Origin of the sequence: Actinomadura rubrobrunea NBRC 15275, from assembly GCF_001552235.1 — a bacterium.
GTDB lineage: Bacteria > Actinomycetota > Actinomycetes > Streptosporangiales > Streptosporangiaceae > Spirillospora > Spirillospora viridilutea.
In genome coordinates this window covers 57,672-104,331 of sequence record NZ_BCQU01000008.1, presented here as the reverse complement: position 1 = coordinate 104,331, position 46,660 = coordinate 57,672, and the positions used below count along the sequence as shown (strand labels likewise).

General features: G+C 71.7%; 42 protein-coding genes, 1 tRNA gene and 1 pseudogene (1 of these 44 running past the window's edge). 19 read left to right on the top strand and 25 right to left on the bottom strand.

Going from position 1 to position 46,660, the window contains the following annotated elements:
- Window positions 1–54 precede the first annotated feature (54 nt).
- The 3 genes from ctaD (at window position 55) to AR3_RS04325 (ending at window position 3,439) form a co-directional block, all read left to right on the top strand.
- Complete coding sequence (ctaD, locus tag AR3_RS04335; protein WP_083950922.1) at window positions 55–1,770, top strand: aa3-type cytochrome oxidase subunit I; 1,716 nt, start codon at window positions 55–57, stop codon at window positions 1,768–1,770.
- A gap of 460 nt (window positions 1,771–2,230) precedes the next feature.
- Window positions 2,231–3,013, top strand: coding sequence for an acetate uptake transporter family protein (locus AR3_RS04330; protein ID WP_169803782.1), 783 nt, complete (start codon window positions 2,231–2,233; stop codon window positions 3,011–3,013).
- A gap of 237 nt (window positions 3,014–3,250) precedes the next feature.
- Window positions 3,251–3,439, top strand: coding sequence for a hypothetical protein (locus AR3_RS04325; protein WP_067908735.1), 189 nt, complete (start codon window positions 3,251–3,253; stop codon window positions 3,437–3,439).
- Between the two features lie 19 nt (window positions 3,440–3,458).
- Here AR3_RS04325 and AR3_RS04320 read toward each other — a convergent pair whose 3' ends face one another.
- Window positions 3,459–4,439, bottom strand: coding sequence for a small ribosomal subunit Rsm22 family protein (locus tag AR3_RS04320; RefSeq protein WP_067908733.1), 981 nt, complete (start codon window positions 4,437–4,439; stop codon window positions 3,459–3,461).
- A gap of 197 nt (window positions 4,440–4,636) precedes the next feature.
- On the opposite strand from AR3_RS04320, the gene AR3_RS04315 reads away from it, so the two are divergent.
- From AR3_RS04315 to AR3_RS32875, 4 genes and pseudogenes are all read left to right on the top strand, one after another.
- Entirely contained in the window at window positions 4,637–4,819 is a 183-nt protein-coding gene (locus AR3_RS04315) for a hypothetical protein (RefSeq protein WP_067908731.1), read from the top strand.
- 280 nt (window positions 4,820–5,099) lie between these two features.
- Window positions 5,100–5,516, top strand: a complete 417-nt coding sequence (locus AR3_RS04310) for a cold-shock protein (protein WP_067908729.1) — start codon at window positions 5,100–5,102, stop codon at window positions 5,514–5,516.
- 351 nt (window positions 5,517–5,867) lie between these two features.
- Window positions 5,868–7,094: a Cmx/CmrA family chloramphenicol efflux MFS transporter gene (locus AR3_RS04305; protein ID WP_067908727.1), complete on the top strand. Its 1,227-nt coding sequence runs from the start codon at window positions 5,868–5,870 to the stop codon at window positions 7,092–7,094.
- Between the two features lie 329 nt (window positions 7,095–7,423).
- A pseudogene (locus tag AR3_RS32875) lies at window positions 7,424–7,838 on the top strand (RICIN domain-containing protein).
- A gap of 424 nt (window positions 7,839–8,262) precedes the next feature.
- On the opposite strand, the gene AR3_RS04295 reads toward AR3_RS32875, so the two are convergent.
- Window positions 8,263–8,336 (bottom strand) — tRNA-Leu (locus AR3_RS04295).
- Between the two features lie 591 nt (window positions 8,337–8,927).
- Between AR3_RS04295 and AR3_RS04290 the strand changes: the two genes are divergently transcribed.
- Complete coding sequence (locus AR3_RS04290) at window positions 8,928–10,145, top strand: PP2C family protein-serine/threonine phosphatase (protein WP_067908762.1); 1,218 nt, start codon at window positions 8,928–8,930, stop codon at window positions 10,143–10,145.
- 138 nt (window positions 10,146–10,283) lie between these two features.
- Here AR3_RS04290 and fmdA read toward each other — a convergent pair whose 3' ends face one another.
- Together fmdA and AR3_RS04280 are read right to left on the bottom strand one after the other, a co-directional pair.
- Window positions 10,284–11,528, bottom strand: a complete 1,245-nt coding sequence (fmdA, locus tag AR3_RS04285; protein WP_067908722.1) for a formamidase — start codon at window positions 11,526–11,528, stop codon at window positions 10,284–10,286.
- A gap of 55 nt (window positions 11,529–11,583) precedes the next feature.
- Window positions 11,584–11,862, bottom strand: coding sequence for an FmdB family zinc ribbon protein (locus tag AR3_RS04280; RefSeq protein ID WP_067908719.1), 279 nt, complete (start codon window positions 11,860–11,862; stop codon window positions 11,584–11,586).
- A 556-nt stretch (window positions 11,863–12,418) separates the two neighbouring features.
- On the opposite strand from AR3_RS04280, the gene AR3_RS04275 reads away from it, so the two are divergent.
- The 5 genes from AR3_RS04275 (at window position 12,419) to AR3_RS04255 (ending at window position 17,971) form a co-directional block, all read left to right on the top strand.
- Window positions 12,419–13,012, top strand: coding sequence for a TetR/AcrR family transcriptional regulator (locus tag AR3_RS04275; RefSeq protein WP_067908716.1), 594 nt, complete (start codon window positions 12,419–12,421; stop codon window positions 13,010–13,012).
- A 245-nt stretch (window positions 13,013–13,257) separates the two neighbouring features.
- On the top strand, window positions 13,258–14,079 hold the full coding sequence (locus AR3_RS04270) for a glycoside hydrolase family protein (protein WP_067908713.1): 822 nt from the start codon (window positions 13,258–13,260) through the stop codon (window positions 14,077–14,079).
- Between the two features lie 211 nt (window positions 14,080–14,290).
- A complete protein-coding gene (locus AR3_RS04265; protein WP_067908710.1) occupies window positions 14,291–14,701 on the top strand; it encodes a cysteine/serine endopeptidase inhibitor in 411 nt (136 codons plus the stop codon).
- Window positions 14,702–14,787: 86 nt separating this feature from the next.
- Window positions 14,788–16,242 carry a helix-turn-helix transcriptional regulator gene (locus AR3_RS04260; protein WP_067908707.1) on the top strand — a complete coding sequence of 485 codons (1,455 nt, stop codon included), beginning with the start codon at window positions 14,788–14,790 and terminating at the stop codon, window positions 16,240–16,242.
- Between the two features lie 391 nt (window positions 16,243–16,633).
- Window positions 16,634–17,971: a helix-turn-helix transcriptional regulator gene (locus AR3_RS04255; protein ID WP_067908704.1), complete on the top strand. Its 1,338-nt coding sequence runs from the start codon at window positions 16,634–16,636 to the stop codon at window positions 17,969–17,971.
- Window positions 17,972–18,141: 170 nt separating this feature from the next.
- Here AR3_RS04255 and AR3_RS04250 read toward each other — a convergent pair whose 3' ends face one another.
- Window positions 18,142–18,870, bottom strand: a complete 729-nt coding sequence (locus AR3_RS04250; protein WP_083950919.1) for a chitinase — start codon at window positions 18,868–18,870, stop codon at window positions 18,142–18,144.
- 245 nt (window positions 18,871–19,115) lie between these two features.
- On the opposite strand from AR3_RS04250, the gene AR3_RS04245 reads away from it, so the two are divergent.
- Entirely contained in the window at window positions 19,116–19,874 is a 759-nt protein-coding gene (locus AR3_RS04245) for a thaumatin family protein (RefSeq protein ID WP_067908701.1), read from the top strand.
- On the opposite strand, the gene AR3_RS04240 is transcribed toward AR3_RS04245, so the two are convergent.
- Together AR3_RS04240 and AR3_RS04235 are read right to left on the bottom strand one after the other, a co-directional pair.
- Window positions 19,775–20,683 carry a DeoR/GlpR family DNA-binding transcription regulator gene (locus tag AR3_RS04240; RefSeq protein ID WP_067908699.1) on the bottom strand — a complete coding sequence of 303 codons (909 nt, stop codon included), beginning with the start codon at window positions 20,681–20,683 and terminating at the stop codon, window positions 19,775–19,777. The genes AR3_RS04245 and AR3_RS04240 overlap by 100 nt on opposite strands.
- The gene (locus AR3_RS04235; protein ID WP_067908685.1) at window positions 20,683–21,042 is read right to left on the bottom strand and encodes an MFS transporter; all 360 of its coding nucleotides are present in this window, start codon (window positions 21,040–21,042) and stop codon (window positions 20,683–20,685) included. Before AR3_RS04235 ends, AR3_RS04240 begins: the two co-directional genes overlap by 1 nt.
- A 549-nt stretch (window positions 21,043–21,591) precedes the next feature.
- Between AR3_RS04235 and AR3_RS04225 the strand changes: the two genes are divergently transcribed.
- Entirely contained in the window at window positions 21,592–22,314 is a 723-nt protein-coding gene (locus tag AR3_RS04225; protein ID WP_067908678.1) for an aspartate/glutamate racemase family protein, read from the top strand.
- 73 nt (window positions 22,315–22,387) lie between these two features.
- On the opposite strand, the gene AR3_RS04220 is transcribed toward AR3_RS04225, so the two are convergent.
- The 8 genes from AR3_RS04220 to AR3_RS04185 all read right to left on the bottom strand — a co-directional run bounded on the left by AR3_RS04220 (window position 22,388) and on the right by AR3_RS04185 (window position 31,774).
- The gene (locus tag AR3_RS04220) at window positions 22,388–22,846 is read right to left on the bottom strand and encodes a pyridoxamine 5'-phosphate oxidase family protein (protein ID WP_067908676.1); all 459 of its coding nucleotides are present in this window, start codon (window positions 22,844–22,846) and stop codon (window positions 22,388–22,390) included.
- A 67-nt stretch (window positions 22,847–22,913) separates the two neighbouring features.
- Window positions 22,914–23,942: an Acg family FMN-binding oxidoreductase gene (locus tag AR3_RS04215; RefSeq protein WP_067908674.1), complete on the bottom strand. Its 1,029-nt coding sequence runs from the start codon at window positions 23,940–23,942 to the stop codon at window positions 22,914–22,916.
- A 128-nt stretch (window positions 23,943–24,070) separates the two neighbouring features.
- On the bottom strand, window positions 24,071–24,931 hold the full coding sequence (locus AR3_RS04210) for an NAD-dependent protein deacetylase (RefSeq protein WP_227023375.1): 861 nt from the start codon (window positions 24,929–24,931) through the stop codon (window positions 24,071–24,073).
- 250 nt (window positions 24,932–25,181) lie between these two features.
- Window positions 25,182–26,756, bottom strand: coding sequence for a sensor histidine kinase (locus AR3_RS04205; RefSeq protein ID WP_106259216.1), 1,575 nt, complete (start codon window positions 26,754–26,756; stop codon window positions 25,182–25,184).
- A gap of 419 nt (window positions 26,757–27,175) precedes the next feature.
- Complete coding sequence (locus AR3_RS04200; protein ID WP_217998437.1) at window positions 27,176–28,381, bottom strand: beta-1,3-glucanase family protein; 1,206 nt, start codon at window positions 28,379–28,381, stop codon at window positions 27,176–27,178.
- 74 nt (window positions 28,382–28,455) lie between these two features.
- Window positions 28,456–28,638 carry a hypothetical protein gene (locus AR3_RS04195; protein ID WP_067908663.1) on the bottom strand — a complete coding sequence of 61 codons (183 nt, stop codon included), beginning with the start codon at window positions 28,636–28,638 and terminating at the stop codon, window positions 28,456–28,458.
- Between the two features lie 698 nt (window positions 28,639–29,336).
- Window positions 29,337–30,761, bottom strand: a complete 1,425-nt coding sequence (locus AR3_RS04190) for an MDR family MFS transporter (RefSeq protein WP_067908660.1) — start codon at window positions 30,759–30,761, stop codon at window positions 29,337–29,339.
- Window positions 30,762–30,796: 35 nt separating this feature from the next.
- Window positions 30,797–31,774, bottom strand: a complete 978-nt coding sequence (locus tag AR3_RS04185; RefSeq protein WP_217998436.1) for an NAD(P)/FAD-dependent oxidoreductase — start codon at window positions 31,772–31,774, stop codon at window positions 30,797–30,799.
- A 29-nt stretch (window positions 31,775–31,803) separates the two neighbouring features.
- Here AR3_RS04185 and AR3_RS04180 point away from each other — a divergent pair, with 29 nt between their 5' ends.
- Complete coding sequence (locus AR3_RS04180) at window positions 31,804–32,256, top strand: helix-turn-helix domain-containing protein (protein WP_067908654.1); 453 nt, start codon at window positions 31,804–31,806, stop codon at window positions 32,254–32,256.
- A 166-nt stretch (window positions 32,257–32,422) separates the two neighbouring features.
- On the opposite strand, the gene AR3_RS04175 is transcribed toward AR3_RS04180, so the two are convergent.
- From AR3_RS04175 to AR3_RS04155, 5 genes are all read right to left on the bottom strand, one after another.
- Window positions 32,423–33,514 carry a LacI family DNA-binding transcriptional regulator gene (locus tag AR3_RS04175; protein WP_227023374.1) on the bottom strand — a complete coding sequence of 364 codons (1,092 nt, stop codon included), beginning with the start codon at window positions 33,512–33,514 and terminating at the stop codon, window positions 32,423–32,425.
- Complete coding sequence (locus AR3_RS04170) at window positions 33,511–34,518, bottom strand: zinc-dependent alcohol dehydrogenase family protein (RefSeq protein WP_067908652.1); 1,008 nt, start codon at window positions 34,516–34,518, stop codon at window positions 33,511–33,513. Before AR3_RS04170 ends, AR3_RS04175 begins: the two co-directional genes overlap by 4 nt.
- On the bottom strand, window positions 34,515–35,357 hold the full coding sequence (locus AR3_RS04165) for a carbohydrate ABC transporter permease (RefSeq protein WP_083950917.1): 843 nt from the start codon (window positions 35,355–35,357) through the stop codon (window positions 34,515–34,517). Before AR3_RS04165 ends, AR3_RS04170 begins: the two co-directional genes overlap by 4 nt.
- Entirely contained in the window at window positions 35,354–36,298 is a 945-nt protein-coding gene (locus AR3_RS04160) for a carbohydrate ABC transporter permease (protein ID WP_067908650.1), read from the bottom strand. Before AR3_RS04160 ends, AR3_RS04165 begins: the two co-directional genes overlap by 4 nt.
- 70 nt (window positions 36,299–36,368) lie before the next feature.
- On the bottom strand, window positions 36,369–37,736 hold the full coding sequence (locus AR3_RS04155; RefSeq protein ID WP_067908648.1) for an ABC transporter substrate-binding protein: 1,368 nt from the start codon (window positions 37,734–37,736) through the stop codon (window positions 36,369–36,371).
- A gap of 212 nt (window positions 37,737–37,948) precedes the next feature.
- Between AR3_RS04155 and AR3_RS04150 the strand changes: the two genes are divergently transcribed.
- Entirely contained in the window at window positions 37,949–38,881 is a 933-nt protein-coding gene (locus tag AR3_RS04150) for a carbohydrate kinase family protein (protein ID WP_067908640.1), read from the top strand.
- Between the two features lie 247 nt (window positions 38,882–39,128).
- Here AR3_RS04150 and AR3_RS04145 read toward each other — a convergent pair whose 3' ends face one another.
- Window positions 39,129–40,628, bottom strand: a complete 1,500-nt coding sequence (locus AR3_RS04145; RefSeq protein WP_083950916.1) for an MFS transporter — start codon at window positions 40,626–40,628, stop codon at window positions 39,129–39,131.
- Window positions 40,629–40,892: 264 nt separating this feature from the next.
- On the opposite strand from AR3_RS04145, the gene AR3_RS04140 reads away from it, so the two are divergent.
- Both AR3_RS04140 and AR3_RS04135 read left to right on the top strand, forming a co-directional pair.
- Window positions 40,893–41,330, top strand: a complete 438-nt coding sequence (locus tag AR3_RS04140; RefSeq protein WP_227023373.1) for a winged helix-turn-helix transcriptional regulator — start codon at window positions 40,893–40,895, stop codon at window positions 41,328–41,330.
- 498 nt (window positions 41,331–41,828) lie between these two features.
- Window positions 41,829–42,509 carry an IclR family transcriptional regulator gene (locus AR3_RS04135; protein WP_067908635.1) on the top strand — a complete coding sequence of 227 codons (681 nt, stop codon included), beginning with the start codon at window positions 41,829–41,831 and terminating at the stop codon, window positions 42,507–42,509.
- Window positions 42,510–42,543: 34 nt separating this feature from the next.
- On the opposite strand, the gene AR3_RS04130 is transcribed toward AR3_RS04135, so the two are convergent.
- The 4 genes in view from AR3_RS04130 to AR3_RS04115 are tightly spaced (each overlapping or abutting the next) and all read right to left on the bottom strand, a layout consistent with a single transcriptional unit that may run on beyond the window.
- Complete coding sequence (locus tag AR3_RS04130) at window positions 42,544–43,245, bottom strand: ABC transporter ATP-binding protein (RefSeq protein ID WP_067908632.1); 702 nt, start codon at window positions 43,243–43,245, stop codon at window positions 42,544–42,546.
- Entirely contained in the window at window positions 43,232–45,028 is a 1,797-nt protein-coding gene (locus tag AR3_RS32765; protein WP_067908627.1) for a branched-chain amino acid ABC transporter ATP-binding protein/permease, read from the bottom strand. Before AR3_RS32765 ends, AR3_RS04130 begins: the two co-directional genes overlap by 14 nt.
- Complete coding sequence (locus AR3_RS04120) at window positions 45,028–45,894, bottom strand: branched-chain amino acid ABC transporter permease (RefSeq protein ID WP_067908622.1); 867 nt, start codon at window positions 45,892–45,894, stop codon at window positions 45,028–45,030. The genes AR3_RS32765 and AR3_RS04120 overlap by 1 nt, the downstream gene beginning before the upstream one ends.
- A protein-coding gene (locus AR3_RS04115; RefSeq protein WP_169803781.1) for an ABC transporter substrate-binding protein crosses the window boundary here: on the bottom strand, window positions 45,887–46,660 show its 3' portion. It continues 402 nt past the right edge of the window; only the last 774 of its 1,176 coding nucleotides appear in the window; its start codon lies off the right edge, out of view; the stop codon is at window positions 45,887–45,889. The genes AR3_RS04120 and AR3_RS04115 overlap by 8 nt, the downstream gene beginning before the upstream one ends.

Here is a 46,660-nt window from a genome sequence, read left to right as displayed (position 1 = left end):
CGCCGGTCGCCGCGCCGCCCCGGCGCCGCCGCGGCGACCGGCGCGCCGCCGCCCATGGAGCAAGCCATCGGACGAGGGAGGCACCCTGTGACCGACGTCCGGCCCTCCGCCGAAACGACGACGCCGCCCGCCGAGCCGAGGCGTCGGCGCAGCAGGCTGGTGGAGTGGCTGACCACCACCGACCACAAGAAGGTCGGCTACCTCTACCTCACCGCCTCGTTCGTCTTCTTCCTCGTGGGCGGGCTCATGGCGATGCTCCTGCGGGCCGAACTGGCCCAGCCGGGGCTGCAGCTGATGGGGCCGCAGCGGTACAACGAGCTGTTCACGATGCACGGCACGGCCATGCTGCTGTTCTTCGCCACGCCCCTGTTCGCCGGGTTCGCCAACGTGATCATGCCGCTGCAGATCGGCGCCCCGGACGTGGCGTTCCCGCGGCTGAACGCGCTGAGCTTCTGGCTGTTCCTGTGCGGCGCCCTGATCGCCCTGAGCGGGTTCGTGACCAGCCTCGGCGCGGCCGCCTTCGGCTGGTACGCCTACGCGCCGCTGACCTTGAAGACCTACTCGCCGGAGACCGGCGGCGACCTGTGGACGGTCGGGCTGATCATGTCGGGCGTCGGCACGATCTTGGGCGCGGTCAACTTCATCACCACCATCGTCGGGATGCGGGCGCCGGGGATGACGATGTTCCGCATGCCGATCTTCACCTGGAACGTGCTGTTCACCTCGATCCTGGTGATCCTGGTGTTCCCGGTGCTGGCCGCGGCGCTGGCCGCGCTGTGGGCCGACCGCAACATGGGCTCGCACATCTACGCCCCGGCCACCGGGGGCGCCCTGCTGTGGCAGCACCTGTTCTGGTTCTTCGGGCATCCCGAGGTCTACATCGTCGCGCTGCCGTTCTTCGGCATCATCACCGAGGTCATCCCGGTGTTCGCCCGCAAGCCCCTGTTCGGCTACGTCGGCATGGTGTTCGCCAGCATCGCCATCACCGGCCTGTCGATGACGGTGTGGGCCCACCACATGTTCGTCACCGGGCTGGTGCTGCTGCCGTTCTTCTCCTTCCTGACCTTCCTCATCGCCGTCCCCACCGGGATCAAGTTCTTCAACTGGACCGGCACCCTGTGGCGCGGCCAGATCGACATGAAGTCGCCGATGCTGTGGTCGATCGGGTTCCTGGTCACCTTCCTGTTCGGCGGCCTGACCGGGGTCATCCTCGGATCGCCGCCGCTGGACTTCCAGCTCAACGACTCCTACTTCGTGGTGGCGCACTTCCACTACGTGCTGTTCGGCACCGTGGTGTTCGCCATGTTCGCCGGGTTCTTCTTCTGGTGGCCCAAGATGACCGGCCGGATGCTCGACGAACGGCTGTCCAAGATCCAGTTCTGGATGCTGTTCGTCGGCTTCCACACCACCTTCCTCGTCCAGCACCTGCTCGGCGTCCAGGGCATGCCGCGCAGGTACGCCGACTATCCCGACGAGTTCACGACGCTGAACCTGGTCTCCTCGGCCGGGGCGGCGCTGCTGGGGCTGTCCACCCTGCCGTTCCTCTACAACGTCTGGTACACCGCCCGCAAAGGACGCCGCGTCGACACCGACGACCCCTGGGGGTGGGGCAACTCCCTGGAATGGGCGACTCCCTGCCCCGTCCCGCGGCACAACTTCACCGCCATCCCCGCCATCCGGTCCGAACGCCCCGCCTTCGACCTGCACCACCCCCACCTCGACCAGAAGCGGTCTCGCGTCGCACCCGGCGGTGCCGAGCGCGACCGGTGACTCCTCTCCAGGGGATGCCCCTCTGCCCGTGGCGGTGACAGCGGGGATCGCCAGGACATGCACGGGCAGGGGGCGCGACCCGGTGGCGACGGCCGCTCGCAGCCGGCAAAACCCGGCTGGGCGAGCCGCCTTATGGCCCGTTGGTATTCGTGGTCGCCCCCCTCCGCAGTGACAGATCTCAATGAGTGTGTCAATCGGGATCGCTTTGCGAATCCTTTGCCTTTCCTTGCGTTTATCATGGTCATCCCTCGGGCCGGGTTGATCGCTATCTGTGCAGGTCAGAGGGCGGTGGATGGTCAAAGGAAGCCGTTTTTCAGGCGTGGTGCGGGCGTCCTGCTTCGGGGAGCGGTGTCCCGCGGCGGGGCCGAGGAAGCGGGGCTCGGAGTTTCGGAAGCGGGTTTATCGGCACGCTCTCCGGATAAGCCACAATCGTCCTGTATCTCCGAGTCGAGGAGAGGCTATGGCACAGGAGAGAGGGCCCGTGGGGCGAGGCGTCCCGGTCGGCCAACGCCACGGGCCGGAGGAGTTCCCCGAAGAACACTCCCTGTGGGAGGACCGCACCCGCGTCTTCCTCCAGCCGGTGGCCGCACCCTCCATCCTGGGGCTGTTCGGCCTCGCCGCCGCCACCATGATGGTGGGCGCCTGGATGGCGGGCTGGTACGGCACCCTGGCCACGCCGCTGGCCCTGTTCCCGTTCGTGCTCTTCTTCGGCGGGCTCGCGCAGTTCCTCGCCGGCATGTGGTCCTACCGCGCGCGGGACGGCCTCGCCACCGCCGTGCACGGCATGTGGGGGGCGTTCTGGCTGGCGTTCGGCCTGCTGTTCATGCTGGTCGCCGCGGGCGCGTTCCCGGCCGAGCTGACGCCGGTGATCGGCACGTCCCGCCCCGGCTTCGCGTTCTGGTGGGTCGCCCTGTGCGTGATCACCGGGCTGACCGCCCTGGCCGCGGTCGGCCGGAGCATGGGGATGTCGGCGCTGCTGCTCGTGCTGTCGGTGGGGTCGGCGTTCGCCGCGGCCGGCTTCTGGTCCGGCGCCACATGGCCGGTGCGCATCAGCGGCTGGCTGCTGGTGATCTCCAGCGCGATCGCCCTCTACATCGCCGCGGCGATGATGATGGAGGACACCTTCGGCCGGACCATTCTCCCGCTGGGCAAGTACCGCGCCGAGGCCAACATCCCCGGCCGCCGGGCCACCCGGCCGCTGGAGTACCGGTACGGCCAGCCGGGCGTCAGAAGCGGCCAATAGCCGACCGCCGGACACGGCGGGGCCTCGCCGCCGGCCCGGCCGCCGGGGCGCGCGTCGCCCGACGGCGGACGCGGACCGGCCCTAGGGCGAGGATCCCGCCGACCGTCGGCGGGCCCTCATCTCCAGGGGTCGGCGCCGCGGCACGGCGGGCGCCGACCCCGGAACCCGCCTGCCCATGCTCCTCCATCGGTGTCCTAACCTTGGGTTTCGTCCCAGCACGGCACCGATGGAGGAGCGATGTCAATCGCGGCACGGTTCTGGCGGCGGGTGGTCCGCGCCTACCATCTCGCCTGCGCCCGCGACGACGCCGCGGCGCGCGGCGTGTCCGCCCCGACCGGGGTGTGGGTCTGCGAGTTCTGCGAGATGCCCGTGCTGAAGATGACCACGCTGATCAAGCATGTGCGGGCCGAGCACTGCCTGCCCTGACCGTCCGCCCGCCCGCCGCTCACGGCGGCCAGGCGTCGCCCCAGTCGATCTTGCGGGCCGCCCGGTAGAGGTCCCCCTGACGTTTGGAGACTGTGACGTCCGTCACTCCGCTCGTCTCCGTGCACAGGCGCAGGGCCACCATGCCCTTGCGCTTGAGCGGACGGCGCACGACCCGGCCGGAGGCCCGCGGGCGGTCGTTCCGCGCCGCCGCGACGTAGCAGAACTTCTCGTCCTCGAACCCGAGCGACGCCACCTTGATCCTTCGATGCAGGGCCGTCCGGTTCAGACGCTCGGCGAAATGGCACCAGTCCTCGCCCCGGGGGATGGGGCACGGCCCGTCGTGCGGGCAGGGCGCCACCACCGACAGGCCCAGCTCGATGAGCAGGTCACGCGTTTCGACGATGCGCTCGTATCCGGCGGGCGTGCCGGGCTCCACCAGGACGACCACGGCGGCCTCGGCCGCCAGCGAGCGGACCGCGTCCGTGCGCGCACCGGGCGGCAGCTCCCCCAGCACGTAGCTCATGGTGACCAGGTCGGACGCCGGTGTGCGGACCGGCCCGTCGATCACCGTCCGCAGCCAGCGCGCCTCCCGCACCGCCGGGGAGTCCGACCGCCCGGCCAGCCGCCGCCCGAACGCGATCGCCTCGGGGGCCTGCTCCAGGACGGTGGTCTCCTCGATCGACGGCCACACCTCGGCGGCGGCCCAGATCGCCGCCCCGGTGCCTCCGCCGACGTCCACGTGCGTCCGCGGAGCGAAACCGGGCAGCAGCGCCGCGCTGTGCCGCAGCGCGGCCGCCACCGCCGCGTACGTGGCGGGCATCCGGTACGCGGCGTACGCCGCCACGTCGGCCGCGGAGCCGAGCGGCATCCGCTCGGCGGGGTCGAAACCGTCCCGGTACTGCCGTATGAGCTTCTGCGCCGCCCTCGTCAAACCGCCCGAGTCGGCTCCGCGGAGAGCCTCGTCGAGTGCGGTGCTCAGGTCTGGGGGCAGCTCGGCCATGCGGTGATGATGCCAGTCACTGGGGAGGACGGCACACCGCCCTCGGTGCGGGATGCGCGCGGTGTGCCCGCATGCGCCACGCCATCGCGGCGAAGAGTCAGGCGGTGCACCGCCCGAAGCGCATGGTCATCGGCACCGGGCTATAAGGGCGATACGCAATGACGCGCCCCGACTCCTGGGGCGGTGATGGAGGATCGGTGTTCCGCAGGCCACCGCTGGAGGAGCGCATCGCGCGACGTCAGGCGGAGCTCCCGCCGCGCACGGGCGGGCGCAGCCAGTTCGACCAGCCCGCCGCCAAGTACCTGCTGATCCTGGCGGCGGCCGTGACGGTCGCCGCCCACGTGATCGGCGGCATCCTGCTCGCCGTCCTGGCGCACTGAGCTCACCGGGCATCCCCGTGGGCGCTCGCCGCCCCGGGAACCCAGACACCTCGCGCGGGCCGGAGGCGCTTCGGACCCCGGGCCGCTAAGCTCTTCCGCGCCCTCGGCCTCTCCACGGCCGCCGCTGGAACGCGCCCTCTCCGGAGGACTGGGCTGCTGCGGACGGGTATCCGATGGGACGAGGTGTCGAGCTGTGCCGCGGCGGTGACGTGCGGTCGTTGAGAGGGCGGCCCCGCGCGAACGCGCCGTAGAGTTCAGGTGTCGGTGGTGGGAGGTTGCAGTGGCGAGGTCGGGGAGGATCCTCAGGTTCGATGACGTCCGCGGATACGGGTTCATCGCTCCGGACGGCGGCGGCGAGGACGTCTTCGTGCACGCGAACGACCTGCTGGAGGACAAGTCTCTGTTCACCCCGGGCACCCATGTGACGTTCGAGGTGACCGAGGGGGAGCGGGGCCTGAAGGCGTTCGCCGTGCAGACCGTCGCGCGCCCCTTCCCGGCGACCGGGCCCGCGACGTCCTCGACCCGCGGTCACGACGCGGACGACGACGTGTGCGACGTCCTGTCCGTCGCCGAGTTCTCCCAGGAGATCACCGAGGCCCTGCTGGCGGGGGCGTCCACCCTGACCGGCCAGCAGATCCTGCAGGTGCGCCGGACCGTCACCGAGCTGGCGGTCAAGCACGGCTGGGTGGAGACCTGAGCCCGTCCCCCGGTGCCTCCCCGCGTCCGAGGTTGGACGCGGCGGAGCGGGCGCTGTTACTGTGACGCCATGTCCAGTCCGGAGGCGTCAAGACTTTAGCCACCGGTCGTCCGGTGGCCGATCGACACGGCGCCGCGCGCAAGCGCGCGGCCGATGACGCCGCGGTGTGCGTCTCCGCCATCGGATCACCGTCGTAAGGACTGCGTTCCGCACCCGCCGTTCGGCGATGTCGGCGGGTTCCGCCGCGCGTCGGCCGTGCGTTCCCGGACCGGACATCCCTGCCGGATGCCCCTGGATGTCATCGCGGCCGGCCGCGTCCCCTTATCCGTGACGTGATGACGGAGTCTCGTCGTGCCATTCGCGATTCATGTCCTGGGGCTGGCGGTGTTCGCCCAGGCCACGTCCGAATTCATGCTGTCCGGCCTGGTGGCGGACATCGCCCGCGACCTGGACGTCTCGATCGGGACGGCCGGCATGCTGACCTCGGCGTTCGCCCTGGGGATGATCGTCGGGGCGCCGGCGGCGGCCACCGTGAGCATGCGGTGGCCCCGACGCCGCGCGCTGCTGGTCTTCCTCGTGCTGTTCCTGGCCGTGCACGTCCTCGGCGCGGTCACCACCAGCTTCCCCGTCCTGATGGGCACGCGCGTCGTCGGGGCGCTGGCCAACGCCGGCTTCCTGGCGGTCGCCGTGGCGGCCGCGGCGGGCATGGCCGGGCCGAACGCCAAGGGGCGCGCCACCTCCGCCCTGCTCGCGGGCGTCACCCTCGCCTGCGTCGCGGGCGTGCCCGGCGGCGCGGTGCTCGGGCGCCTGTGGGGCTGGCGTGCCGCGTTCTGGGCCGTGGTCGTCCTGTCCGTCCCGGCGGTGTTCGCCATCCTCCGCTCGGTTCCCGCCGACGCCCCCGGCGCGACCGCTCGCGGTGTACGCGGGGAACTGCGCGCCCTGCGGAACCCGCGATTCCTGATGACGCTGCTCCTGGGCGCTCTAGTGAACGGCGCGACGTTCTGCAGCTTCACCTACCTGGCGCCGCTGGTCACCGGCGTCACCGGGTTCGCGGAGACATGGGTCCCTCTCACGCTGGCGCTGTTCGGCCTGGGCTCGTTCGCCGGTGTCACCGTCGGCGGCAGGCTGGCCGACACACGCCCGCTGCGGCTGCTGGTGTACGGCGGTGTCGCGCTGCTCGCCGGCTGGGTCGTCTTCGCGCTGACGGCGGGCAGCCCCGTGGCGACGCTCCTGCTGGTCTTCGTCCAGGGCACCCTCTCGTTCGCGGTGGGCTCCACGCTCATCTCCCAGGCGCTGTACGCGGGGACCGAGGCCCCCACACTGGCCGGCGCGTTCTCCACGGCCGCGTTCAACGTGGGTGCCATGGCCGGCCCCTCGCTCGGCGCACTGGCGCTCGACGGCGGGCTCGGTCACCGCTCACCGCTGTGGATCAGCGCGTTCCTTGTGGCCCTCGCCCTCCTGGCCGGAGGCGCGGCCCAGGCGCGGACCGCAGGCCGCGCCTTCGGATCACCGGGCCGCCGGAGCCGGCCCCCACGTCGAGGACAGGCCCCAGAGCACGACCGGACACAGTCGCACTAGCGCCCCAGGCGAACGAGGCCAGCGGGAACGCCCGCGCGCCACCGCTTTCGACCTGGACGTCCACGCCACTCACGCGGCGGCGGGCGCTCGCCGCCACAGGGCGCAGGCCGCGCGTTTCCTCGCTGCCGCCCACGCCCGCCGCGAGCCCGCGCCTCAGTGCTTGACGGTCGCGGACGCTCATTGGCGGCGTCGTGCGAAGAGCATGCTGACCGTCTTCGACCTGGACGATCACGTTCGGGACGTCGAACGCGGCAGCCGGAGCTGTTCGCGTGCAGGTCCTCGCCAGTGCTCGCGCCCGTCGCGTGGGCGGTTTCCACGGCGTGGCGTGGATGCTGCCCGGCGGTGTCGTGCGGGTGCGTCCCCGTTGCTCTACCGACCGCCTTCGGCTGGCGTGCGTCGACGTCGCGGGCGGCGCCATGATCGACGGCACGGCCGTCCAGCTCTACGACTGCAACGGCACCACGGCGCAGCGGTGGACCCTCGGGACGGACGGCACCGTGACGGCCCTCGGCAAGTGCCTGGACGTGGCGGGCGGGTCGACCGCGAACGGCGCGAAGGTCCAGCTGTACGAATGAACGGCATGGGGCCCAGCAATGGAGAGCGACGTCCGGCAGGGATCTCGTCAACCCCCAATCGGGCAAGTGCCTCGACGCCACGGACAACTCCAGCGCCAACGGCACCCGCCTGCAGATCTGGACATGCGCCGGAACCGCCAACCGGAAATGGACCGTCCCCTCGGGCTGACCGGCTGCGTCCCGAGGACGTGAGACCGAGCCGCCGTCGAGCCGCGAGATATGAGAGCGCCTCGCGGCACGGCGGCGCTGACACCTGGTCGAAGCGCGGATGCCCTAAAGGCGACGGCTGAAACCGCACTGCCCACCATGACCGAGGTCATCGACCTCGCCGACCGGACATCTCAGCCGCTGTCCAGGCCCGCCTCCACGCGTCCAGTCGAAGAAGCGGGCCCATGAGCATCGCGGCTCATCCATAGAGCAGCGCCTTTGCGGCGTCCGGCCGACTTCCCGTCCCGCCATCCGGACGCGGGTGCGTGCGCGGAGCGAGGGCCGTGCTCGCGACCCGCCGCAGGGCGCACGGTGGCCGCGTCCGGAGGCGGGATGCCGCCTCCGCGGAGGCCGGGCCCCGCCTTCCGCCGGCGGGTGGCGGTCCGTACCCCCGGTCGGATTCGAACCGACAACACGTCCCTTTTAAGGGGACTGCCTCTTCCAGTTGGGCTAAGGGGGCTCGCAGACAATCTTAATCTTTAGTGGACCATTCTTCGACCCGTCGAACGGCGGCCGTCCAAACGATTCGCAGGGGCGGGGAGAAACATTCCGCTGACCGAGCGAGCCTGGCCGTGTAGAAAAGAGGCCGATTCTTCCGTCGGCTTCCTCATACGGCGCCGAAATGCGCGACCGGGCGATCGAATCAACGCCCGGCGGCCGGGCCGCCCGGCGCGATTCGCTGTCGGTCTTCAGCGCGGTCGCCGGACCGCCGCCGGGGCGACGATCCGCGTCAGAGGGGACGACCGCCCACGCGTCCGGTCGACCGGTCGCGGGTCGTCCTGCCGTCGGCACGGACCAGACTGATCTCTGGAACCGTCCCGTTCGGCCGAACCGCGCCGACCTCGCCCCTCGGTCGGGCGGGAGCGTCTGTGCCGTGCCGTGTCGGCCGCTCGACGGAGCCGTCCGGGGAGCACGTGACGGTACGAGCGCCCGGAAAGCGATTACCAGATCTCCGAAGCAAGATCAATGTGATGTGTGTCACATAAAGATCATGCTTCTCACCTGCGGAGATGGTGATATGGGCCCAATAGTGCCACGTACAGTGGGGTTCGTGGAGGACCCGGTAGGAGCCTTAACGGACGTCGCTCGGAAGCTGGAGAACATCCAGGCGCTCACCGACGAGGCGTTCTCCCACATGGACGTCGAGGAGTTCCTGGACACTCTGCTCGAACGGCTCCATGAGGTCCTGAACGTCGACACGGCCGTCGTGCTGCTGCTCGACCGGCAGGCGCGACTGCTCGTGGCGACCGCTGCCCGCGGCTTCGAAGAGGAGGACTCCCAGGCCGTCCGCGTCCCGCTGGGCGACGGCTTCGCCGGACGCGTCGCCGTCGAGCGGCGGCCCATCTACATCGAAGACGTCCCGAAGGCGCAGGTGTTCAACCCGTTGCTGGTCCAGCGGGGGCTGCGCTCCCTCCTCGGCGTCCCGCTCATCGCGGGAGGGACGCTGCTGGGAGTCCTGCACGTCGGGACGCTCACCCCCCGCCGCTTCGGACCGCACGAGATCGAGCTGGTGCAGATCGCGGCCTCGCGTGCGGCGATGGCCGTGCAGGCCTTGCACAGCCAGTCGGAGCGCGCGGGGGCCCTGGAACTGCAGCGCAGCCTGGTGCCGTCCGCGCTTCCCCCCATCCCGGGCGTCGAATGGGCCGCTCGCTATCGCCCCGGTCGGGCCAATGTCGGCGGCGACTGGTACGACGTGTTCCGCCTTCCCTCGGGCCAGATCGGCATCGTCATGGGGGACGTGGCCGGACACGGACTCGCGGCCGCCGTCGTCATGGGGCGGATGCGCAGCGCCCTGCGCGCCTACGCGCTGGAATCCAGCGACCCTGCCGAGGTGCTGGAAAAGGTCAATCGGAAGATGCAGCACTTCGAACCTGAGGCGATGGCCACCGTGCTGTATGCGGTGTGCGATGCGTCCCTGGACTGGGTGCAGATGTCCTCGGCCGGTCACTGTCCGCCTGTCCTCGCCGTGCCGGGATCTCCAGCGCACTTCGTGGACGTCAAGCCCGACATCTTGATCGGCCTGTCCGACGGCGGACCCCGCCATACCACGACGGTCGGGCTGCCCCCGGGCACCGTGATGTGCTTGTACACCGACGGTCTGGTGGAGCGGCGGAACAGATCCATCGACGACGGCATCGCTCAGCTGTGCGACGCGCTGTACGCCGGTCCGCCGGAGGCGGTCAGTGCGGCGGTGATGGCGTCGCTCATCGGACGGCACGTCGCCGAGGACGATGTCGCCGTGCTGCTGATGCGTCGCACTCGTACCTGAGCCGCTCGTCACGGCGCCGGCGCGCGGCCCTTCCGCCGGGTGGAGCGGGCCGCAGATCGTGCTGAACACGCACTCGAGCGCCGATGCGCCCGCCCGCCGCGTTGGTGTCGGCGAGGCGGCGGCGCGGACGCGGGGCGGTCAGGAGGTGACGGCGCACTGGCGGCGGTCGGCGGTCCGCGGCCCGTCGGCGGTGGGACGCACGTCGAAGTCGAAGATCGCCGTGGGCAGGTACAGCGTGCAGCAGGCGTTCGGGATGTCGACGATGCCGCTGATCCTGCCCTCGATGGGCGCCGAGCCGAGCAGGAGGTACGCCTGCTCGCCGGTGTATCCGAACTTCTTCAGGTACTCGATGCCGTTGAGACAGGCCCGCTTGTAGGCCGTCGTCGCGTCCAAGTACAGGTTGGTGTCGTCGTCGGGGTCCACGGAGATGCCGACGAAGCTGATGAACTCCGAGTACCTCGGTTCGACGTTGCCCGGCATGAACACCGGATTGGTCGTGACGCCGTACTTCTCCATGCCGCCCTTGATGAGGTCGACGTGGAAGTCGATGAAACCGCCCATCTCGATCGCGCCGCAGAAGGTGATCTCCCCGTCGCCCTGGCTGAAGTGCAGGTCGCCCACGGAGAGGTTGGCGCCGTCCACGAAGACCGGCACGAAGACGCGCGATCCGCGGCTGAAGTTCTTGATGTCCTGGTTGCCGCCGTGCTCGCGGGGCGGCACGGTGCGCGCGCCCTCCCGGGCGATGCGCTCGGCGTCGCCGGCGGGGGCGAGGCCCGTCAGAGCGCCGTGCGGGTCGGGAGGCAGCGCCAGCGGCGGCACCCGGTCGGGATCGGTGGCGATCAGGGCCCGTTCCCGGCGGTTCCACCGCTCCAGCAGCTCCGCCGACGGGGCGGTGCCGAACAGCCCCGGGTGCGCGACGCCGGTGTACCGGACGCCGGGCAGGTGCCGCGAGGTGGCCTGCTGCCCGTGGAAGTCCCAGACCGCCTTGAGTGCGTCGGGGTAGTAGTCGGTCAGGAACGACCCGCCGTTCGACTTGGCGAACACGCCGGTGTAGCCCCACCCTTCGCCCGCGGCCTCCCCGTGTCCCGGGAGCGGTCCGAGGTCGAGGACGTCCACGATGAGCAGGTCGCCGGGCTCGGCGCCCTCGATGCGGATCGGGCCGCTCAGCATGTGGCACACGCTCAGGTCCGCGTCGCGCACGTCGTCGGCGGAGTCGTTGTCGCCGATCTGGCAGTCGGTCCAGTCGCGGCACTCGACCCTGAACTCGTCGTCCGGACGCACGGAGGCGGCGGGCGGGATGTCGGGGTGCCACCTGTTGTGCCCGGGGATCTCCTGATCGCGCATCGACTTCGACTGGTCGACCTGGAACACGACGTCGGGCATCGTCTTTCTCCTCGCCGGTCGGGTGTGCGCAGGTGCCGGACGACGACGCCCGTTCTCACGGTCGCGGCAGGCGTGCCGGCGCCGGGTGCGGCCGTGCGCCGGTCCGCCGGCGGGGCGGCACCTCGGACACCACCTCCGGCGCCTCCCTGCTGCGCTCCTCGCGTTCGCGGCTCTGCCGCACGGCCTTCGGCGTGCGCGCCAACGCCGGCGGGGAGAACAAGCGCCGGCCTTCGCGTCCGCACAGGGGGCAGGCGCGGGTCGCCGGGGCGGTGCCGAGCGCCAGGCGCACCTCGAAGGCGCCGCAGCCGGGACACGCGTACTCGTAGGTCGCCATGGCACCTCCGCTGCTGGGCGTACTCGTCACGACATTCCCCGACGTAGATGTGGATTACGTGATATTGGGACTTTTGGACGAATGATTGCGAGGGCGGTGCCGGACCGCGTGCCTGCGCCGACAGGACGTGAGCGGTGTCTCCGCCCCCGATGTGTGGGAGCGCGTCCAGGGCCATCCGGGCGGCACTGGGGACTCCCCGTTCCGACTTGCTGACGCTTGCAGGGGGCGATGGCTGGGACGGGCGCGTCGGCGGTTACGGTGTCTGGGACCATCCGGGTCGCACCGGAATCTCCATCCGGCTCGCCGACGCTGGGAAGGGCCGAGACAGCGCGTCGGGTTGTCGGCGCGGTCCGGTGTCCGGGAGCAGCCGGGGTGCACCGGGTCTCCGCCCCGATTCGCCGGCACTGGGAGAGACGGCGCGTCGGCGCCTCCGCTTCGGGGTCGGCGGCGCGGCGGTCGATTGCCGTGCGCAGGTCGGCGGGCGGTAGATCGAATATATGGATTTTCTTGTCAAGGCTAGATTTCCGCCGCGCCCGGTGCTGCCTAGCATGAAGGGATGGCAGACGGCGTCGAAATGGAGCGGATCGTCGATACCGCGACCAGGCTGTTCGCGGAACTCGGTTTCGACGGCACGTCTCTCGGCATGGTCGCCGATGCGCTCGGTCTCCCTCATTCGGCCATTGCCGACGCGGTCGGCGACAAACGGCGGCTGTACCTGACGGTGATGCAGCGCGCTTTCGAGGCCGAGCGGGCCGCCTTGCAGAGCGCCGTGGACAGCTGTCCGCAAGGCCGCGCGTGCGTGCACCACATCGCCGACGCCTACCTCGACTTCCATGCCGCGCATCCCTACATCAGGGCGCTCTGGGCGCACCGCTGGATGTCCGACGCCGCCGACATCCTCGACCTGGAGGACCGCTATCCCCGCCCGTTGTTCCGCTTGGTCGCGCGCAAGATCAGGGATGTGGTCCCGGAGGGTGTCAACGTCTATTACATGCTGGGCATGATGGTGTGGACGGTGCACGGCTTCCTCGGCTCCGGGGTTCTCGCCCAGCGCCATGGAATGTATCGGGCGGACGATCCGAAGGTGCTCGAGGATTTCCGCACCCATCTCCATCTGATGCTGGAAGGAATGATGGCCCCTCAGCGGTGACCCGGGAGCGTCCACCGAGCGCCGTAAGGTCGCGCCGCTCTCACCGCCGTTCTCCCGCCGGCAGGGAGAACGCCGGCCGGCCGCCGTCGTGGAACGGACCGGCGCACCCGAATTCGACCACACCGGGTGTGATCGGCGGCCGCGCGTCACGGCCGAATCATGCGGTCGGCCCGTAGAGACGTCGGGGTCCTTCCGGACCGAGTCTTTCGGTGGCAACACCGTTCCACTCTCCGGAAGGAGCCGCATTGCGGTCATTCCGATTTCTGAGCTTGTTCGCGGCGGCCGTGCTGGCCGTCGCGGGACTCGCCGCGCCGCCCGCATCGGCCGAGTCGGCCGCGAGCAGTCCGAAGAAGGGCGTCAGCGCGGCCAACGTCGCCGAGGTCACCGCCGCGCTGCGCGATGTCGGCGCCACCTGGTACTACACCTGGGCGTCCAACCCCCAGGGGATCAACGCGCCCCCGGGCGTCGAATTCGTGCCCATGATCTGGGGGCCGGGGTCGGTCACCGACGCGCAGCTGAACGAGGCGAAGGCCCTGGGCAGGACACTGCTCGGCTTCAACGAGCCCGACCTGCCCGAGCAGGCGAACATGTCCGTCGAGCAGGCGCTCGACCTGTGGCCCCGGCTGCAGGCCACCGGCCTGCGGCTCGGCGCGCCGGCGGTCGCCTTCGGCGGCGACCGGCCCGGCGGCTGGCTCGACCGGTTCATGCAGGGCGCCGCCGCCCGCGGCCTGCGCGTCGACTTCATTCCGCTGCACTGGTACGGCAGCGATTTCTCCGCCGCCGCCACTGATCATCTTCGCGGTTACCTGCAGGCGGTGTACGACCGGTACAACAAGCCGATCTGGCTGACCGAATACGCCCTGATCGACTTCACCGGTCCCGCCCCGAGATATCCGACCATGCAGCAGCAGACGGATTTCGTCCGGCGGTCCACCGCCATGCTGGAAAGCCTGCCGTTCGTCGAGCGCTACGCCTGGTTCTCATTGTCCACCCAGACCAGCCCGACCGGCCTGTACACCGGTGCCGTGCCCAACGACTCCGGTGTCGCTTATCGCGCGGCGGGGTGACGTCGGCCACTCCGCCTCCCGCCGGGCCGGCGAAGGTTCGGAGAACATCCGTTGAACCCGGCGACCCCATCAATGCGGTACCACCGTAAAGACGCCGGGGCGCCCTTCGCTGATTATCAAGGCGCGGGGCGGCCCCGGAATCCCGGTGGTCCCCCGGGCCGATCGGGCCAATTCGCAGTTCCGTTGCGTGAAGGATGAGGTGCGATTCAGCATGGGCAAGATCGCGAAGGCGCTGGGGACGGCTGCCGCGGCGATGACGATCCCCCTGGTCATGCAGGGCACCGCGTATGCGGACATCCCCTTCGGGCAGCCGATCCAGGGCAACGCGACCTACTACGACAACTCCGGCTACGGCGCCTGCGGCACGTGGATCAACGCGGGCACGGAGATGCTCGCGGCGGTCTCCGCCTCGTACTGGACCTCGCCGAACCCGAACAACGACCCGCTCTGCTTCGGCGTCTTCGTCGAAGTGACCGCCAACGGGCGGACCATCCGGGTCCCGGTGAAGGACAAGTGCCCCAGCTGCGCCCCCGGCCACATCGACCTGAGCCTTCCGGCCTTCCGCGCGCTCGATGACCCGGCGCGCGGCAACATCCCCGTGACCTGGAAGTTCGTCCGCTAGCGATGACGAGAGTGCCGTCCCTGCCCTCGGGGACGGCACTCGCATGCTTGGAACGGCCCGCCTCTCGACGACAGGAGCTCCCCGCCATGGGTCACGCCGAAGGCCTGGACCGCGACCGAACGGATTTTGGATCGATCCAACCGCCGACCGGCGCCGGCGAGGTCCGGCAGGCGCTCGACCAGGCGCGCGCTCGGCGCACGGCGCCGGCGCGCCAGGGCCGCTGGAGCGGGGCCGACGAGCTGGTCACCCGGACCGTGGCGGACGCCTTGGCCGCTCCGGTCACCCTCCGCGGTCCCGACCTGACCGACCTGGTCTACCTGCCGGGGGCGCCGCGGCCGGACGCCGTCGGGAAGCGCACGTCGGGGGAGCGGTGCGCGATCCCGCCCCAACGCCGCGACGCCATGCGCGCCGTGCAGCTGGCCAACCAGGGAGTGATGCGGGAGGAGGTGGTGCGCCTCGCCCGGCAGGTGCTCGCCTCGCCCGCGTGGCGCGACGCGGGGACGTTCTGGCACGCGGTGGTCGCGCTGATCTACGCCGACGAACTCGACGAGGCGCACGAGCAGTGCGAACGGGCCCTCCGCACGACCGGGTGGACGGTCACGCCGCGGCATCGCGACGCGTTGACGCTGCTGCGCGCCCGCGTGGCGTGGCTGCGCGGGGCGCCGGGGACCGCGGCCGACCTGCTCGCGGACGCGGTGGAGCGCGGGGTGCACCCCCAGTTCGGCGGGCTGGCCGCGGCCTGGTGGGCGGCCGCGCTGGTCGACCTCGGCGAGCTCGACCGCGCGCACGGACTGCTCATGGAGAGCGACGTCGACGGCGAGCGCGCCGGCGCCGGCACGCGGGTGGAGCTGCTCGCGGCCCGGGGCGGCCTGCACTTCGCCGCCGGACGCGTGGAGCTCGCCGGCGAGGACTTCCGCGCCTGCGGCCGCATCCTCCTGGAGTGGGGGGTGGTGAACCCCGCCGTCCTGCCGTGGCGGTCGCGGGCGGCCCTGTGCGCGCACCTGCTGGGGCACAAGACCGTGGCCGACGCGCTCGCCAGGAAGGAGCTGGTCGCCGCGAACCGCTGGGGCGGCGAGCGTGCGATCGGCGTCGCGATGCACGCGGTCGCGCTGGTTCTGAGCGGCGGAGCCGAGGCGCTGCGGGAGGCCGAGGCCGTCCTCGAGCGGACCGGGGCCACCGGGGACCTGCTCCGCGCGCGCTACGACCTCGCGTGGGCGCTGGACGCGGAGAAGGAGAACCGGTCGGCCCGCCGGGTGCTGGAGCGGACCCGGGACCTGGCCCGACGCGCGGGATACCGGCTGTGGGCCGAGCGCGCCGAAGCCGCGCTCGCGCGCATGGCGCGGCCGGACGGCGTCGACCTGCTCACCCCGCAGGAGCGCCGGATCGCCGAACTCGCCCGCGCGGGCCTGAGCAACGGGCAGATCGCCCGGGAGCTGTCCCTCACCAAGCGCACCGTGGAGTTCCACCTCACCGGCGTCTACCGCAAACTCGGCATCGCCGGTCGGCGCGATCTGCGCACCATCCTCAACCCGCTGCGCTGACGCCCGGCCCGCGATGGTCCGCGAGAGCGGGCGACGTCACACTCGAACGCCTGGACCGTTCCGTCAAGCGCTCGGTAAAATGCTGCCGATCGTCCTGGGAGTCCGCCGCGGCGGCGCCGCGGCGAAGAGCGGGCGATCCATCGGCTGGCAGGGTCTCTTTGGAGAAGCGCCTCGCCTCCGGTCGAGGCGGGGACCGACGGCTGCGTGACGAACCGGCGGCCGTCGACGCCATGCGCCCGCGGTCCAGGGACGCTGGTCCGCATCCCCTGATGCAGGCGGCTCGTCGTCTTCCGGCCGAGCTCCGCGAACCGTTCTCACCGATCACTACGTCGCTGCACGCATTCCGAATGCCGGCCGCCACCGGTCGCACCACTCGAAGAGGAGATGCCGCATGAGCACCGGGCGGGAGCGCAGCCGCATGGACGTCGCCTCGGCGCAGCCGGACCGAGAACCCGTCGCGGCGGGGTGGAGCGTGCCGCGCGCGGACGCCGCCGACGTGCGCGGTCCGGGACCGGTGGACATGCCGCTCCTCGACCGCGGCTCCGGCCTGGTCTCGCCGCACCCGTGGGCGGCCGAATGCCCCGCCGCCAAGGCCATGCTGTGCCTGACGGCGGGCCGGGACTGGCCGCTCGCGGTGCGCCTGGCCGAAGAGGCGCTCGACCGCTCGCCGTGCCGGTACATGCCCGTGTGCGTCTCGCGGGCCCTGAACACGCTGGTCTTCGCCGGGGAGCTGGTGGTGGCGGACCGGCTCAGCCTGGTGATCGCCGAGGAGGCCTCGGCGGGCTCGCGGTACGGGCTGATGGACCACGTCACCCTGATCCGGGGGCTGATCGCGCAGCTGTGCGGGGACCTGGCCGGCGCGGAGCAGCTGTTCGCCACGGTGCTGCATCCCCAGGCGGAGCCGGCGACGCGGATGCTCGCGGTCGGCCGCACCGCCGAGCTGCTGGTGCAGACCGGCGCCGCCGGACGCGCCCGCGACCTGCTGGCCGAGCACGACGTGGACGGGGCGATCCGGTCCGGCGTGCCGTGCCGGGCCGAGCTGCTCGCCGCCCGCGGCGCGGTCGCGATGGCGACCGGCGACGCCGAACGCGCACTCGGCGATTACCTCGCGAGCGGGCGGGAGCTGGTGGCGCGGGGCGTGGTGAACCCCGCGGTCCTGCCGTGGCGGGCCAGGGCGGCGCTGGCCGCGCGGGCCGCCGGACGACCGGTGCTCGCGGCCGTGATGGCCTGGCAGGAGGAGGCGGGCGCGATGCGGTGGGGCGAGCCGCGCGCCATCGGACGCGCGCTGGCCGCGGTCGCGCTGGTGGACGGCAAGGACCGGGAGATCGACCTGCTCGCCGAGGCGGCGGAGCTGCTGGAGGTCGCGGCCGCCCCGGCCGAGCTCGCCGCCGTGTCCTACGAGCTGGGGGTCCGCCTGGTCGACCGGGGCGAACGGGCGCGGGGGCGCCGGCAGCTGGAGAGGGCGCGCGCCCTGTTCACCCGGGTCGGACTCGACCACCGTGTCGGCGACGTCGAGCAAGCGCTGCGCACGGCCGGCCTGCCCTCCCCGAGCCAGGCGCTGACCGCCCAGGAATTGAGGATCGCCAAGCTCGCGCAGGCGGGGATGACCAACAAGCAGATCGCCGCGCACCTGTATCTCGCCCTGCGCACGGTGGAGGTCCATCTCTCCCGCGTCTACCGCAAGCTGGGGATCTCCGGTCGCGAGGAACTGCGCATCGCCGTCTTCTGAATCTCGTCACCGGCGGCGACGCAGGCCCGGTCCTCGTGGAGGCCCGTCGAACGCCCGGACACGCGCGCGAGCGGACGCTGAAACGGTGCGGGTGGCCGAAGAGACGCGTGGCACCTTCCGCGCCTTCGGCCACCCGCACCTGGCTGTCGGCCGTCAGGGGGATCGCCCGGTCAGCAGGTGAGGTTCCCGCCGGGGGAGACCCCGAGGATGGCGGCGAAGTTCCGGTAGAGGTCGACGCGGTGCTGCACCTGCGCGGGGTTGCCGCCGTTGCACTCCAGCGCACCGTTGATGGCGCGGATCGTCTCACCGAATCCGCGCTGGTTCACCATCGCGTCGTGCGGGGTCATGGTGCCGGCGCCGCGCTGGGTGTTCCAGAACCACAGCGCCGTCTTCCAGGAGACCGCCGGGTCCTGCTCCACCAGCCAAGGGTTGTGGAGCAGGTCGATGCCCAGGGCGTCGCCCGCCGCCTTGTAGTTGAAGTTCCAGCTCAGCTGGATGGGGCCGCGGCCGTAGTAGGCGGCCTGGCCGGCCGGGCAGCCGTACGGCTGGCTCCAGTCGCAGTAGTGCGGGTAGTTGGCCTGGTTCTGCTCCACGATGTGGACCAGGCCCCCGGTCTCGTGCGAGACGTTGGCGAGGAACGCCGCCGCCTCCTGCTTCTTCACCGTGTCGCTGCCGGTGTTGGCGAAGCCGGGGAAGGCGCTCATCGCCGCCACCAGGCCCTGGTAGGTGTAGAAGCCGTTCCGGTTAGGGAACATCTGGTTGAACTGCGCCTCGCTGACCACGAAGGCGGCGGCCTTCGGGGCCGCGGTCTGCGCCGCCGACGCGGGAGCGGAGACGCCGAGCGCGGCGGACACCGCGCCGGCGGCCACGGCGACGCCGGCGAGCACTCGCTTGATCAACGGGTTGCCTCCTCTGGGAAAGAGCGGGGAGAGAGCCTCCCAGAACGGCCCTATTCCGCCATATCGCCCGCGTCCCGTCTTTACGGTGCGACCGCAATGTTGCGCCGGATGTGCGGTCCGGCCGTAGAGAATTTCCGTCTTCCGCCGACCACACTCCGCCGCTGGAGACGTCCGCCGGCGAGCGGAGCGCGGGTCGCCGAAACCCCGCCCGCTCCGTCTCGTCGCACCGATGAAGGAGGATCGTCATGCGCAAACGCCGCATCCGCGGCGCCCTGGTCGGCCTGGTGCTGGCCGCGGTCGCCGGCCTGGGCGTCGCGGCGGCGGAGCCCGCCCCCGCGCCGGCCACGGCGGCGGCCGACCACACGGTGACCTTCGTGAACCGCAGCGGCGAGACGTTGTGGATCGGCAGCCTCGTCAACGCCGACGGGTCGGTCAACCTCACCAACCTGCCGACCCTGCAGCCGGGGCAGTCCGCCACGGTGACCATCCCCGAGAACAGCCCGCCCGGCCACTGGCGCGGCAAGTTCTTCGCCCGGCAGGGCTGCACCGGCACGCCCGGGCGGGACTTCCACTGCGAGGTCGGCGACTGCGGGCCGTACCCCGACCGCTGCGTGACCGGCGAGCAGCCCGCCAGCCTGGCCGAGTTCAACTTCGACACCAAGGACGGCCTCGCGCCCTGGTACAACGTCAGCTACGTCAACGCGTTCTCGCTGCCCATCACCATCGAGCCGGTGAACGCCACGGTGCCGTGCGGCTCGGCGGGCTGCACGGAGAACCTGCTGCCGTACTGCCCGCCGGAGAACCTGCAGCGCCGGGCCGACGGGTCCCCGGTGAACTGCATCAACCCGAACCGCGACGCGAAGACGCCCTACAGCAACATGATCCAGTCCCGGTGCCCCAAGGCCTACGCGTGGTCCAGGCAGGACCACGAGCCGGGCAACCAGGTCGTGTACCAGTGCCACTCGTGCAGCGGCTTCACCGTCACCTTCCACGGCGGTCGCTGACCGTGACCAGGCACGCCCCGGCCTCCGCCGGGGCGTGCCCCCGACCGTTGTCGCGGCGGCCCCGCCCGTCTCGGACGCGCAGCCGCCGCGCGGCGGTCGTCCCGACTCTTCGGGCGGCCCCGACCGCCGGGGCGAGACGCGCTCTCGGGCCGCCGCGGGACGCCGGGCTGATCCCTCTCCTCGGCGATGACGACGCCGCCCGGCAACGGCTCCAGCGCGTCGGGCCGGACGGCCGCGTCGACGATCGGCGTGTGCGGCCGGTCGAGCGGCGCCCAGTACGCGAACGGCTCCGCACCGATCTTGCTGTGGTCGGCGAGCACGTAGGCGGCGCGTCCGGCGTGCAGCAGCACGTGCTTCAACCGGGCCTGCTCGGGCGACGGGCAGCACAGGTCGCGGGCGGTCACGCCGTCCGCGCCCAGGAACACCTTGTCGGGGCCCAGCCGGCGCAGCTGCTCCTCGGCGAACGGGCCGACCACCCCCTCGCCGGGGTGGCGGACCCGCCCGCCGAGCACGATCAGCTCGACGCCGCGGGCCTCGGCCAGCAGCGCGATGGCGTTGAGCCCGGCCGCGATCACGGTGATGCCGGTGCGGTCGCGCAGCCGCCGGGCCGGCCGCGCCGTGGTGGACCCGGCGTCCAGCAGCACCACGTCGCCGGCGTCCACCAGGTCGGCGGCGACGGCGGCGATGGCGTCCTTCTCGCGCCGGCGGCCATGCTCCCTTTTCGCGCAGCGGCAGCTCGTGCGGTACGGGCCGCCCACCGCACCGCCGTAGGTGCCCTCGGCCCGCGTCGTGCGGTCACCATCCCCCATCAGGCGGTCCGTTGTGCGGCAACCGCATGATCCCCGGCGGCGGGCGTCGGGCGCAGGCAGAACCAGGAGACCGCCGCCACGGCGGCCAGGAATCCCGCCAGAGCGACGAATCCGGCGGCCTGCGAGCCGGTCAGGTCGATCAGCCGGCCGACCAGGTACGGCCCCATGAAACCGCCCAGGTTGCCCAGCGCGTTGATCAGCCCCATGGCCACGGCGATCACCTCGAACCGCAGCACCTGCGCGGGCATCGCCCACGGCCCGTAGGGCGCGTACACGCCCGCCGCGACCACGCACAGCAGCGCCATCTGCGCGACGCCGCTGTGCACCAGCTGCCCGGCCAGCAGCCCGACGATCGCCACGACCTGGGCACCGCGGCGGCGCGCCGGTTTCCGGTGCGGTCGGAGCGGGCCGCGTTGCAGATCATGGCCGCCAGCGCGACCGCGTAGGGGACGCGAGCCTCGCGCGATGAGCGCGGTGTCGTGGTCGTGGCGACCGTCCAGGACCGGGCGGTCGGCGCCCGCGCCGTGCGCCGACCGCCGGTCGGGCGACGCTAGAGGGCGCGCAACCCGAGGAGTCCCCCGAGGACGCCGTTGGGGCTGTGGGCGTACTTGACGCTGATGTTGTCGACGCGGAACGTGTGATCCCTGTTCACTACGTATGCCGTTGGCACGGGGGGCGTGGTGAGCACCCCGCCTGCCAGCGCAGCCATCGCCAACGGGCGCAACAGACACCGCATAGCAAGATCTCCTCGACAGTGACTTCGGCACTGCGGGCTTGCTCCCCACCGTCCTGAGCCGTCACGCGCCGCCGCAGGTCAAAACCAGGTACGTCCCCGTCCGCGGGACCGGACGGCCGGAGCTCGGAGAGAATGAGGCCGTTCAGAATCCTGCGGAAATGCCGGAGTCGTCGTGCCGCATCTCGGGATCCTCGCCCACAGCACGGGAGGGGCCGCGTTGTGCTTCCTCGCCTACTGCGAGGAGGGATTCCGGCGGACGGGCCGCAACGAGCATCCCGACGTCACCCTGGACTACATCGCCTTCGGGTACAGCATGCCCGCGTGGGACGCGGGGGATCACGCGTCCGTCCGGGCCACCCTGGCGACCAGCGCGGAGCGGCTCGCCCGGGCCGGCGCCGACTTCTTCGTCTGCCCGGACAACACCGCCCACATGGCCCTGGAGGTTCCGGGGCCGGACCTTCCGCTGCCGGGCCTGCACATCGCCGAGGTCGTCGCGGACCAGGCCGCCGCCGAGGGACGCACCCGCGTCGGCGTGCTGGGCACCAAGTACACGATGGACGGCCCGCTCTACCCGCGTGCGCTCGGCGCCCGCGGGATCGCCGCGGAGGTGCCCGACGCCGACGACCGCGACCTCGTCAACGAGGTCATCTTCACGGAGCTGGTCAACGGCGTGATCAGCGATGCGTCGCGCCAGAGGTACCTGCGCGTCATCGAACGGCTCGCGGACCGCGGCTGCGACGCCGTCGCCCTCGTCTGCACCGAGATCCCGCTGCTGATCACGCCGGACGTGTCACCCCTGCCGACGCTGGATTCGACGCGTCTGCTGGCCCGCGCCGCCTACGACGTCGCCGTCGGCGAACGGCCGATGCCCGACTGGCGCGGCGGCCCGCGGTGAGCCCGGAACGACACGTCTCTTGAACGGCGCCTCGAACCGGGGGAGCGGGCGCTTCAGCGCGCCCAGCTGGTCATCACTGCACGTCGTCCCCGCCTGACCGTTCTACGTGCACGCCTCCCGGACGCAAGGGGAGGCGCCGGCCGGTCACGTGGCGGGCCGCGACGCGCACGAAGTAGGGCTTGGCGTCGGTGGCCCAAGGCTCCAGGCCGCGGCTCTCCAGGCGCCGCAGCTCGTCGACGTCGGTGATGATCTCGGCGGGGCCCTGGACCAGGACGCTCCAGCCCGTCCTGAGCGCCGGTTCGGCGTCGTCGGCCTCGAAGGTCATCGGACGCCGCCGCGCGACGGCGGCGAGTTTGGCGCCCGACGACGTCCGGAAGACCACGGCGTCGCCGTCCATGACGAAGTTGACCGGCAGCACCGTGACCCGCCCGTCGTCGTCCGCCCACGCGACACGCCCGATCGACACGCCGCCCAGCAGCGCCAGGCACGTTCGGCGGTCGAGAGTCAGGATCGGCTCGTCGGTGACAGGCATCTCGTCCTCCCCGAGCGGTCGGGACGGTCCGCGGAGGCGATCGGGCAGGGCCGTCGGCGTCCGCGGCTCAGAAGTCCTCGGTCATGGACTGGTCGGCCGGGCGGCGCACGCTCTCGGGCTCGGCTCCCGCCCTGCCCAGGCGCAGCAGCATCTGCGGGTACCGGCCGCCGCAGAACCGGCGGCGGATCAGCTCCCGCAGCTCCGGGATCTCCAAAGGCTGCGTGTGGAACGCGGCCGCGACGTCCTTCTCGGCCGCGCGCAAGAGCACCCGTTGCAGCGCCTGCCCGGCGCCCAGCCAGTCGCCCGGCGTGTCCCCCGACGTGGTGATCAGCATGACCAGCCCCGTCACCGCGCCCCGGCCGCCGGTCTTTCCAGGGTCGGTTCCCCAATCGTGGCCGCGGGCGAAGTCGCGTCCGGGGAAGTGGTACGGCTCGGTGCGCGGCTCGCCGCGCGGATACGTCTCCGCATGCACCCCTTCCGGACGTGAAGAGCCCGGCCGAGGCGACCAGCGGGCGCACTCGCGCCGGTAGGGCGCGTCGAGCCGCTGCAGGTTCTCGGCCGCCTCCGTCAGCGCCGCCAAAGCACGAAGAGCATGCGGGTCCTCTACGGCCTGCAGCTCGGCCCCCTCCTGCCGCGCCTCCATCTCCAGCCTCGCCCGCAGGGGCGGCGGGACGTCGCCGCCGGGCGGGAAACCGCCTCGGTGGGTGCGCCTGCGCCGGATCTGCTCGTACAGCAGCCGGTCGTCCTCGCTCTCGGCGATCCTGGCGCCCAGGACGACGTCGGCGAGCAGGTTGGGGCGGTCCGGGTCGGGCAGCAGCCGCACCTGCGGCTCGTACCCGAGCCGCCGCACCGCGACCCGCAGGGTGAGCAGGGCGGCGCCGCAGCTGATCAGCATCTCCCGGCCGCCGGGGTCGGCGACCGCAAGCCGCCGGTCCGGATCGGCGCGCACGGTGATCCGTGATCCGCGCCGGCTGAAGCTCCACGGCTGGGTGTTGTGGACGGACGGAGCCCACACCGCCGCCTCGACGGCCTTCTGGACGTCCTCGGCCGGCGATTCCGCCGCCCCGTTCGGGCCCTGCCGTCGCGTCGGTTCCATGCTGGCTCCTCGTGCCGGGCTACGCGTCCAGCACATCCCCCCGACCCGCGCGCAGGTAGGGACGAAAGGCACATTCCACAGCGCGGGAGGCCGCCCGGTTCGGATCGGACCCGGGGGAACGCTCGGCCTTAGAGAGCGGCGACGAGGGCGGTCAGCGTCGGGCCGAGCGGTGCGTCCAGGGTGAGGAGGGCGTATTCGTCGCCCCGCGTCGCACCCTGGTTGACGATCGCCACCGGAATGCCGTTCCGGTGGGCGTGGCGGACGAACCGCAGCCCGGACATCACCGCCAGCGAGGACCCGAGGACCAGCAGCAGACCGGCCCGCTCGGTCAGGGCGTAGCAGTCGCGGACCCGGGCGGGCGGCACGTTCTCGCCGAAGAACACCACGTCGGGCTTGAGGACGCCGCCGCAGTCGGCGCAGTCCACGACCCGGAACGCGCGGATCTCCTCGTCGGACAGCACGGCGTCGCCGTCCGGGTTGATCTCGCCGACCCGGGCGACCCAGCCGGGATTGGCCGCGCGCAGACGCTCGTCCAGGAGCCGCCGGGGCGTGCGGCGCCCGCATCCCAGGCACAGGACCCGGTCGAGACCGCCGTGCAGCTCGATCACGTCCCGCGCGCCCGCGGCCTGGTGCAGACCGTCGACGTTCTGGGTGATGATCCCGGTGACCAGCCCGCGGCGCTGCAGCTCCGCGACCGCGCGGTGCCCGGCGTTCGGCCTCGCTTGGGCGATGTGCCGCCAGCCCAGGTAGCTGCGCGCCCAGTACCGCCGGCGCGCCTCGGCGCTGCCGATGAAGGTCTGGTACGTCATCGGCTTCGCCCGCCGCCGTCGTCCGGTCTCCCCGCGGTAGTCGGGGATTCCGGACTCGGTGGACAGCCCCGCCCCGCTCAGCACCACCACGTCGCCGTCCGCGACGAGGTCGGCCAGCTGCCCGAGACGGGAGGGGACGTCAGGCGCGGGAGCGGGCCCTTCCTGCACGACATGAGTCACCCCTCCATGGTGCATGACAGGCGCGTGTCTCCCACCGTGACCGCCGGCGCAGCCCGGCATAGCCAGGGGCACTGTCTGTAGCCGACGAGGACACAGGCCGGCGGAGGACGCTCAACAGCGCCGTGAACCGGGGATGCGCTGAGCGGATCAGCGGTGGCACGTGATCGGGGCGGTGGTCTGTGGGTGGTGTCGAGCCGCTTTCTGCTCGCGAGGACGCGTCCAAAGGGGCCGCTCAGTGTGTCGGCGGCCCTCACTGAGGGGTCGACGCCTCGTCGCCTGCGCGGCGGCTGCTGAGAGGAAGGCGCAGAGCGAAGCAGGCTCCCTGCCCGGGGCGGTCCTCGATGGTGAGGCTGCCGTGGTGGACCTCGGCGATATGGCGGCTGATCGGCAGGCCGAGCCCGGTGCCGTAGGGGTCGCGGTCGCGGGAGGACGCCAGACGGGTGAAGCGTTCAAAGATCTTTTCGTGCTGATCGGGCGGGATGCCGTCGCCGTCGTCCTCCACTGTCAGCACGGCGACGCCGTCCTGGACCTTCTGCGAGGTGAGGGTGACGGTGACGCGCGAGGCGGCGTGGCGCTGGGCGTTGTCGAGCAGATTGCCCAGGAGGCGCTGGATGAGCAGCGGGTTGCAGTCGACCATGACCTGTTCGTCCGCCTCGCAGGTGATGGGAACCCGGTCATTGGACTGGGCCTGCACTTCCGTGGAGACAAGAGAGGACAGATCGGTGCGTTGCATCAGCACGGGTTGGCCGGTGTCCAGGCGGCTCAACGTGAGCAGGTCGGTCACGATCGCCTGCTGACGATCCACCGCGGCCAGCACGCCCGCGGCGACCTCGGGCCAGTCCACGTCGTCGCCTCGGGTCAGCGCCTCCTCGAGGAGGACGCGGATGCCGGTCAGCGGGCCGCGCAGGTCATGGGACGCCTCGCTGGCGAGGTACCGCAGATCGGTGACCACGGCCTCCAGGCGCCCTAGGGCGGCGTTCAACGTCTGCGCCAGGTCCCTGAGCTCCCGGGCCTCGGGCACCGGAACCCGCCGGCTCAGGTCCGTGGCGGTGATCTCGGCGAACTCCCTGCGGATCGCCTCCACCGGGGTCAGCGTCCGCGCCATCGACCGCCAGGTCATCAGGAACGCCAGCGCGCTCACCAGGGCCGAGACGCCGCCCGCCGCGATCGCCAGCTGCCGGGAGGCGTACCAGGGGACGCGCGGGGCGGCCGTATAGATCATCAGCGGGCTGCGGCCCCGCTGGCGCCGGGCCACCTCGGGGACCATGCGCACGCCCCAGGCGGTCATGCGCCGCCCCAGTCCGGTGGGGTCATGGGGCAGCGTCCGCTGGGTGTGGACCTGGCCCGGCCGCGGCGTGAAGGAGGCCATGGGAGGCTTGCCGCGCAGGTCTTTGGTGGCCGCCAGCACACGGCGGTCCGCGTCCACGACCTGGACCGCATGGCCGTCGCGCGCCCGCAAGACCTCCGGCAGCGGCCCCCGCAGCATCCGGAAGAACACGTCATCGACCGCCGAATGCATCGTTTCGCGGGCCATGATGGCGCGCTTCCTGCTCACCAGACGCAGGAACAGCACGCTGAAACCGGAGGCCTCGAGCGCCGTGACACCGGCGACGACAAGACCGCACCGGACTCGAAGCGGCATATGTCTCCAACCCATGACTTCCCCCGCAAATGCGTGGAAACCGCCAGCGGCCCCCATACCCATACAGCCGACCCCATTCATCGGCGGCTGCGGGAGGGCAGGGGCGCTTGCCCATCGCCCGGCCGGTACGGGCTTCCGCTCGCTGATCATGCCCCGTCCGCCGCCGACGGCGTCGCCTGCCATCTGACTGCTCGTCTCTCAACGGTCATGCGGCGACTCCCAGGCAGCGACCGGGGGGCGACCTCGTCCGCCTCTGACAGCCACCGCGTCTCCGGAGGACGGCCGCGGCGTCCGGCGGCGACGGCCGGGGCGCTCCCGGTGACCATGGCGGCGGCGCGTGCGGCGGCGGCCGAGGAGTTCATCGAGGAGGGAAGTCTTCACGCGGGAACAAGAAGGGCCGGGGCGGTGCGCATGCACCGCCCCGGCCGTCATGCGGAAGCCTGTGCCTCAGCCGCGATGCCGCTCGCCGCGGTGAGCTCAGGCGCGTTCTTCGTCGTCGCGCGGCGGTTGTCGACGCACGGGGACGTCTGCGGCGGCGCACCGCCGCAGACGTCCGTCGAGGCGCGCGCTGCCGCGAACGCTGATCAGCGCGTCGCCGCCGCTCAGTTGAACGGGGTCAGCGTGATCTCGGCCGAGCTCGGGTCGCCGTCGTGCACCAGCGACTCGAAGCCGGCGACGTCGTCGAACGGGAAGCCGTACGCCTTACCGTCCACCATGTGCTCGTGGATGATCCGCGAGTAGTGGTTGGTCAGCGACCCGCGGTAGAAGTCGGCGGCGTCGTAGCTGGGCTGGGTGTCGATGGCGCCGAGCGTGGAGCGGTGCAGCGCCGCGCAGACCGTGCGGGCGATCGGCCCCTTCACCTGGTCGTTGGGCGCGAAGAGGGCGCCGGCGCAGCCCCACACGTCGCCGCTGCTCGGCTTGTTGATCGTGTGCACCTGGTTGCCGGACGTGTCGGTGAAGACCATGACGTCGCCCTGCGTGCGGCCGAAGAACTTGACGTCCGGCCGGTCCTGGAACGGGACGATGGTCAGGGTCTTGCCGGTGTAGGCGTTCCAGGCGCTGTCGATGTAGGGGGCGAGGTAGTTGGGGTCCATCAGCCCGGCCTCGGCGGCCTTGCCGGGCGCCAGGACCCGCAGCACCGTCCCGTCGCCGCGGGTGTAGACGGTCCGCTCGAAGCCGGGCTGCTGCCGGATGGCGTTGATCACCTTGTTCCGGCCGCCGGGGACGAGCTCCCCGGTGCGCTTCGTCGCCCCGTTGCCGCCCGTCACGGCGACCGCGTGCGGGATGGCGAACTGGTCGACCTGCGTGCTGTTGATCCACAGGCCCGAGCCGTCGTAGGTGAACTCGCTCCAGTCGAACAGGATGTCGCGGTTGGGGTCTCCGCCCGCCCACGGCGCCGGCTGCACCAGGCCGTCGGGGGTGAGGAAGAGCTTCAGCTTCTCCCCGATGGAGAAGTACACCCGGCCCGACAGGAAGCGCGGGACGCGGATGGTCGTGCTGGCGCCGTTCGAGGGGCCCGGGATCGACACGTCGGGCGCCGGCGACGGCGGCACCGACCCGCCCTGCCACGGAGAGAACCTGCCGTTGGCGTCCACGTAGCCGAGCCTGCCGGACCGCAGGTCCGTGCCGAGGACATAGAGGTAGACGGGTTCGCCGCGTCCGGTGTTGTTGGTGACCTTGATCGGCAGCGGGTCCGCGGCCGCGTGCGCCTGCGTCGTCCCCGTCGCGACGGTGACCGACAGCGTGGCCGTGACAGCGGCCAGCATGGTGAGGAGCTTTCTGCGGACGGATTTCACCGTCTTTCTCACGCGGGGTCTCCTTACTGTCTGTGACATGCGGTGTCTTCGTCGCAGCCCGTGGGGCGATACGGTGCCCCCGGCTGTCATGGTTCGGTGCGGATCGCCGCGGTCGCCGTTTCCGCGCCGCCGGATCCTCGCCGCAGCCGGAGCGGGGTCGGGCGATCCCGGTCGATGGCGTCAGCGGGCGGATCGACCAGGGGCGTCGGCGTCGTGAGGTCGGCTGCGGCGCGATCGGCCGCCGGCGTCGCGACGGTGTCGGCGGCCACGTCCGGTCCGCCGTGTCATGGGAACCTGACGGTCGCGTGCGTGCCGGTCGGCTTCGCTGCGGTGCCCGTCTCGTGGGCCCTCAGGTCGGGCGGGGGACGGGCCGTGGGGGAGGCGACCGGTGCGGCAGCGGACACCGCCGCGCCGGTCGGCACGGTGAGTCTCATGTCGATCTTTTGAGCGGGGACGGCGGGGGTAGATCGAGAGAGCGCTCTCAGAAAAGAGACTTTACAGTTACCTCCGCCGTGAGATCCACCGTTTCGGGGCAAATAGGGCCCCCTGGTGGGCGATCGACTCGGCCCCTGTGGCGCGGCGGCGAGGCGCACCGGGCGCTGGACCGCTGATCCCGCAGGTCAGCCACCATGCGGCGTGACCAGGACGCGGCAGCGAGAAGAGCGTCCCATCCTGTGGGTTCCCGCAGGCTACGGCGCGGGCCACCCCGCCGCACGTCGGGCGCCGTGGGGGCGGGCCAGGGACGCGAGAGCGCTTTCACGCAACGTCGTGTTGGCGGAGCGGCGATGCTGTGCCGACGCAGCCGGGCGACGCGCGTGGCGAAGGCGGCTTCCTGCTGTTCGTGCTTCTGCCGCCGGTGCCCGCCGCACGTCGGGCGCCGTGCATGTCGCGCTCCCGGCGTGCGGCGGGGCGGGCTGCGGTGCGCCGTCGAGTCGTTCCTCTCTGGCAGGCGGCGTCGGGGTCTGTCTCAGGTGGTCGGCTCGGCGGTCGGGGCGGTCGTGTCCGCTTTTCGCTCCGGTAGGACGACGGTGAGCACGAACAGCAGCACCGCGACGGGCACTGCCCACGCGAACATGTCCGGTATCGCGGTCGCGACGGGTTTATGGGCGTCGAGCGAGCGGTCGAGCAGCGCGCCGAAGAACGCCACGCCGAGCGCGGTCCCCAGACCGCGCGTCGACATGATCAGAGACGTGGTCGCGGCCAGGTCCGCCGGCGGGACGGCGTTCTGGGCGATCGTGACGAGCAGCTGCATGATCAACCCGACGCCCAGGCCCAGCACGACGGTCTCGGCGGCGACCAGCCCGTACGAGGCGCCATCGCCGAGTCGGCCGAGCAGGCCGATCCCCGCGGTCATGACGACGGCCCCGGCGACGATGAACGGCTTGTGCCGGCCGAGGGAGCTCGCCAGTCTCCCTGACGCCCCGGACGCGACCACGAACGCGCCCACGAAGGGAATCAGCGCGAACCCCGCCTCGGTCGCGGTCATCCCGTGCGCGTGCTGGAAGTACGTCGGCAGGAAGAACACCGAGCCGTACAGCAGCGCGCCGAGCAGCACGGCGGCGGGCACCGCGATCCGCAGCACCGGACCGGCCATCAGCCGCAGCGGCAGCACCGGGTCGGGCGAACGCCGCTCCCACCACACGAACGCCGCGAACAGTACGACCGCGGCCGCGAGCAGTCCCAGGATCGTCGCGGAGCCCCAGGCGTGGTCGCGTCCGCCCCACTCGATCGCCAGCATCACGGCGACGACGGCGGCGACGACGAGCGCGGAACCGGGCAGGTCGAGACGGGTCCGGCGAGCGCCGGCGGGCAGCCGCAGCGCCGTCGCGGTGAGCAAGATCGCCAGCAGGCCGAGCGGGATGTTGACGTAGAAGATCCAGCGCCAGCTCAACCGGTCGGTCAGCACACCGCCCACCAGCGGGCCGCCGACGCTGCCGACGGCGAAGACTGCGCCCAGATACCCCTGAACCTTGCCGCGCTGTTCGGCCGGGAACAGCTCCGACAGCGCGATCGAGGGCAGCACGAACAGCCCGCCCGCGCCGATCCCCTGCAGGGCGCGGAAGGCGATGAGCAGGCCGAGCGTGTCGGCCGTGGCGCACAGCGCGCTCGCCGCCGTGAACACGCCCACGGCGGCCAGGAACGTCGCTCGCCGTCCGAACCGGTCGCTGATCCGTCCGTACAGGGCGCCCGTCGCGGTGGAGGCGAGCAGGTAGGCGGTGGCGACCCAGCCGATCGAGCCGAGGCCGCCGACGTCGGCGGCGATCTCGGGCAGGGCGGTGGCGACGACCGTCTGGTCGAGCACCGACAGCAGCACGCCGAGCGACAGTCCGGCCGAGGCCAGGGCGACGTGTCCGCGCGTCGCCCCGGTGCCGATGGTCACGTCGGAAGTCATGACGAACAGGCTCCGTACCAGTAGGGGCGTACCGGTCAGCTCCGCACGCCCGAGATCGGGGCGGTCAGCTTCACGTCCGTCCACAGCAGCTCTTTGTCGATGACGATCGCTGCGATCGTGCCGCCGGCCACGGCCGCGACGACCGCCGCGGCCGGAACCGGGAACGTGGCGCGCCGGGCCATGTCGCCCGCCGCGTACACGCCGCTGACACTGGTCTGGCAGAACTCGTTGATTTCGACCGTGCCGTCGTCGAGCGTCGCGCACCCGAGGCGTTCGGGCAGTCGCGAACGCTGACGAAGCACCGACTTGACGAAAATCGCGCTCCTGGCGAGGACGGAGCCGTCGGCGAACTCGACGCTCTCCAAGCCGTTGTCGCCGCCGTGCAGGCGTGCCACGCGCTCGGTGGCGACGGTGACGCCATGGGTCTCCAGCAACCGCGTGTCGGCCTCGTCGTAAGCGGGCTCACCGTCGGTGCACAGGACGACGTCGTCGCTGAAGCGCCGCAGGTGCAGCGCCAGCTCCACCCTGTCCGAGGTGCCGCCGAGCACGGCGATCGGGGTGTCGCGCAGCTCGTAGCCGTGGCAGTAGGGGCAGTGGTACGCGCCGCGGCCCCACAGCCGGGCCAGACCGTCGATCGCCGGCAGTTCGTCGGTCAGGCCGGTGGCCAGCAGCAGCCGCCGCGCCGACACCGCGGACCCGTCGCCGAGGCGGACCTCGAATCCGTCCTCCTGCGAGCCGGCGGCGTCCTCGGCCGCGACGTCGCGGATCTCGACGGCGGGGTACGCCGCGAGCTGCTCGCGGGCGATGCGGCGCACCTCGTCCGGCGGCGTGCCGTCGCGCGTCAGCAGATTGTGCACCGCCGCCGACGGCGCGTTGCGGTAGTCGCCGGAGTCCAGCACGAGCGTCGAGCGCCGCGCCCGCCCCAGGGCCAGGGCGGCCGACAGGCCGGTCGGCCCGCCGCCGACCACGATGACGTCGAACATCGAGTCGCCCTCCCGGTCGCGAGTTGACATCCGCGACGAGCGTGCAACTTAATGTCGACATGAAGTCAAGCGTCCAGATCACGGGGTCCGCGGATCGGGACGAAGACGAGGCCGACCTGTCCATCGGCGAGCTCGCCGCGCGCTTCGGACTTGCGACGCACGTCCTGCGCCACTGGGAGTCCGCGGGGCTGCTGACCCCGGCGCGCCGGGTCGGCGGGCGGCGCCGCTACACGCGCGAGCACGTCACGCGCGTCGCGATGATCCTGCGCGGCAAGCAGGCCGGCATGAGCCTTCCGCAGCTGCGCGAGATCCTCGACGCCTCCGACCCGGCCGCCCGAAGGGATCTGCTCGAGCGGCACCGCAGGGAACTGGACGAGCGGCTCGCGCGGATCCAGGCGTCGAAGGAACTGATCGAACACGTGCTGAAGTGCGGTGCGCCCGACTTCACCCAGTGCCCGGACTTCCAGGAGCTGGTCCGCGCGACGGCGGCACGGGTGCCGCTGACGAGCTGATCAGGCGCGCGTGGGGGCCGACGCGGATCGGTTCGACTAGCGGATCGGTTCGACTACGCGCGCAGGCTCCCGCGTCAATGCCGCCAGGAGATCCGTGCCGAAACGGTGCTGCCAGGCGCTCTGGCCCGCAACGTGATAGCGGTGCGAGAGATGAAGGCGGCGCCGGTCAGCGGTCGGCCCGGTCGCCGTGCTCCGCGGGAGCGCCGGCGGGGATCTCGCCGGAGCCGCGGGGGATCAACGTGACGGGAATGGTCAGCCGCTCGTACGGCGCCTGCTCGTCGGGCTGCGCGTTCAGCCTGAGGAAGAGCCGCTCGGCGGCGGTGCGGCCGATCGCGGGGACGTCCTGCGCCACGACGGTCAGGGCAGGGGTGAGCAGGTGCGCCAGGTCCTGGTCGTCGAAGCCGATGAGCGCGACCTTCTGGCGCAGGTCCAGGGCCTGCAGGGCGTGCAGGGCCCCGACGGTGATGAGGTTGTTGCCGCACAGCAGCGCGGTCGGCGGGTCGTCCGAGCCGAGCAGGGCCCGCGCCTCCTGCTCGGCCTGCGCGACGGTGTGCACGTCCATGCGGACCAGACGCGGGTCGACGCCGCCCGTGGCGGCGCGGAGCGCCTCCTCGTAGCCCTGCAGCCGCGCCTGGGCGGTGTAGAAGCCGCGCAGATCGCCCAGGTAGCCGATGCGGCGGTGGCCGTGGGCGAGCAGGTGCCGCACGGCCTGCGCGGTTCCGCTGGCGTTGTCGGAGACCACGGCGTCGGCCTCGATGCGCTGCCCGAGCCGGTCGACGAACACGATCGGCAGGCCGCGGTCGGTCTCCGCCTTCAGATAGGACTGGTCGTCCCCCGACGGGACGATGATCAGCCCGTCCACGCGCCGGGTGAGGAACACGGCGACGAGTTCGCGTTCGCGCTCGGGGTCCCCGTCGCTGGACCCGATGAGCACCAGATGCTGCCGGCAGAGCGCGCTGTCCGCGACGGCCCGGGCCAGCTGCGCCATGAACGGGTTGGCGAGGTCCTCGACGACCAGGCCGATGGAGGCGGTCCGCCCGCCGCGCCGCCGGATCATGCTGGCCATGACGTTGGGGCGGAAGTTGAGCTCCTTCATCGCGGCCTCGATGCGCGCCCGCGTGTCGGGGTGCACGTCATCGTGGCCGTTGACGACCCGGGAGACCGTCTTGATGGACACGCCGACCCGCGCCGCCACGTCCTTCATGGTGGCGGCGCGGGTCGCGGCCGGGCGCTTGGGCTCGCTTTCCTCGTTGGTCACGACGTGGTCCGTTCCGCGGGGCGAATCTGCAGTTTGCGTCCCTTCCCCTGCCGGAAGGCGCCGATGGCGCGCTCGTACTCGGCGAGCGGGAAGCTGTGGCTGATCATGGCAGAGGCGTCCACGGCCCCGCACGCCAGCAGCTCCACCGCCCGCCCGAAACTGTGCAGGACCGCCATGCTGCCGACGAGGGTGATCTCGTCGTTGTAGATCCGGAACGGCGACACCCGCGCGGTGGCGTCCGCGGCGGCCACGCCGAAGAACTGGAAGGTGCCGCCGCGCCGCACCCGGGTCAGCCCGTCCTCGATGGCGGGCACGGCGCCCGTGCAGTCGATGACGGTCTCCCACCCGCGCGGCCGGTCGAACGCGTCGGCGTTCCGCGCGACCTCGTCGGCGCCGAGCCGGCGCGCCGTGTCGAGGCGCTCCTCGTTGAGGTCGACGACGCTCACCGAGGCGGCGCCGCTGCGCCGCGCCAGCTGCAGCATGAGCAGCCCCATGGTGCCGGCGCCGTAGATGAGGTAGTGGTCGCCGGGGCGGCGCGGCAGCAGGTCGAAGCCGTGCACGGCGCACGACAGCGGCTCGATGAGGGCGGCGTGCTCCAGCGGCATGCCGTCGGGAATGCGGTGGCAGTTGGCGGCCGGCGCGACGGCGTACTCGGCGGCGGCGCCGGGACGGCTGACGCCGATCGCGTTGAACCGCTCGCACAGGTTGCTGCGCCCGGTGCCGCAGAAGTCGCACTCCTTGCAGGGCAGCGAGGGGTCCACGGCGACCCGGTCGCCGACGGCGAGCTCGCCGACCTCGGACCCGACGGCCACCACCTCGCCGGCGAACTCGTGCCCGGGCACGATCGGGTAGGGAGAGGTGTACTCGCCGTCCAGGATGTGCAGGTCGGTGCCGCAGATGCCGCACGCCGCGACCGCGACCACCACCTCGCGCGGCCCCGGCGCCGGGTCGGGCACCGTCTCCAGGGACAGCCGCCCCGGCCGCTCGATGACGATCGCCTTCATCCCTTCACCGCCCCCAGAGACAGACCGCGGACCAGCTGCTTCTGCGCGACCCACCCGGCGATGACGACCGGCAGGGCCGCCAGGGTCGACGCCGCGGACAGCCGCGCCCAGAACAGGCCCTCGCTGGTGATGAACCCGACGAGGAACACCGGCACCGTGGCCGCCCGGGTCGCCGTGAGGCTGACCGCGAAGAAGAACTCGTTCCACGCGAAGATGAAGCAGATCAGCGCGGTCGCGGCGAGCCCCGGCGCGATCATCGGCAGGACGATCCGGGTCAGCTGGACCGGCAGGCTCGCGCCGTCCACGCGGGCCGCCTCCAGCACCTCGCGCGGGATCTCCATCAGGAACGAGCGCAGCATCCACACGGCGATGGGCAGGTTCATCGCCGTGTAGACCAGCGAAAGCATGGTGATGTTGTCAAGCACGCCGAGGCTCTTGGCGATCAGGTAGAGCGGCACGATGGACGCGACCGCGGGCATCATGCGCGTCGAGATGAAGAAGAACAGCACGTCCCGCCACTTCGGCACGGGCGCGAGCGACAGGGCGTAGGCGGCCGGCACGGCCAGCGCCAGCACCAGCAGCGTCGACAGCAGCGAGGACGTCGCCGAGTTGACGAGGAAGGGCGCGAAGTCCCGGGCGAAGATGGCCTCGTACTGCTCGGTGGTGGGCGTGAACAGCCACGTGGGCGGATCGGTGGACGCCTGCGACTCGTGCTTGAACCCGGTCAGGAACATCCACAGGACCGGGAAGAAGAACAGCAGGCCGGCCGTCCAGGCGACCAGGCCCAGCAGCAGCCGGGGCAGCCGGGACCCCGCGGCCGGGGAACGTCCGATGCTCATGCGCCCATCCCCTCGGAGGAGAACAGATTGGAGATCAACCGGAGGGCGAACGTGGCGATGACGATGGTCGCGGCGACCACGACGACGCCGAGCGCCGCGGCCTCCCCGAGCTCGAAGCCGCGGAACGCCTTCAGGTAGATGAAGTACGGCAGGTTGGTGGTCGCCTGGCCCGGACCGCCCTGGGTGATCATGAAGATCGCGTCGAAGGTCTGCACCACGTAGATCGAGCCCAGCAGGATGCCCAGCTCGATGTACCGGCGCAGATGCGCAAGAGTGACGAAGCGGAAGGTCTGCCACCAGCCGGCCCCGTCGACCCGGGCGGCCTCCAGGACCTCCGGCGACTGGCTCTGCAGCCCGGCCAGGACGATCAGCATCATGAACGGCGTCCACTGCCAGACCAGGACCATGACGATCGTCGCCATGGGGTACCGGCTGGCCCAGTCCAGGTCCCCGACGCCGAACGGCGACAGCGCCCAGTTCAGCAGCCCGTAGACCGGGTTGAGCATCGACGTCTTCCACAGCAGCGCCGCCGCGGCGGGCATCACCAGGAACGGCGTGATCAGCATCGTCCGCACGATGCCGCGGCCGAAGAACCTGCGGTCCAGCAGCATGGCCAGCGCCACGCCGAGCAGCATCGACAGCACGACCGCGCTCGAGGTCAGCACCACGGTGTTCACGGCGGCGTTGCGGAAGGCGGAGTCGGTGAAGACCTTGGCGTAGTTGGCCAGCCCGACGAAACGGTCGGTGCCCGGACGCAGCAGGTTCCGCGAGTGCACGCTGTACCACAGCGTGAACACGAAGGGCACCTGGGTCAGGGCGATGGTGAGCACGAGCGCGGGCAGCAGCGGCAGCCGCCGCCTCCACCGCCCGCGCGGACGGGGCGGGGACGCGTCTTTCTTCGGCGCCCTCCGGACGGCGGGCGCGGTGACCGTCGCGGTCATCGTTGTTCTCCTGAGGGGTGGGAGGGGGCGGCGGCGCGCCGGAGGGGGCCGCGCCGCCGCTTCGGCGCTGCTACTTCTTCAGCCCCGCCTTCTGCGCGGTCTCCTCGGCGTACCGCTGGGCCTTGTCCAGCGCCTGGTCGACGCTCTGCTTGCCCGCGATCGCCGCCGAGATCTCCTGCGACACCTTCGTCCCGAGGTCCTGGAACTCGGGGATGGCGACGTACTGGACGCCCACCCACGGCTGGGGCTCGAGACCCGGCTGCTTGGGGTCGACCGAGTTCATCGATTCCAGCGTCAGGTCCGCGAAAGCGGCCGCCGCCTTCGTGTACTCGGGGATCTGGTAGGTGGACCGGCGGGTGCCCGGCGGCACCCGCTCCCAGCCGAGCCGCCGGCCGACGAGCTGGATGTACTCCTTGGACGTCGCCCACTGCATGAACTTCCACGCGGCGTCCTTGTGCTTGGACGTCTCGGGCATGGCCAGCGACCACGCCCACAGCCATCCGGAGTTGCGGGTCTTGACGACCGGCGCCTTGACGTAGCCGACCTTGCCGGCGACCTTGCTGGTCTTGGCGTCCTCCAGGGACGACGCGGCCACCGTGGCGTCGTACCACATGGCGGCGTTGCCCTGGCCGAACGCGGTCATGCACTCGGTGAACCCGGCGTTGGGCGCCCCCGGTTCGCCGTGCTCGCGCACCAGGTCGACGTAGAACTTCACGGCCTCCTTGGTGGCCGGGTCGGTCAGGTGCGCGTTCCACTGGGTGTCGTACCAGCGTCCCCCGAAAGTGTTGATGAGCGTGGTCAGCGGCGCCATGACCTCGCCCCAGCCCGGCAGGCCGCGCAGGCAGATGCCCGCCACCTTGCCGTCCGGGTCGTCCAGCTTGGCGGCGAACTCGGCGACCTGCTGCCAGGTCGGCTGCTCGGGCATCTTCAGACCGGCCTTGTCGAACAGGTCCTTGCGGTACATCAGGAACGACGACTCGCCGTAGAAGGGGACGGCGTAAAGACCGCCGTTGTAGGACAGCGCCTCCTTCACCGGGGCGATGATGTCGCCGACGTCGTACTCGGGCGTCGAGGCGTAGGAGTCCAGCTTGGTCAGCCATCCGTTCTTGGCCCAGATCGGCGTCTCGTAGGTGCCGATCGTCACGACGTCGTACTGGCCGGCCTTGGTGGCGATGTCCTGGGTGACGCGGTCGCGCAGCTCGTTCTCGGGGAGGATCGAGAACTTCAGGTCGATGTCCGGGTTGGCCTTCTCGAACTCCTGGGACAGCTTCTCGATGTCCTGCATCTGCGGGTTCGCGACGGTGGCGATGGTGACGACGGCCTTGCCGTCGGAGGAACCGCCGCCGGCACCGGCGCACCCGGTGGCGGCCAGCGCCACCGCGGTGCCCATCGCGACCACCGCTCTCAGCCGGGGGAAGCGGTCGCGCCTGTACGTCATGTGAGGCCTCCCAGTTCGGGATCGGGGTGGGGGACAGCCCGGAAGGACGCGCGGCACGGCTGAGGCTGTGGGCCGGGAGGGCGCGGGCCGGGGGTGGTCCGTCAGCGCGGGCCGGCTCTTCCGGGTGACAACGATGACGTCAACGTTGACATGATGTGACGGATACTACAGGCTTGCTTGCGCGTGTCAACGGTCGGTTCGGAGGAACACAAGTGATCACGGTCGTGGGTGAAGCCTTGATTGACCTGGTCGGGCCCGCCGGCGGGCGCGAGTTCGCCTGCCTGCCCGGCGGCAGTCCGGCCAACGTCGCGGTGGGGCTCGGCCGCCTCGGCGCCCGCGTCGTCCTGGCCACCCACCTGGGCGACGACACCCTCGGCCGCATCCTGTCCGAGCACCTGGAGGGCGCCGGGGTCGACGTCCGGCCCCTCCCCGGAGCGCACGGACCGACCAGCCTCGCGATCGCCACCGTCGACGCCGACGGGGCCGCCGACTACGACTTCCGCATCGCCTGGGACGTCCGCGAGCCGCCCGCTGTCGACCCCGGGTGCCTAGCCCTGCACACCGGCTCGCTCGCCACCGCGTTGACACCGGGGGCGGACGCGCTGGAGGCGCTGCTGGCCGCCGAGCACGCGCGCGGGGCGGTGACCCTCTCGCTCGACCCCAACATCCGCCCGTCCCTCATGCCGCCGCGGCGGGAGGCGGTGGCGCGGGTCGAACGCCAGGTGAGCATGGTCGACATCGTGAAGGTCAGCGCCGAGGACCTCGCCTGGCTGTATCCCGGGGAGGACGGCGCCGACGCGGCCCGCCGCTGGCTCGCGGCGGGCCCGGCGCTCGTCGTCGTCACCTTCGGCGGCGAGGGGGCCGTCGGCATGACGGCCGCCGCGCAGGTCCGGCAGCCCGCGCTTCCCGTGGACGTCGTCGACACCGTCGGCGCCGGCGACGCGTTCACCGCCGGCATGCTCGACTGGCTCGCGAACGCCGACCTGCTCGGCGGGGACCGGCGCGCACGGCTCGCCCGGCTCGACCGGACGTCCCTGCGGGACATGCTGCGGGCCGCCGCGACCGTCGCCGCGATCACCTGCACCCGCCAGGGCGCCGAACCGCCCACCCGCGCGGAGATCGCCCGCCACGCCCCCGCCGCCTAGGGTCTGTTGTGCGGATCTGGATCTTGTGGTTGCGGCTTGATGGCGGCCCTGGTTCAACGACACGAGCTGACCGATCACGAGCTGACCGAGCCGTCTGGGCCAGGATCGAGCCGCTGCTGCCGGTCGACACCGGCCCCGGCAACCTCGCCCTTGAGCGCGCCCGCCACTTGCTCCGTCAGTGAATCGGCTGCCGTTCATGTCGCTGTTCAGGGGGGACGATGCGTGCGCATCGCCTCTCTTCGCGGTGTCACTCTTCAACGCGGTCGGCGGCATGGGTGTCGTCCACGTGCTCTCTGACAGAGCTCGTGACACTGGCCGCTTCCTTCTGGACGTCCGCCGGCTTCGGCTTCTCCAAGAGCAGGCACAGGAACGCCGCGGCGATGAGGGCGACGCCGCCCGCCCATCCAGCGGCCTGCAGGCCGTCCAGCAGCTCATCGACCGGAGGGACGGCGCCCTGCTCGGCGTGCAGCCCAGTGGTGGCGACCGCGACCAGGGCGGCCAGGCCCACGGCGCCGCCGACCTGCCGGGACGTCATGGCCATCGCCGAGGCGACGCCCTGCTCCAGGGCCGCCACGCCGGCGCCCGCGCCCGCCAGGATGGCGGGAATCGCCAGCGCGCCGCCGATCGACCAGATCGCCAAGCCGGGCAGCAGCAGCCAGTACGAGCCGTCGGGCACGAAGGCGAATGCGAGGATCGCCGCGCCCGCACCGGTCACCAGCACACCGAGGAACATCGTCGTGCGGAGACCGCGCTTGTTGAGGAAGGCGGTGCTGACCTTCATGGCGAACACCATGGAGATGAGCGTCGGGGGGAGGAAGGCGAGGCCCGCCGACATCGGGCTGTAGCTCAGCACGTCCTGCAGGTACGTGGTGAACAGGTAATAGACGCCGGTCAGACTGCCCTGGTAGAAGAACGCGGCGCCCATGGTGACCGCGAGGCCGCGGTGTCCGAGCAGCCGCAGCGGCATCAGCGCGTCTCGGCTGCGCGCCTCGACCACGAGGAACACCGCGAGCAGCACCGCGCCGACGGCCAGGCAGCCCGCACCGCTGAAGGTCGCCCAGCCCGCGTCCGGCCCGGTGGCGAGACCGAACACCACGAGCGTGGCCGCCGCCGTGGCCAGCGCCGCGCCGAGGACGTCGAACTTCCGGTCGCCGCCCGGCGGCGGCGAGGCGGGCAGCACGGCCGGCGCGAGCGCCGCGCCGAGGGCGGCGAGCGGGACGTTGATGAAGAAGATCCACGCCCAGCCCGCGTAGTCGGCGAGGACGCCGCCGAGCAGCGCACCCGCCGACAGGCCGGCGCCGCCGATCGCGCCGTAGATCACCAATGCGCGGTTGCGCATCGGCCCCTCGTCGAAGCAGGTGAAGATGAGGCGCAAGGTCGCGGGGGTGAGCAGCGCTCCGCCGACGCCCTGGACGGCGCGCGCGCCGACCAGCGGCCCCGGGGCGTTCGCGAGGCCGCCGACGAGCGAGGAGCCCGCGTACAGCAGCATGCCGAGAACGAACATCCGCCGCGCGCCGAGGCGGTCCGCCGCCCGTCCGCCGAACAGCAGGAGGCCGCCGAGCGCGACCACATACGCGTTCACCACCCACTGCAGCGTGTGCGCGGTGAAGCCCAGCTCCCTGCCGATGTCGGGGAGGGCCACGAAGACGATGTTGAAGTCGAGCGTGATCACGAACTGGGCCAGCGCCAGAAGCGCGATGCGCTGACCCGGTCCCGATCTCGTGGGGGAGGCGGTGGAGGCGACCACTGTCGTTCCCTCTCCTTTCCTCGGTGAAGTCGGAGCGCGTCGCAGGCCGCGGTCGTGGGTGAGCACCGTCGACTGTCGGAACGGCCGGGCCTCGGCGATGCCTCATATCCCCGGGCCGTGACCGCCGGTGGCGACGTGCGCCCACTACCGGACAGGCCCCGGAACAAGCCGTGGCCCTAGGGGACGTCTTGTTACCGGGCACATCTTCTGTCACCGTGAAGGCGGGCGGAAGGAGGAATTTTCGTGTCACAGGGGAACTCGCGTGTGACCGACCAGGACATTCACCCTGTCGCCTGCCCGATTCGGGAAATCATCGACAGCGTCGCGGGCAAGTGGAGCGTCCAGATCGTGCTGTTGCTCGTCGCGCGCGGTCCGATGCGATTCACCGAGCTCGAGCGCGGCATCGAGGGCATCAGCCGACGCATGCTCACGCTGACCCTGCGCAACCTCGAACGCGACGGGCTCGTCGTGCGGACGGTCTTCCCGACGGTGCCCCCGCGGGTGGAGTACACCGCGACGCAGATGGCCCGTGAGCTGCGAGGGGCGTTCGCCGAGCTCGCCGACTGGGCCCGGCGGCACCAGGAGGCGATCATGGCCGCGCGGGCCGCCTACGACCGGCGGTACGCCGCGGAGCAACGGACCGCCGGACGCCCCGAGCAGGACACGGGATCCGCCGAGTCGGCGACCGTGCCGGCCACCTGACCCTTTCTGATCCCGCCATTTCGACCTGCACGGACCCTGGGCGGAGCTGTTCGACGCCACCGTGGCCACTGCTCGAAAGCGCCCGTGGAATCGGTCGCGCACTTCGCCGGAGCTTGAGTTTCTGCTGATCTCCGCCACGCCTTTCTGGCCCTCCAAGGATGAGGGCGGGTGACTTCGCGCGTGCTCATCCTTTCGCCGATGTGACGGAGCGTCATCGGCCCATCAGGAACTCGTACATGCGGTGTGAGGTGAAGCCGGAGCCCGTCATCTGCACTAACGCAGAGTGCCCCGCCGGCGACTTCGAGGGCGCGTGATGCTTCAAGGGGTGTGCACCGCATGGGCGCCCGCGGCTGTCACCACGCGCCAACGAAGCGGCGAGGCGAGCGTGGGAGACGCCCCGACGTCGTCCGGTGACCGCCCGGTGGGAATGCGAATGGTTTGACGATGAATCGGCGGCTATTCGATAATGGAGTGACGTGTTCTTATAGAGAGAAGGCCATGCCCGCTGCGACGCCATATTCCCAGACGCTGGACCGCGGTATCCAGGTGCTGGAGATACTGGCGGAGGCCGAGCACCCGCTCACCACGGCCGAGATCGCCGCCGCGCTGGGGGTGCACCGATCCATCGTCTATCGCATTCTCCGGACGCTGGAAGACCACCGGCTGGTGAGCCGCGAGAACGGCGCCTACGCGCCGGGCATCGGCCTGGCGACCCTGGCCCGAGGGGTCTCCAAGGACCTGCACACGGCGGCGCTCCCCGAACTCGCCGCGGTCGCCAATGAGCTGGGCATGACCTGCTTCGTCGTGGTGCCGGACGGCGAGGAGTGCATCACGCTGCTCAGCGTCGAGCCCCGGCAGTCGGTGGCCGTCGTGGCGCAGCGTCCCGGGACGCGCCACTCCATCAACGCGGGCGCCCCGGGCCTCGCGCTGCTGGCGGGCATGCCCGCCAAACCAGGGGAGCGCCCGGAGGTCGGCGAGGCCCGGCTGCGGGGATACGCGTCCACGCGCGGCGAGGTGCTGCCGGGAATGGCCTCCGTGGCGGTGCCCATCGTCAGCGGAACGCGGGGCACGGTGGCGGCGATAGCGGTCGTCCACACCACCGGCGTGGAGACGGACGAGCCCGCCATCGCCGCGCGCCTCCAGCGGGCGGCCCGGGCCGTCGCGGCCGAACTGCCCTGAGGCGGCCGAGGACGACGCTGTCCCCGGCCGCCGCTCAGAATCCGCCACCGAGATAGGCCTGTTTGATCTGGGCGTCGTCGGCGAGCTCCTCGGGGGTGCCCGACATGACGATCTTTCCGCGGTCCATGACGAGGACCCGGTCGGCCACTTTGAAGGCGGCCCGGGCGTTCTGCTCGACGAGCAGGATCGTCAGCTCGTGGCGGAGCCGGGCCAAGGCGGCGAAGATGTCGCCGACCACCTTGGGGGCCAGCCCCAGGCTGGGTTCGTCCAGCACGAGCACCTTGGGCCGGGCCATCAGCCCCCGCGCGATCGCGAGCATCTGCTGCTCGCCGCCCGACAGGGTTCCGGCGGGTTGGCCGAGCCGCTGCCGCAGGCGGGGGAACAGGTCGAGCATCCGCTCGATGTCCTCGGCGCGGGTGCGGGGACGGGTCCAGGCGCCGAGCGCGAGGTTGTCGGTGACGGTCAGCGACGGGAACACCAGCCGGTTCTCGGGGACGTGCGCGAGCCCCGCGGCGGCGACCTTCTCGGCGGGCAGCCCGCCGATGTCGCGGCCGTCCAGCCGCACCGTGCCGCCGAAGGGCCGCAGCAGCCCGGAGACCGTGCGCAGCAGCGTCGTCTTGCCCGCGCCGTTGGCGCCGAGCAGGGCGACCAGCTCCCCCTCGGCGAGGGACAGGTCGACGCCGCGCAGCACCTCCAGATTGTCGTAGCCCGACCGCAGACCCCTAGTCTCGAACATCCGCGTCCTCTCCGAGGTAGGCGGCGATGACCGCCGGGTCCTGGCGGACCTCGTCCGGCGGGCCGAAGGCGATCAGCTTGCCGTCGTCGAGCACCGCGACCCGGTCGGCGAGCGAGAGCACCGCCGCCACGTCGTGTTCGACGAGAACGATCGCCATCCCGTCCTCGCGCAGCCGGCGCAGCAGCGCGGCCAGCTCCCGGCGCTCGGCGCCCGACAGGCCCGCCATCGGCTCGTCGAGCAGCAGCAGATCGGGTTCGAGGGCGAGCGCCCGCGCGATCTCCATCCGCCGCTGCAGCCCGAACGGCAGGTCCACCGCCATCTGACCGGCGTGCTCGGCGAGGCCCACGGCGTCCAGGCAGCGGACCGCCGCCGCGGTGATCATGCGTTCCTCGGCGCGGGCCGGCAGCGTGAGCGCCCCCCGCAGCAGCCCGGCGCGGCTGCGCAGGTGACGGCCCACCTTGACGTTGCCGAGCACGGTCGAGGAGCGGAACACCTGCAGGTTCTGGAAGGTGCGGGTGGCCCCGGCCCGGGCGAACACGTGGGGCTTGCGCCCGTCGGTGCGCACGCCGTTCACCGTCACCTCGCCGGAGGTGGGCTCCAGCACGCCGCTGATCATGTTGAAGCAGGTGGTCTTGCCGGCGCCGTTCGGGCCGATCAGCGCGACGATCTCGCCCGCCCGCACGTCGAGGCTCACGTCGTCCACCGCGACCACGCCGCCGAACCGCTTGGTGAGCCCGCGCACCTCCAGCAGCGGCGAGCCCCGTTCGGGACGGGCGGCGCGCCGCGGCTCCGGTTCCCCGTCCCCGGACGAGACGGGGACGGCGGCGGGACGGCGCCGGGCGAACAGCCGGCGGGTCGCCTGGTGCAGACCGCCGGGCAGGAGCACCACGATGAGCACGAGCACGATCCCGAAGCCCACGAGCTGCACCTCGCCGGCCGCCCCCGGGACGAGCACGGGGATGAACTCCCGCATCGCCTCGTCGAGGAACTCCACGGCGAAGGCGCCGGTGAGCGCCCCCCAGACCGTGCCGAGCCCGCCGAGCACGCTGATCAGCAGGAACTCGACCGACATGGAGAAGTGGGCCGCGCTCGGGCTGACCACGCCGAGCCAGTGGGCGTAGAACACGCCGCCGAGCCCGGCGTATCCGGCCGACAGCACGAACACCTGCAGCCGCAGCCGGAACGTGTCGACGCCGAGCGACTCGGCCGCCACCTCGGAGTCGTTGACCGCGCTGAGCGCCCGGCCGATCCGGCTCTCCACGATCCCGCGGGCCAAAAGGAGGCCGACCAGCACGATCGGGGCCATCAGCCAGAAGTACTCCTCGGGCGAGTCGTAGAGCCGGCCGCCGAACTCGGGCTTGGGGATCCCGAAGATCCCCGTGGTGGCGCCGGTGAACTCCATCTCGTTGACGGACACGGCGAGGACGATGCCGAGGCCGAGGGTGGCGAGCGCGAGGAAGTGCCCCCGCAGCCGCAGCAGCGGCAGGCCGATGAGCAGCGCGGCGAGCATGGCCAGCCCCACGGCGGCGATCGCCGCCGCCGGCAGCGGCACGCCGTACCGGGTGACGAGGATGGCCTGGGTGTAGGCGCCGATCGCGAAGAACGCCGCGTGCCCCAGGCTGACCTGCCCGGCCAGCCCCATGAGCAGGGTGAGGCCGATCGCGGTCAGCGCGTAGATCAGCGCGTACACGCCGATGTTGACCAGGGCGGTCGGCACCACGAGGGGGAAGACCGCGAACACCGCCGCCAGCGCCGCGATCGCGACGAAGTCCGATCTCTTCATCAGACGCGCGCCTCCGTGTGCTTGACCAGTCCGCCGGGACGGGCCAGCAGGATCGCGATGAGCACGACGAAGGCCACGGCGTCCCGCAGCCCGGTCGCGACGTATCCGGCGACGAGGTTCTCCAGCACGCCCAGCAGGATCCCGCCGAGGATCGCGCCCCGGACCGACAGCAGCCCGCCGAGCGTGGCGGCGACGAACCCCTTCAGCCCGAGGGTCAGGCCGATCTCCCAGGAGGAGGAGTAGATGGGGCTGGTGACGACCCCGGCCACCGCGCCGGTGACGCCCGCGATGCCGAAGGACACCAGCGACGCCTTCGTCAGCGAGATGCCGATCAGCCGGGCCGCGACGGGCTGCTCGGAGCAGGCCCGCAGCGCCTTGCCGTGCAGGGTGCGCTCGTAGAACCACCAGACCGCCCCGCCGACCAGGGCGCAGGCGGCGAGGATCCACAGCTCCTGGGCCCGGATGGAGACGCCGGCCACGGTCAGGTCCGACCCGGGGAACGCGCGCAGCGTGTGCCCCTGCGGCCCCCAGATCAGCAGCATGACGGCCTTGAGCGCGGTGGAGACGCCGAGCGTGAGGATGATCGACGTGAGCGTGGTCATGCGCCGCACCGGCCGGATCGCCAGCCGCTCGATGGCGATCGCCACGGCCGCCACGACCGCCACCGCCACCAGCAGCGCGGGGAGCAGCGGCAGGCCCGCGCCCGCCGCGCTGATCGCGCACAGGCCGGCCAGCGCGGCGAACTCGCCCTGGGCGAGGTTGATGACGCCGCTCACCGCGAAGATCGACACGAAGCCGATCGCGATGAGGGCGTACGCCCCGCCCTGGGCGAGTCCGGCGACGACGAACTGGAGGAGGTCAGCCACGGTTGGCGTCCACCAGCTTCCACTTGCCGTCCTCGACCTTCACGATCGCCAGGGCGTCCTTGCCCAGGCCGGAGTGGTCCTGGGGCGACATGTTGAACACGCCGCTGACGCCGACGAAGCCCTTCACGTTCTCCAGGTGGTCGCGGACCTTGGCCTTGTCGGTGCCCACCTTCTGGAAGGCGTCGATGGCGAGCTTGAAGGCGTCGTAGGCGTGGCCGGCGAACGTCGAGGGCGGCGTCTTGTACTTGGCGGTGAAGTCGGACGCGAACTTGGTCAGCACCTGCTTCTGCGGGTCGCCGTCGGGAAGCTGGTCGGCGACCAGGAGCCGGCCGAGCGGCAGCAGCACGCCGTCGGCGCTGTCGCCGGCGGTGTCGAGGAACGCCTGGTTGCCGACGCCGTGGCTCTGGAACACCGGGGTCTTGATGCCCAGCTGCCGGTAGGACTTCTGGGCGAGGCCCGCCGCGGGCGGGATGCCCCAGATGAGGTTGACGTCGGCCTTGGCGTCGCGGATGTTGACCATCTGCGCGGTGAAGTCGGTCGCGTCGGGCGCGAACTTCTCGGTGCGGACCACCGAGACGCCCTTCGGCTTGCCGAGCTCGTTGAGCTGCTCCCCGACGCCCTCGCCGTAGCCGGAGGCGTCCCGGATCAGGCCGAGCTTCTTCCAGCCCTGGGCCGCGGAGTAGTCGATGATGTTCTGCAGCACGACCGCGTCGTTCTGGGCGGTCTTGAAGACCCAGCGCTTGCCTTCGGTGATCTTGACGTTGGC

Bases quoted from the DNA above. Each gene is read 5' to 3' on its own strand.
- ctaD (WP_083950922.1), top strand. From the start codon at position 55: ATGGAGCAAGCCATCGGACGAGGGAGGCACCCTGTGACCGACGTCCGG.
- AR3_RS04330 (WP_169803782.1), top strand. From the start codon at position 2,231: ATGGCACAGGAGAGAGGGCCCGTGGGGCGAGGCGTCCCGGTCGGCCAA.
- AR3_RS04325 (WP_067908735.1), top strand. From the start codon at position 3,251: ATGTCAATCGCGGCACGGTTCTGGCGGCGGGTGGTCCGCGCCTACCAT.
- AR3_RS04320 (WP_067908733.1), bottom strand. From the start codon at position 4,439: ATGGCCGAGCTGCCCCCAGACCTGAGCACCGCACTCGACGAGGCTCTC.
- fmdA (WP_067908722.1), bottom strand. From the start codon at position 11,528: ATGCCCGACGTCGTGTTCCAGGTCGACCAGTCGAAGTCGATGCGCGAT.
- AR3_RS04280 (WP_067908719.1), bottom strand. From the start codon at position 11,862: ATGGCGACCTACGAGTACGCGTGTCCCGGCTGCGGCGCCTTCGAGGTG.
- AR3_RS04275 (WP_067908716.1), top strand. From the start codon at position 12,419: ATGGCAGACGGCGTCGAAATGGAGCGGATCGTCGATACCGCGACCAGG.
- AR3_RS04265 (WP_067908710.1), top strand. From the start codon at position 14,291: ATGGGCAAGATCGCGAAGGCGCTGGGGACGGCTGCCGCGGCGATGACG.
- AR3_RS04260 (WP_067908707.1), top strand. From the start codon at position 14,788: ATGGGTCACGCCGAAGGCCTGGACCGCGACCGAACGGATTTTGGATCG.
- AR3_RS04255 (WP_067908704.1), top strand. From the start codon at position 16,634: ATGAGCACCGGGCGGGAGCGCAGCCGCATGGACGTCGCCTCGGCGCAG.
- AR3_RS04245 (WP_067908701.1), top strand. From the start codon at position 19,116: ATGCGCAAACGCCGCATCCGCGGCGCCCTGGTCGGCCTGGTGCTGGCC.
- AR3_RS04240 (WP_067908699.1), bottom strand. From the start codon at position 20,683: ATGGGGGATGGTGACCGCACGACGCGGGCCGAGGGCACCTACGGCGGT.
- AR3_RS04220 (WP_067908676.1), bottom strand. From the start codon at position 22,846: ATGCCTGTCACCGACGAGCCGATCCTGACTCTCGACCGCCGAACGTGC.
- AR3_RS04215 (WP_067908674.1), bottom strand. From the start codon at position 23,942: ATGGAACCGACGCGACGGCAGGGCCCGAACGGGGCGGCGGAATCGCCG.
- AR3_RS04205 (WP_106259216.1), bottom strand. From the start codon at position 26,756: ATGGCAGGCGACGCCGTCGGCGGCGGACGGGGCATGATCAGCGAGCGG.
- AR3_RS04190 (WP_067908660.1), bottom strand. From the start codon at position 30,761: ATGACTTCCGACGTGACCATCGGCACCGGGGCGACGCGCGGACACGTC.
- AR3_RS04185 (WP_217998436.1), bottom strand. From the start codon at position 31,774: ATGTCAACTCGCGACCGGGAGGGCGACTCGATGTTCGACGTCATCGTG.
- AR3_RS04180 (WP_067908654.1), top strand. From the start codon at position 31,804: ATGAAGTCAAGCGTCCAGATCACGGGGTCCGCGGATCGGGACGAAGAC.
- AR3_RS04170 (WP_067908652.1), bottom strand. From the start codon at position 34,518: ATGAAGGCGATCGTCATCGAGCGGCCGGGGCGGCTGTCCCTGGAGACG.
- AR3_RS04165 (WP_083950917.1), bottom strand. From the start codon at position 35,357: ATGAGCATCGGACGTTCCCCGGCCGCGGGGTCCCGGCTGCCCCGGCTG.
- AR3_RS04160 (WP_067908650.1), bottom strand. From the start codon at position 36,298: ATGACCGCGACGGTCACCGCGCCCGCCGTCCGGAGGGCGCCGAAGAAA.
- AR3_RS04155 (WP_067908648.1), bottom strand. From the start codon at position 37,736: ATGACGTACAGGCGCGACCGCTTCCCCCGGCTGAGAGCGGTGGTCGCG.
- AR3_RS04135 (WP_067908635.1), top strand. From the start codon at position 41,829: ATGCCCGCTGCGACGCCATATTCCCAGACGCTGGACCGCGGTATCCAG.
- AR3_RS04130 (WP_067908632.1), bottom strand. From the start codon at position 43,245: ATGTTCGAGACTAGGGGTCTGCGGTCGGGCTACGACAATCTGGAGGTG.
- AR3_RS32765 (WP_067908627.1), bottom strand. From the start codon at position 45,028: ATGAAGAGATCGGACTTCGTCGCGATCGCGGCGCTGGCGGCGGTGTTC.